Origin of the sequence: Streptococcus sp. DTU_2020_1000888_1_SI_GRL_NUU_041A (assembly GCF_032387735.1) — a bacterium.
Classification (GTDB): Bacteria; Bacillota; Bacilli; order Lactobacillales; family Streptococcaceae; genus Streptococcus; species Streptococcus sanguinis.
The window spans coordinates 288,358-345,609 of the sequence record NZ_CP135591.1 but is presented as its reverse complement, the minus strand read 5'-3'; the positions used below and the strand labels follow the sequence as shown (position 1 = coordinate 345,609).

Sequence of the window (57,252 nt, the reverse complement as noted above, 5' to 3'; positions counted from 1 at the left end):
GTTAAATGATTTTTTGTTCATCATTTTTCTTAGATGATAGAACTTCTAATTTATTTCTTATTCAAGCAAAAACAACCTGCTATAAGTAAGAAAGAGGAAGATACAAGAAAAACACGGCGTAAAAACCGATTCAGTTCATTGTCCTCAATCCTTGTCTGCTTCATTTTCTTTTACGAGATCGTTTTGTGAATCTTTTTCAGAGAGTTTTTGATCAATATACTTGTCAATGTTTTCATAAAATTCCTTGGTCGCTTCACTATCTAATGTTGGCGAGTTCTGAACTTGATTCACTTTCAATTGAACAGATTGAATACCGTAAGAGGCTTGTTTTTGGTGGAGTGTTTCTAATTCTTCTTCTGAAATCGGATCTCCAACAACCGTCAAGACCAATTCATTGTTACTTGACTTGTAGACTTGATTAATAACCGTATAATTGGCGAACTCTTTTCCTACAAACTGTTTGATCCCTTCTTTGCGCGCTTGTTCTATTGTCAGAGTAACTGCCGAATAGCTAGCTGGAAGAATCAACAATACAATCAAAGATATCAAGCCAATTCTCATTTTAATGCTCAGCTCTTTAAATGAAGTTAAAGGAGATTTTCTCATCAAAATTCTTGTTCCAACAATGTTGGCTAGCATGATAAAGACACAGTTGATCAAGAAAAGATAGAGAGCCCCCAATAAAAATCGTACATTCCCATTAGCTAAACCATAGCCAGCAGTACAGATAGGCGGCATCAGAGCTGTAGCAATGGCTACTCCTGGCACGATATTGTTTGCTTCTTTTTTCCTTGAACCGATCACACCAGCAATCCCACCAGCAATAGCAATGAGGACATCCCAAATGGTTGGAGAGGTTCGTGCAATCAACTCGCTACTTGCATAAGACAAGGGAGAAATCCAGAAATACAGAGTCGAGACAAGCAAACTGACCAACACTTGAGTCAATAAAACCTCTAGAGATTGCTTGATTAAACGCGTATCAAAAATAGCTAAACCGAATCCCAGTCCAACAATCGGTGTCATGAGAGGTGAAATCAACATGGCTCCTATAATGACAGCTGTTGAATTCATATTTAGTCCGATAGAGGCAATAAAAATTGCACACATCAAAATCGCTGTATCTCTCAATCGAACATGAAGGTCATCGTATAATTTCTCACGGTATTCCCGTGTTGAATAATTGGCAGTCATTTGTCCTCTCCTCTTTCCTTATTTAAATTGGTATAATAATTAAAAATAACAGCTGATAAACAGCCAAAAAATATGAGCCCATAAATCGTCAAGAAGACACTGGTAATCCTTCCAATCAAGGTCACAGCTAGGAGATCCCCGTAGCCGACAGTCGTCGAAGTCACAAAAGCATACCAAAGACCGTCTCCGTAATTTGTGATAGCAGGTTCAACTAGGAAAAGCACGCCTCCTGACCCAAAAACAAAGGTCACAAAACTCAGAGCAAACCGAGTAAAACCCGTAACCTGCATAATATGCCATAACATTTTTAAACGTTTCATTTGTTCTCCTTATTCATACTAGCTCCTGACCGAGCCGTTTTTTTCCAATAATCAAAGTGAAGATAGGACATGATCTCCATCAGAGAAAGATAGACAAACTGATAGATCTGATTTAAGCTGATTATCAACTGATATTGTTTGAAAAATGACTGGAAGAAAGACCAGATATGACTGTCTTGAATCAGTCCCTTCTTAATATCAGACAGGATATTAGCTAAAGCTCCCAAGGACTGAAACGGTAAATCCTTGACATTTATATAGATCCGGTCCACCACATCATTCAGACTGGTATCTTGGATGGCATGAAATTCTCCAAAGAGAACTCCTGCCGCTCCAAGAGTAGAAACAAATTCCACCAAATAATTTCTGAGGAAATTTTCTCAACCTTTTCCCATAATGTGTTTAGTGCCATCCATAACGATCCCAACCAGAAAAAGGAAAGAAAACAAGCAAAGAAATTTTGCCGTAAATCCCAAAAAGCTTCAAGACTTGGTGTTGTTGGTTTTTCTAACTCTAAAACCAAGATGGTCATAATAATTGCTAGAACAGCATCTGTCAATACAATTAATCTGTCTTTCTTCATCGGATTGCATCCCCTTTCTTTTTTGTAACATTCTATCTTATCGCATAATATTGGATATTCTTTCATAATCCGACTACAAACAAAAATAAACCAAAAAGTATGTCCCTATTATACTATATTTAACTCTAGAAGTATTCATCCATCTAATTAATAAATATATCATATTTCACAATAAGTGAATACTATCAAAGATTCATCCCCTTTCACTTCATCATGTAGTGTTGCTTAGATTTATCAAAAACAACCAAATTTGTATTAATTTCAAGTATCACCTAGTTACAAAAATTTGGGGTGAACAGAAAAAGCATCCCGTATTTTTGATACGAAATGCTTTCAATAAGTTTAAATAAGTTTTAACGTTTACTAAATTGTGATGCTTTACGAGCTTTTTTCAAGCCTGGTTTGGAAAGTATGGGTTTCAGTTGGACTAAAAACAGCGTATTATCAAGGCTTTTCAGAACGATATCTACTGATTAATTTCATAAAATATGAATCAATAGATTATAAATAGGGGAATAGTTTAGGTCTGTAAGCATTAAAATAATACACCTAACTTTGATCACCATTTTTTTAGTTATTCACTCTTTTTTCAGATAGTGTTTTTAAAGTTATGATATAAAATGCCGCAATTAAAACACTATACATCATAATCGGAGGATAGACAATTAAGGATAGAATCAATCCCACTCCTTTAATTATTAGGTCAGGTATCAATAACTTTCTATATTGTGCGGTAGCTTCAAGTAATTCTTTCTGATCTATATTGGGTTTATCAATTACTTTATGTAAAAACCAGTTTGCTACCGTTGAAACAACAACGATTATAATCTCCCTATAATCATGGAAAAGTAGTAAAAATAGTTGTTATCCTAGTTGATTAAAAAAATCTCTGATTTCCTCATCCTTTATAAAATAATATATAATTTTCCCCTCTCTTCTAGTGTCCAAGATGTTTTGATTGGCTAGTTTACGAAGATGGTGGGAGGCAGATGCCATACTGAGATTTAATAAACAGGCTATATCGCAGACACAGAGTTCTTCGACGGCAAGGAGATAAAAGATGATATTTATCTGTTTATTATCGGTAAATTTTGATAAAATGCGAAGTGATTTTTGGACTTTTTCCTTTTCAAGGTAGTTCGTTGCGGTTGTAACATTTTGTTGATTTATAACATCCACTTGACAGATACTATCTTTTTTCATAATTTTTTCTCCTAGCCTAACACAGCCCATAGCATGTCAAAGCTGTTGTTTTCAATCAGGATATACATCCCCAATCCTAAATAGACAACGGCAATAAACCATCTACTATATTTTTCCAAAGTTTCTCCAACAGAAGGGACTTGTGCTAATTTTTGGGCAGAAAAAACCAAGAGATAAATCATGACTAGAAAAGTAAGTAAAGTCACTATCAAATTCGCTAAATTTAAGGTGGTAAAATATGGGACAAAGACACCAATATTATCAGCGCCACAACTTGCAAAAGTAATCATAGCGACTAGAAAAATCAGGTTTTTATTGTCTTTTCGCAAACCATCTTTTGCAATAGCTTCTCCATCAGAATCTCCTAAAAGCAAAACTTTGAGGCCTAGGAAAATTGGAATCAAACCGAGTAAACCTAAAATCTCTTTACTAGGAATATAATTTAAGACAAATGCAAAAAGCAAACTTAGGAATATTAGACTAACAGAGCCTAGAAATTGTCCTAAATAGATGTTAATGATGTCCTTTCTGCTTTTTCTTTTGGCAAAAAATAACATTAGGATAATAAGTAAGTCTACGGCTGTCCCAGAATACAGGATTATTGAAGTAACAATATTTTGAATCATAAAACACCTCATTCAAATATATTTTTGAATGTATTCTAACATTAACCTTTGTAGATGTCAACTTCAAATCCACCAATTAATAATTGCATGTCAATATTTGTATTGTGAAACTAGTTTCAGAAATATATAGTCTTAAAGTATGTCCACTGCCAATGGTTTTTTCAATATTTAAAAGGAGAGAACCAATTTGGTCCTCTCCAGGGTATAATTTTCCATCAACCCACTACAGTTGACAAAGAGCCGTTATTCTCAAATGAGACAACTCCTTTTAGTTTTTATAACCTCAGCTTCTCGGTCTCTTACCTAGTTTTAATAGAAAGACTACGAAGGACGATTCTTAAAGTAGTCAGATTGTGCAATATCGAAAGATTAGATGGGCTTAACCAATTTAACAACCCAAATCCAATTAAACTTCCATTTATTACAACTGTTTCTTGAATATTTCTTTGAATTAATTTCTGCAACGATTCAGATAAAGAATTCAATTCCTCGAAGAAATCTAAACGATTATCTAATAATAAAATATCACTCATCTGCTTAGAAATATCAGCACTTTCATTCATCACAACCCCAATATCTGCAAGCGTCAAGGCAGCAGAGTCGTTTAACCCGTCTCCAACCATCAAAATAGTTCGGCCAGCTTTCTGTAATTCCTGAACCAACTGAAACTTACCATCTGGTTTTAAATCAGTATAAACGTTGTCAAATGGCAGATCTTTAACCAACTCTTCTGTTCTAGCCAACGTATCACCAGTTGCCAGAATCAGTTTTTTCCCTTGGCGCTTTAGCTTTTTCAATGCAACTTTCGCCTCGCTTCTCAAGGGAGTGTGGATACAAAACATCCCAATTAATTCTTTCTTATAAGCCAAAAACAATAAATTGTAATGAGTCTTATATTGCTCAATCAAGGCCAGCTGCTCAGAACTAATTCTTACCTGTTCGTCTTGCATTAGTACATAATTTCCAATGACAACCGATTGACCATCAATTTGCGATTTAATCCCTTTGCTTGCAACATACTGAAGCTTGCCATGCATTTCTTCGTGTTCAATGCCTTCAATTTCAGCTTGTTTAACAATTGCATTGGCAATAGGATGATAGATATGTTCCTCCAAACATGCACTTATTCTTAAAATATCTTTCTCAGTATAATCTCCGAAAGGAAGAACCTTTTCAACCAAAGGATAACTCGTCGTGATGGTACCCGTTTTATCAAACAAGAAAGTATCCACTTCCAGATATTTTTCTAATACATCACCATCTTTAATAACCATTTCTCGATTTAGACCTTCCTTTATGGCCGTAAGGTAGGCTACAGGTGTGGATATTTTTAGAGCACATGAAAAATCCACCAATAAAAAGGAAATGGCTTTTGAAAACGAACCTGTTAACAGATAAGTCAAACCAGCACCTAAGAAGTTATATTTTACAACCTTGTCTGCCATCCTAATAAAATGACGTTGTTTTGTCTTCTTACTCTCTTCAGATTTTTTCATCAGATTGATGAGTTGCAAAATACGACTGTTTATCTGATTATCAGTCACACGAATTCTTAACTCTCCTGTTTCCAAAACAGTATTCGCACATACAGAATCTCCCTCTTTCTTTTCAACAGGGAAGCTCTCTCCAGTCAAGGAACTCTCATTGACCATGCCTAATCCTGAAACCACTTGGCCGTCAAACAAGATTTCATTCCCTTGGGAGACAACTAATACATCACCTACTTGAACATCAGAACTCTTGATGCTGATGACCATGTCTCCCCGCACTAAGAAAACATCACTTTCTTTAGCAAGAAGGCTTTGTTCCAAATCTGTTGCTGTTTTTTTTAAAGACCACTGATCCAGATGATTACCCAAATCAAGCATAAACATGATGTTGCTAGCTGTCTTGGATTGGTTCATAAACAAGGACAACAAAATGGCCGAACAGTCCAAGACCTCCATGGTTAGTTCCTTGCGCGCTAAAGTTTGATAGGCTTCTTTGACATAACCCAAAGCCTGATAACAAGTCCAAATATAACGAATAGGGTAGGGTACAAAACTTCGAAACAGCAAACGCTTAATCGCTGCACCCGATACAATTGAATAAGCACTCTCTTCTCTACGAATGGGAAGAGTCATCAAGTCCGAAACTTTCCCCTTGTCAATTTTTTTTAAAAAGGCCTCTGCATTTTCTAATACAGAGAAGCCTTCTTTCATACGTAGAGTAAAGTGCTGCTGATCCATATAAAACTGAATAGAGTCGATCCCTTTTTCATCTTTAGCCAAGGAACGAAGATAATCTTGAATATCCAAGGTCAGTGAAAACGAGGACGATAATCGGATATGTTGATATCCTCTGTGTAGCACTTTAAAAGACATATTATTCACCTGTCAGGCTATCTAATTGTTCTTCTTTCTTTTCCTGTTCGTATAAATATTTAGCGTCTTGTAAAACATCATCACCGTGTTGTTTTACAACAGAAACAGATGCATCCAGTCCATCTTTCAATTTGTAAGCTTTAGCCAAGGCCTTAGAATAGCCTTTCTTAGCTTCTTTACTTGCTAAGACTTTCAAGCCAAGCGTCCCAAATGCTACCCCTCCTAAGAAGAGAGATGATTTTTTCGCAACTTTTGCGACGTTTAATACTTCTTTTAACATGTTTATTTCCTCCTTGTAACTATTGTAGCGAAAAATGACAGCAAAAGCAATTGCTGATATCTGATATATAGATAAAATTCTCTATACTGATATTTAATTATATTATGATGAAAACAATATACTTTATTTTTTGATACTGTAAATAATTATGTGTAAACACTTAAGTAGAGTTACGGAGTGTTAATTAAATAAGCTTTCAAGTGTATCAGAACATTGACCAAACCCTTTATGGATTCGTTGACTTTGCTTGAAATTATAATCTTCAAACAACGTAACTAAGTAACGTTCCAGAGCCTCCTCATTAGGAAAAAGAACCTTCTTTTTCGTTTGATGTTTGATTTCTTTGTTAAGAGACTCAATGAGGTTTGTCGAATACATGCTGTGCCAAATCTGGTAGGGAAACTGATAAAAAGTTAAAAGATTATCCGTCTTCTCCAGACTTTCCATGACTTTCCTATACTTTGGTTTCCATTCGGCGAGAAAGTCCTCTAAAGCTTGTCCTGCCATTTCTAAATTTTCAGCACGATAAATCATTATAAATTGCCCCAGAATAACCGCTCTATCTGCTCGTTTCACTTTACTAGCTAGATTTCGACTAATATGAATTAAGCAACATTGTTGTTTAGCTAATGGGTGAGCCTGACTGATAATCTGCTCAAGCCCCTTAAAGCCATCTGTAACTACAAGAGAAATCTGTTGGATTCCTTGGTTTTGAAGCTTGTCTAACAGGGTGGACCAAGAAGCATTGTTTTCTTGAGGCAACTGTGCATAGCATATCTCTATGCGACTAAAGTCGCTAGAGCTATCCTAATTGCGCACCGCCAGTTCTCATAGAAAAAAACACCTTGCAAGATGCAAAGTGTTTTCGTTTGTATTCTGCTGTCCAGCAACGAATTAACGTTTAGAGAACTGGCTAGCTTTACGAGCCTTTTTCAAGCCTGTTTTCTAGTATTTTTATATCTATTGGCAGATTATCCGACTTATCCCCATCAACATCTGACTCTAACTCAACCTCTGAAGAAATCCTAATATTGCGTACTTTGATATATTCGATATTATTGTTACCTACTAGATCCCCTTTTTAATAAATCTGGGATAGCCGATAATTTAGAAATGATGGATGAATCCTTTAAAATCAAGATATTTCCATATTCATCTGTATTTTCATCAAATAGTTTTTTGTCTGCATAGTAATTGGATAGAAGAACTAAGACCTGAGTAGCTTCACCTTCATAATTGCCATTTTTGCTTTCAAAAGGTAATAATTGCTTGTTCATAGCTTGGCGAATCAGTTGCACCAGCCAAATTAATTGTCTTGACCGACGAATAAAGCGACTTCTTTCAAGGATTCGACCATAAGGAAACAGTTGGCAGATTCTATAAAAGTGTCGATGTGATTCGGCACGCTCATCAGACTCGCTACACAGAGCTGGTACATAATATCTGCTATAATTTTCTGGAAGATTTGGTCAAGCGGTCTTTTAGCCGTGTGACAGGCATACAGGAAAAACACTATTTATTTACTTTTTGCACGGGAGGCTTTAAGATGTTGCTGGACGCCTTTCTTGATAATCACTCAGAGTCGCCAGAGTGTCTGGGCTGGGATATGGCAAAGATATACCGCTGCCTGAAACTGTTCTTTGACGCTGATAAACGCGACATATCAATTAAAATGTCGCACTAAAATGATTGAAAAGTGATTGAAATTGTATTATAATGAACGTATATATTTAGAAAAGAGGTACTAACTATGGAAAACCTAGTAGTTTCAGTCTTTAACACTGAAAGCGAAGCTTATCAGTCCTTTGCGGATTTGAAGGCTTTCCGCCAAACTCAGACGACCAAGGTTGCTCAAATCGCCTTGGTCAAAAATGAAAACGGTCACATCGTTGAAAAAGAACGCTATGACTTTGAAGATTCAACGACGGATGCAACCCTAGAAGGTGGCTTGCTCGGTGCAGTTATCGGGCTTTTGGGTGGTCCTATCGGCGTCTTGTTTGGTTATGGTATTGGCAGCCTCTATGGTTTGGCTGCTGGTGATACCGTTGATACGGCAGAAGCTGGCTTGATTGACGTTGTGTCTCAAAAATTGATCGACGGCGAAACAGCCGTTGTCGCCTTGGTGCAAGAAAACAACGAAGCAGTCATCGATGCTTACTTCACCAAGTACGACACCCAAATCGTGCGTTGGGATGTAGCAACCGTCGTAGCCGAAATCGAAGCAGCTCTGCAAGTCCAAGAAGACCTCTACAACCAGGCACGTGCACAAATGAAGGCTGAACGTAAAGCCGAACGCAAGGCTAAACTTGAAGAATTCAAGGCAAATGTCAAAGCAAAATTTGACAAATTGAAAGCCTAACGTCTAAGCGTCTCATAAATTTAAATGTGACTGAGACGCCATTTAAAATTTATGTGCGTCGGATTCTCACAGTTAAATAATTGCGTTGACAAAGCCGTTACAGCCGTTCTTCCATTCTTTGAAAAGAATGTTTAATAGACAAGAAATCTGGACTAGTATTGGTCTGGATTTTTTTGTGAATATAGAGGTCATAGCTTTTTGACTATGCTTCGTTATAATTAGAAAAATTTTAAGTTTTATCAAGATGAAATCAGTCAGACGAAGACATCCCGAATTAGCACCAGCATCACCACACAAACTAAGACATACTGGTGCTACTCTTGCTAAACAAGCAGGTGTTTCTCTTGAAGCCTTCTCAGAAGCTCTTACTCATAGTGATAAAGAGATTACAAAAACTTACGTTAATATCAAAGATAAAGTCAATCAGACTGTAGGTGATATTGCTTTTCGTAGTTTAAAAAATTGATGGGGTGAATATGGGGTGAATTTTGGGGTGAACTTTGATTTTTTGAAACAAAAAAGACATCCAAGAAATAATTCTTGAATGTCTGTAAACGTTGATATAATCGTATTGATTAACGTTTTGAGAATTGTGATGCTTTACGAGCTTTCTTAAGACCTGGTTTCTTACGCTCAACTTTACGTGAGTCACGTGTAAGAAGTCCTGCGCGTTTCAATGAATCGCGGAAGTCTGGGTCTACTTGAAGAAGAGCACGAGCGATACCGTGACGGATAGCTCCTGCTTGACCAGCGTAACCACCACCTACAACGTTAACGAAAACGTCGTATGAACCTGCAGTTGAAGTAACTGCGAATGGTTGGTTGATGACCAAACGAAGGTCAGCGTGTGGGATGTACTCTTCAACATCTTTTTTGTTAACAGTGATTTTACCAGTTCCTGGAACAAGGCGAACGCGTGCAACAGCGTTTTTACGACGTCCAGTACCTGCATATTGTGCTTGTGACATACTTTATTGTTCCTTTCCTTAGATAAGTCCTGAAATATCAAGAACTTCTGGTTGTTGTGCAGCGTGAGTGTGCTCAGCGCCTACAAATACTTTCAGCTTCATACCTTGAGCGCGGCCAAGAGTATTGTGCGGAAGCATACCTTTAACAGATTTTTCGATCAAACGAACAGCATTCTTAGAGCGAAGCTCACCTGCTGAGATTTGTTTCAATCCACCTGGGTACATAGAGTGAGTGTAGTAGATCTTATCAGTCGCTTTTTTACCAGTCAATTTTACTTTTTCAGCGTTGATAACGATTACGAAGTCACCTGTATCAGTGTGTGGTGTAAAGGTTGGTTTGTTTTTTCCGCGAAGTACGCTTGCTACAACAGCAGAAAGGCGTCCAAGAGGGACATCAGTAGCATCCACTACATACCATTTGCGTTCAACTTCACCTGGCTTAGCCATGTATGTTGTTTTGTTCATGATTTCTCCTATGAATATCGTTTTTGTTTACAGGGCGGATGTTCCGGTCCGCGAGTTATTTGAAAGGTTCCGGGGCCTTACAAATGGGGTAAACAATACCGCCTACTATCATATCAAAAATAGTAGGCAAAAGCAATAGATTTGAAGCAATTATTTATGAAATAGCGATTTCATGTTTTCTTAGTCTTGAATGTCTTGAGCAATACTAAAGAGTCCCAAAGTTCCAGGACCAGTATGGGTAGAAATGACAGGCCCCAGAGGCATGAGGAGAACTTCCTCCACTTGGTCGCTTTCCAGCAGCTGGGCTTTCAAACTTTCAGCAATCTCTTTGGCACCTGCATAGGCGATGACCACCCGCGGATCAGCAACTCCTTCCAGAGTCATGCGGACTACTTCTGCCTGCGCCTTCTTCTTGCCGCGAACCTTAGCGACCGAGTCCAGAGTCCCATCTCCCCTGACAGCGATAATCGGCTTGATATTGACCAAACTCCCCATAAGCGCAGCAGTTTTGGAAATCCGACCTCCCCGCATGAGGTGATTGAGGTCATCAACCAGAAAATATGTCTTGACCTTAGGCACCAAGCTCTCAATCAGGTCCGCTGTCTGCTCCAAGGTCTGGCCTGCCGCTCTAGCTTCTGCCGCCTTCATGACTAAAAGTCCTTCACCCATAGAAGCCGCCTTGGTATCAATGATACGAATCAGTGCATCTGGAAAATCTTCTAAGACTATCTCCCGTGCCATGACAGCACTCTGATAAGTACCTGATAGAGCCGAAGCAAAGGCTACATAGAGAACTGGTGTCTCTTCCTTGGCATAGCTTCGAAAGACATCTTCAAACTGGCCGACATTAATCTGGCTGGTAGTCGGCTTGCTGCCGGACTCCATCTTGTCCAGAAGTTCTTGGCTGGTCAGCTTGTCCGCACCAACTGTCTCATAAGTTTGGCCATCCAGCTGAATGGTCAGGCCTAGGACCTGCACATCATTTTCCTGGATCCAGTTTTCTGGCAGGTCTGCTGTTGAATCGGTTAAAATTTTAAAGGTCATCTTTTTTCTCCATCATTTTTTGTAAATCGCGCAAAGATTGGCTGTCCATCGGTCGCAAGGGCGGTCTTTGCAGGTTGATTTGTCCGCTCAGCTTATTGAGGTCTGATTTGGTAACAGCCACTCGCTTCTCTAGCTCTCTAGCGGAAACTCTCAAAGCCCCTTGGGCAAAGACAGTCCACTGCTCATTGAGATCGCTGGTCGCAACCGACACCTGATTTTTGGGTGTATTGAGTTCAGCTGCCAAGCGCTCGATATAGTCATCCGCCGTTTCCTCCTCTTCAGTGAAAACGACCGTTACATTAAACTCCTCATAAGTCTGCCGGACTCCCGGCATATACTGGGCATCAAAGACGCAGATAACTTCCAGTCCTTCAAAACTGGCATAATTACTGAGCTTCTGAAGCAGAATCGTTCGTGCGGCATCTAGTTCTCCGCGGTTAAAGTAAGGACGAGTCTCCCGCCAAAAGGCCGTCATATTGTAGCCGTCCACCAGTAAGATTTTTCTTTTCATAGGCGATTGCGAAAGACTTCATACATGAGAATAGCCGCTGCGACACTAGCATTAAGGCTCTGGACATGGCCATTCATGGGAATGGAAATCATCTCGTCCACCTGCTTTTTAATATTGCTTGAAATCCCCTTGCCTTCGTTGCCGATGATGAGGGCCAGCTTTCCAGTTGTATTCCACTTATGAGAAGGCGTCCCCTGCATATCTGTACCGAAAATCCAGAAACCAGCTTCCTTGAGCTTGTCCAGAGTCTGGCTGAGATTGGTCACACGGGCAATGGGAATATGCTCAATGGCACCCGTTGAAGTCTTGGCTACGACTGGTGTCACACCGACTGCCCGGTGCTTGGGAATGATGACTCCCGCTACATTGGTCGCGTCAGCCGTCCGCAAGATAGAACCCAGATTATGCGGGTCAGTCAGTCCGTCCAAAATCAATAAGAGTGGATTGTCTTCCTGCTCTGCTTTTTTCAACAGCACCTCGAAGTCAGTATAGGCGAACTCCGCCACTCGCATGACAAAGCCTTGGTGAACTGCCCCATCAGTCATCTCCTGCAAGGTTTTCTTAGGCGTCCATGAGATGGAGACCTTCTTTTCTGCTGCTAAATCTTTGATTTTGTCGACCTTTTTACCACGCAGGTCATCTTGAATGTAGAGTTTATTTCCAGTGTTAGCTGCGAGAGCCTCTGTCACCGCATGCACACCGTAGACAATATCGTTTTTTTCCATAGGACTAGTATAACACAAAGGCGAAAAAATGGCGGCAGGATTTACTCGGGCGAGACAGAATTCTGCTCTGATAAAAAGCAATCAGCAGTCCCCAAGATTCCCCATTAGTCGTGCTATAATAAAAAGAAGTCTAAAAAAGGAAACTCTTACTCATGTCTCTTCTCCAACGCACCATCAAGCTGGTACTGGCTACCTGTTTAGCTGCTTGGCTGGCTGACTTTTTAGGTCTGGCCTACTCAACTTCAGCCGGAATTATTGCCATCCTCAGCGTGACCGATACCCGCCGCAGTACTGCAAAGCTAGCTGGCAATCGCTTTTTATCTACCCTGCTGGCTCTGGCTATCGGAAGCCTGGCTTTTCACTTTCTAGGTTTTCATCTCGGAGCATTGGCCATCTATATCGTAACCTATGTGCCTCTGGCCTTTCGGCTTGGCTGGGAAATCGGCATCACCCCCAGTACCGTCCTGGTCACCCATCTGCTCTTAGAAAAATCCACCTCCTGGTCTCTGCTTGGAAATGAGCTAGCTCTATTTCTCATTGGAACTGGCTTTGCTCTTCTAGCCAACCTCTATATGCCTTCTCGCCAGCAAGAAATTGACAGCTACCATGCGCAAGTGGAGGAACAGCTGAAAAAGATTTTGCTACGCTTTGAATATTTCTTAAAATCTGGAGACGGCCGAAATGATGCAGCTCTGATCAAGGAGCTGGACAAGATTTTGCAACAGGCCTTGCAGCTAGTCTATCTGGACCACTCCAACCACCTCTTTCATCAGACCAACTACCATATCCACTATTTTGAAATGCGACAGGCCCAAAACCGCATCCTGCAAGACATGGCCAGCAATATCAATAACTGCCATCTAGCAGCCAGCGAAAGCTTGATTTTAGCCCGCCTCTTCTCTCAGACCGCTAAGCAACTAAGCCAAGAAAATCCCGCCCGAGACCTTCTGGACGAGATTGACAACAATTTGACCGTATTTCGCCAGCGCCCACTCCCTAAGACCCGCCAGGAATTTGAAACCCGCGCCATACTCCTGCAGCTCCTGCGAGACTTGGAAACCTTTATTAGGATTAAGGTGGAATTTTACGAGAATTATAAAGAAGACTAGCTGCTTTGTTTAGCAAAAAAAGCCCTAACACCAAAAAAGAGATAAAGACCTTTGATTATCTTTATCTCTGCATAAAAACAACTAGTTTTCATTTCATGACATCGGCTATATAGCTGATGTCTTTTTAATTAGGTTCTTTAGTGTCATAAACCTTATTCCCCTTAAAATAGACGTAATAGTCCTTACCATCCTCGTCCGCCCAAACGAAGCGAGTAAACATACCTGTCACATCCAGTCCACGTGGTTTCCCTAGTTTTTTGACAACTTCTTGGGCTGACATCCCTTTGGAAATACCGCTTAAACTTTCCACCTGTTTAGAGGAAGTGAATGTAATAAGCTTATTCATAACAACAGAATTTTCATCATAAGCAATAAGGATAGTATAATTATCCGACTTCCACAGGTCACCTCCACTACTTAGCTCTGAAGTTGGCTGCCCCAGCTTAGCACGTACTTCATCCTTTTTAGTAGCAACCCTATCAGACTCCTCTTCAAAATAAATGAGATTGATTGATTTAAATTCTTCCCACTTATCAATATCTTGCATATCAGTAAGGGCATCCAAAGATTGACCAAAGTCATTAAAGAGAGTATATGGATCATCTTCAATTGCAGAAGACGAACTAAATGAGCTAGAGTCATAGTCATCATCAGAGTATTCTTTTTTGGAAGATGAACTCTGCTTTCTAGAGTAGCTAGAGCTAGACGAGGAAGAAGTATTGCCACTTCGTCTGAAAAGAGGGACAAACATGCAGGCGCTAAGTGTCATCAGACTAAATAAGCAGACTGCAAACAATATAAATTTTTTCATAAAATTCCTTTATTCAATAATATTACTCTTCGATATCAATTCCTTTATTCAATAATATTACTCTTCGATATCAATTCCTTTGGATTCAAATAAATCACGTACTTCTTTAGAAAATGGAAAGATTGTTCCGTCTATGGTTTTTAAATTCGAAAACTGTAATAGCTCTTTTTCACTCACATTTTCCAAATCAAATTGATCATCTTCACCATCCCATAAAGGGATTAATTGCGCATAGATATCATTACCTCCATCAAAGAAGAGGCTTTCCACATTCTGCGCATACTCTTTAGGTATTTCCAACTGTTTGAAATAAGTCTCTACTTCAGGAATTGGTGTCTCATCAAAGTCTTCTGGATCTACAGATAATTTCTCAGATTTACAAAAACTGTAAACGTCAAATCGTGGCTTAAGCACGTTTTGTTCATACATTAACTCCTGAATAATAGCCAACTTGAAATTAAAATTATCAAATTGTAAGAAATCACTCATAAATTAGTTCCTTTCAGAATCAGAACGAAGCCTCTATCTTCCTAATACACCAGTCAATCAGCTCTTCCAGTCGCTCAATTGCTTCGGTCATATGCAGGTAGCCCATGACTGCCTCAAAGCCGGTAGACATCCGATAGGTGACGATATCCGTATTCTTAGCCTTGGTGTGGCTGTTGGCATTGCGGCCGCGCTTGTAAATATCCTCTTCCTTCTCCGTCAGAATCCCTTCTTCCAACATGAGAGAGATGAGGTTGGCCTGAGCCTTGGCAGAAACGTACTTAGTCGCTTCCCTGTGCAGCTGATTGGGCTTGGTCAGTCCCTGAAAAATCAGGTGACGCCGGATATACATGGAGTAGACAGCATCTCCCTCAAAGGCGAGGGCAATACCGTTAATCAGGTTAACATCAGTCACGTGTCCACCTCACTCCGTCCTTAGTATCCAAAAGCTTGATGCCCTGAGCGGCCAATTCATCCCGAATACGGTCCGCAGTCGCAAAGTCTCGATTAGCACGCGCCATTTGGCGCTCCTCAATCAAGCGCTCAATGTCCGCATCCAAAACTTCTTCTACAAAGACGATACCAAAAACTTCTAAGAGCTTGGCAAAGGCTGCCTTGACTTCAGCAGTGTAGTTGCCAGAGTTGATCCACTTGGCTAACTCGAAGACAACCGTGATACCGTTGGCCGCATTGAAATCTTCGTCCATAGCGGCGGTGAACTTGTCTAGAAAGGCTTGCAACTGACCAGAGTCAGCCTGACCCGTGAAAGGCTGCTCATAGGTATTCTTCAAATACTTGAGATTGGTCGCTGCATCATGAACAGCTTTTTCCGTGAAATTGATCGGCTTACGATAATGCTGGGTAGCAAAGAAGAAACGCAGCACCTGACCATCAATGGTCTTGAGGGCATCATGAACGGTGATAAAATTACCTAGAGACTTGGACATCTTAACATCGTCAATGTTGACAAAGCCATTATGCATCCAGTAGTTGGCAAAAGTCTGACCAGTCTTGGCCTCTGACTGGGCGATTTCATTGGTATGGTGAGGAAACTCTAGGTCTGCCCCACCACCGTGGATATCAATAGTATCACCCAAAATCTCCGTCGACATGACCGAGCACTCGATGTGCCAGCCCGGACGACCTGCTCCCCAAGGACTGTCCCAGGAAATCTCGCCCGGCTTAGCTGCCTTCCAGAGAGCAAAATCCACCGGATTTTCCTTACGGGCAGTCTCATCATCTGTCCGACCAGAAGCGCCTAGCTCCAAGTCTGCCAAGGTTTTATTAGCTAGTTTGGCATAATTGTGAGACTTTTCCACTCGGAAATAGACATCGCCCTCTGACTCATAGGCGTAGCCCTTGTCCACCAAAGTCTGCACAAAATCAATGATAGCCTCCATAAAGTCAATCACGCGCGGATGCTGAGTAGCCGGCTTAACACCTAGCTGCTCAACGTCAGCACGAAAAGCTGCGATGTACTTATCAGCCACTTCTTTGGGAGTAATGCCCTCTTTCTTGGCTCGATGGATAATCTTATCATCTACATCTGTAAAATTGGAAATATAGTTGACCTCAAATCCCCGATACTCAAAATAGCGACGAACTGTGTCAAAAGCTACTGTTGAGCGGGCATTGCCGACATGGATATAGTTATAAACCGTCGGACCGCAGACATACATGCGAACCTTGCCCTCTTCAATGGGCACAAATTCACGTAGGCTGCGGGTCATGGTGTCGTAAATTTTAATCATGCGGTCCACTCCCTTCTCTATTTCTGACTTTTTCGGCTGAAAACCAGCTCTGCAAAAGGGCCAAATTGTCTGAGGCTATCCAGTTGGTAAAAGCGCTGCCCTTCCTCTTGGGTAAAGAGGGGAACCCCCTTTCCTAGGATAAGGGGTGCTATCTGAATAATGAGGTGGTCGAAAAGATCCGCATCCAAGAGCGGTCCTACCAAGGAATTACCACCAATCACAAAGACATTTTTGCCTTTGTCAATCTGGTGAACAAAGTCCACCACATCCCCAGCTACTGGTTGGTAATTGCTGACAGGCAGGTGCCTATCATGCGTAAAGACATAGTTTTCCGTAGCTTGATAAAAACTTTCTACATCTTGCAAATCTTGGATTTCCTCAAAGGTCCGCTTGCCCATGATGGTGATATCCATTTGCTTGTAAAAGTCATCATAGCCTGTATCCTCTACAGAACCAAGCTGATGCAGCCAGTCTATCCTGTGCTGGCTGTCTGCCAAGTAGCCATCCATGGTGATACAGCCGTAAAAATATACTGCCATTCTTGTAGTTACCTTTCTAGTTCCTTTGCTATTGTCAAAGCGATAGTGAAAAAAGTCATGGCATCAGCTGTCCGCTCTTCATGGCGGGCATCCCAGGTTCGGTTATGATGATCCACATAGTCAGCTGTGTAGAAGAACTGATAGACTTTACTCTTGCGAAATTGACTCCAAGCCATGATAGCTGAAGCTTCCATGTCCACCACTTTGGCTCTAGCAGCCAAGCGACGCTTGACCTTATCAGGCGTTTCTCGACAAAAGGCATCAGTCGTCCAAGACTTGGTGCGGATATGCTCGATATTGTGCTTGTCAAAGATGGCTTCCAGCTCGATCAGCAGAGACTCGTCATAGGCTACTTCGTCACCCGGTGGGGCATAGTGATAGCTAGTTCCTTCATCTCGCAATGCGGCTGCAGGCAGGATGATCTTGTCAGCCTCAATTGAGCGGTCCAAAACGCCACAGGAACCTAGAATGATGAAATTCTTGAAGCCTCTAGCCGCCAACTCCTCCAGCTGGCCAACTATCATGGGAGCCCCAATCGGAGCCAACATAACTGCTAGCTTGCTAGGACCTTGGCGGTAAATATACCATGGATGCTGTCCGTTTATGCTTTTCAAATAGCCTCCCGGATAGACTTCCTCTGACTCGACCAAACGTTTCAGAATTTCGCCATTAAAGGACAGGATGATCGTTTCGCATACCTCACCCTTGTCATGGACTGGCTTTTCATTTGGCTCAATGACTGCTGCTACATCTTCAAATTCCTCTAATAGCATAACTTCTCTTTCTTTAAGGCTTCAGCAAATCCACCTTCATCTTTTCTATGCGGCGCAGCTTGGTCTCATCTTTTTTGGCTTCACTGATATAGCGAGCCCATTCGCGCTGGTGGCTAGGCGGTAGTTTGGTAAAACTCTCCTTGGCAGGACCGTCCAAGCGCTCTTTCAGTTCAAGGACTACCTGGTTCAAAATAGCATCTGATAAATCTGACATGTCGGTTCCTCCTGTCATATTTCACTTCGATATCTTTGCCAACCTTTTCTACAGACTTGACGAATGGTGACTGGCTTCGCGGGCATGCTCTAGCTTGTCTAGATAGTATTCCCGTTTCTCCTCTACCTCGTGAATGGTTGGCTCGTCTTTCTCACCATGAACACGGACAATTTTCGCTGGTACACCAACAACTGTTACATCACTTGGAACATCCGCCACTACAACTGCACCGGCTCCGACCTTGGCTTTCTCTCCAATCTCAATTGGTCCAATGACTTGAGCATGGGCAGAGACCAAGGCACCCCGACGCACGGTCGGATGGCGTTTGCCTGTATCCTTGCCCGTACCACCTAGGGTAACGCCGTGGTAAAGCATGGCCCCCTTCTCCACAATGGCTGTTTCACCAATCACCAGGCCACTGCCATGGTCAATGAAGACACCCGACTCAATCTGAGCGCCGGGATGAATCTCAATCTGGGTCCAGAAACGCCAGAATTGACTGTGCATGCGCGCTAACAGCTTGAAGCCGTGCCGCCACAAAAAATGCGAGAGGCGGTGGGCCGCCAAAGCTTTGATGCCTGGATAGGTTAGCAAGACTTCTAACGACGTTCGTGCCGCCGGATCATTTTCTTTTACAATATCAATGGATTCCTTCCACCAACCCATGCTGGCCTCCTTCCTTCTCTAAACAAGGAGAGACGAGAACTAGGCTCGCCTCTGCCGATTTTTGATGAGGTCTACAGGGATAAGCGACCTCTTATTCTTCTGTTTTAGGGCTTTCTTGATGGTCCTTATGACCTTTGTGCTCCTTGCGCGGATGATGCCCCTTGTCATGATGATGTTTTGGCTTATCAGACTTTGGTGGACGCGGCAGCAATACTTTCATGGAAGCATCTACCCGGCCTTTGGCATCAATCTTGATAACCTTGACATCCACTTCATCACCGATTTGTACGACATCTTCGACATTGTTGGTCCGAGTCCAAGCTAATTCTGAGATGTGAACCAGGGCATCTGTCTTGTCAAAGAGGTTGACAAAGGCACCGAATTTCTCAATCCGAACAACCTTGGCATGGTAAACTTCGTCCACTTTTGCTTCGCGGACCAAGCCAGCAATGATTTCCTTAGCACGATTGATGGCATCTTGGTCGCTAGAGTAGATGGATACATTGCCCTCTTCATCAATGTCAATCTTAACACCGGTCTCAGCGATGATCTTATCGATGGTTTCTCCACCTTTACCGATGACAATCTTAATCTTATCTACATCAATCTTGATGGTGTCGATTTTTGGAGCAGTTGGAGCCAACTCAGGACGCGGAGCCGGAATCGTCGCTTCAATCAAGTCCAGAATTTCAAAGCGGGCTTTCTTAGCCTGAGCCAGAGCTTCTGTCAGGATTTCTGCTGTAATTCCTTCAATCTTGATATCCATCTGCAGGGCGGTAATCCCTTCGCGAGTACCAGCTACCTTAAAGTCCATATCGCCAAAGTGGTCTTCCAAACCTTGAATGTCCGTCAGAACCGTGTAGTTGCTGCCATCTGAAATCAAGCCCATGGCAATACCAGCAACCGGAGCCTTAATCGGCACACCACCTGCCATCAGAGCCAAAGTGCCCGCACAGATAGAGGCTTGGGAGGAAGATCCGTTTGATTCCAAGACTTCTGCCACTAGGCGGATAGCGTAAGGAAACTCTTCCAAGCTAGGTAAGACTTGCTCCAAGGCACGTTCTCCAAGAGCACCGTGTCCGATTTCACGACGGCCAGGAGCCCCATAACGACCTGTCTCACCGACAGAATATTGCGGGAAATTATAGTGGTGCATGAAGCGTTTTTTGTATTCCGGATCCAAGCCGTCCACGATTTGCGTTTCGCCCATTGGTGCCAGAGTCAGGACAGACAAGGCCTGGGTTTGCCCGCGAGTAAAGAGACCAGAACCATGCACGCGCGGCAGGTAATCAACTTCCGCATCTAGCGGACGGATTTCATCAACCTTACGGCCGTCAGGACGGACCTTATCTTCGGTAATCAAACGGCGCACTTCTGCGTGCTCCATTTGCTCCAAGATTTCAGCCACATCACGCATGATACGGTCGAATTCTTCATGGTCCGCGTATTTTTCTTCATAAACTGCTGTAACTTGGTCTTTGACAGCCTGAGTTGCGGCTTCACGCGCCAGTTTTTCTTCTACCTGAACAGCCTTTTGCAAGTCGCTATTATAGGCTGCGATAATCTCTGCCTGCAGCTCTTCATCAACATGCAGCAATTCTACTTCTGCTTTTTCCTTGCCGACTGCTGCGACAATTTCTTCTTGGAAGGCAATCAATTCTTTAACTGCTTCGTGTCCTTTGAGAAGAGCTTCCAGCATGACATCTTCAGAAAGTTCCTTAGCTCCAGATTCTACCATGTTGATAGCATCTTTGGTACCAGCCACTGTCAGTTCCAAAAGCGAAACTTCTTTTTGTTCCTTGCTAGGGTTGATGATGAATTCACCATCTACATAGCCAACCTGAACTCCTGCGATAGGGCCATTAAAAGGAATATCTGAGATAGAAAGAGCCAAAGAGCTACCGAACATAGCAGCCATTTGAGGCGAAGCATCTTCGTCATAAGAAAGAACAGTATTGATAACCTGAACCTCATTGCGGAAACCTTCCGCAAACATAGGACGAATCGGACGGTCAATCAAGCGGGCAGTCAAAGTCGCATCCGTTGACGGACGGCCTTCGCGCTTGTTAAAGCCACCAGGATATTTCCCAGCTGCATACATTTTTTCCTCATAGTTGACCTGCAATGGGAAAAAGTCACCAGTAGCCATCTTTTTGGACATGGTTGCCGCAGTTAAAACGGTACTTTCTCCATATCGAACAACGGCGCTGCCATTTGCCTGCTTTGCAACCTGACCGGTTTCAACTACCAGCTCACGACCTGCAAAAACGGTTTTAAAAACTTGTTTTGTCATAAAGACTCCTTGCCGAGCACATGCTCAAATTTTTTCATACGCCTTGGCTACAAAGATCAAGATATTAAGCCCTTAAGCAACCTATAGGACGTGTTCAGTTAGCACTTTGGCTTTAATATCATGGTCTTAGTAGCTTATTATATCCTCATCTTTGTATCAAGCACGTACAGACCTTATTTTACCACAATTTCAAGCAAAAGAAAAAGGCTGGAAATGGCTTTTTTCTAGAAAAGTACTGAAAATCTATTTTTCTTTTCTATAGCTGATTATAGTTGGCTGTCAGAGTTCGTTTTTTCCCTTTCGATTCGTCAAATAAGATGGCGGTATAGCCATTATTCACTTTTCAAAGAGGACTTCTTGCTTTATAATAAATACAGTGACTCATTTCGAACATGTAAAGGAGACAATCGTGCCAGAACATCAAACAGTTGAAAAGAAAGATTTTTTCTCGCTCCTTGCGACAGCCTTAGTCAGCTTTGCAGGTATCTTATCTGAAACCAGTATGAATGTGACCTTCCCGCATCTAAGCAAGGTCTTTGGGTTAGGATTAGGAACGCTGCAATGGATTACAACAGGGTATTTACTAGCAGTGGCCATTACGATTACTTTAGGAGCAACCTTAGCCCACAATTGGAAAGAGAGAACTATCCTCTTTACTGCTTTGGCTAACTTTTGCTTGGGAACTCTGATTGCCATGTTGGCTCCAAGCTTTCCCATCTTGATGATAGGGAGAATCCTGCAAGGAGGAGCTACTGGATTAGCCATTCCTTTGCTCTTTAACTTGATTGTTGAGCGTGTTCCTAAGCAAAAAATTGGAACCTACATGGGCTTGTCTGGTATGGTGGTCAGCCTAGCACCAGCAATTGGTCCGACTTACGGTGGCTTTATGATTAGTCGTTTTGACTGGCATATGATTTACACCTTCATTCTTCCTGTCCCAATCATTTCCTTTATTCTTGGCTTTTTCTTTTTAAGAAATTCCGAGAAGTCTAGGAAACGCGCCTTTGATCTCCTCTCATTTCTCCTCTTAGCAAGCTCACTCGTCTTTGCCATTGTAGCCATCTCCAGCTTAGAAGAAGGGCATATCGATTGGCTCTATCTAGTTCTCTGCCTACTGCCACTAGCTTGCTTCATCTATCGGAGCTTGAAGATTGATCATCCATTCTTAGATATTCGGATTTTAAGGCAACCAACGGTCTTATTGGCTATTTTACCCTTCTTCATTTTTCAGTTTATCAACCTATCGGCTAATTTTCTGATTCCCAACTTCCTGGTCATAGAAAAAGACATTTCAACCGCTCAGGCAGGCTTTGCATTACTTCCAGGAACCATGCTTGGAGCCTTCCTCTCTCCTGTCTTTGGCAAACTCTATGATAGAAATGGTCCGAAACCAACCCTTTTTACAGGAAATTCACTTCTTTTCCTTGCTGTATTCTTGCTCCTTATCTTCACAAAAGAACTCACCTTAACAGCTGTTATTGCGATTTATATTTGCTTTACCTTGGGGAGAAACATGGCCTTCAATAACACACTAGCTCTAGCCACGACTCAAGTTGATAAAGGAAAGACTGCAGATACGACTGCGCTCTTTCAGCTAGCCCAGACCTTTGCGGGCGCAATAGGTACTGCAGTAACGGCTGTCATCGCCAATCAAGCTCCCAATATGACAAAAGGAACTCAAAACGTCTTCACCCTGCTATTAGGCCTGGTTATCTTCGTATTCTTGTCTTATCTACTGCTTTTTAAAAGGATTGCCGCAAAGAAACATTGACTTTTATCCTCGATCTGATAAACAGCTAAAAATTACTGACTTATCCTTCTCCCCCAAAGACATTTTGGGGGATTTTTTGCTATACTATTTCTATATATGACAAAAGGAGTAGACTATGGAACAAAAACATCGTTCTGAATTCCCGGAAAATGAACTCTGGGACCTAACAGCCCTTTACCAAGACCAAGAGGACTTCCTGCGAGCCATCGAAAAGGCCAGAGAGGACATCCAGAAATTCGTCCGTGATTATCAAGGCAAACTTAGCACTTTCGAAGATTTTGAACGGGCATTTGCTGAGTTAGAGCAGATTTATATCCAAATCAGCCACATCGGCAACTACGGTTTTATGCCACAGACCACTGACTATGGCGACGAGAGCTTTGCGCAGATTGCCCAAGCAGCCATGGAGTTTGAGACCGAGGCCAATGTCGCACTCAGCTTCTTTGACGACGCTCTGGTCGGTGCAGACGAGGCTGTCTTGGAGAAACTAGGCCAAGAGCCCCATTTGACCTCAGCCATTCGCCAGGCTAAAATCAAAAAAGCCCACTATCTAGGAGCAGATGTCGAAAAAGCCTTGACTAATCTAGGTGAGGTATTTTACAGTCCACAGGATATTTACACCAAGATGCGGGCTGGCGACTTTGCCATGGCTGACTTCGAAGTAGACGGTAAAGTTTACAAAAACAGCTTTGTCACCTATGAGAATTTCTATCAAAACCATGAAAATGCAGAAATCCGCGAAAAAGCTTTCCGCTCTTTCTCTGAAGGGCTTCGTCAGCACCAAAACACTGCTGCAGCTGCCTATCTGGCTCAGGTCAAGTCTGAAAAATTGCTGGCTGACATGAAGGGCTATGACTCTGTCTTTGACTACTTACTGGCAGAGCAAGAAGTAGATCGCTCTATGTTTGACCGGCAGATTGACTTAATTATGAACGAATTTGCCCCAGTAGCTCAGAAATACCTCATGCATGTCGCTAAAGTAAATGGACTTGAAAAAATGACTTTTGCCGACTGGAAGCTGGACTTGGACAGCGAGCTCAATCCCGAAGTCAGCATTGATGATGCCTACGACCTCGTCATGAAGTCAGTCGAGCCACTCGGACAAGAATACTGTCAAGAAGTTGCCCGCTATAAGGAAGAACGTTGGGTCGACTTTGCGGCCAATGCTGGAAAGGACTCTGGCGGCTATGCTGCGGATCCTTATCGGGTTCACCCTTATGTCCTCATGAGCTGGACTGGCCGTATGAGTGATGTCTATACTCTGATTCACGAGATTGGCCACTCTGGTCAATTTATCTTCTCTGACAATCACCAAAGCTACTTTAACGCCCACATGTCTACCTACTACGTGGAAGCACCGTCTACCTTTAATGAGCTCCTGCTCAGTGATTATCTGGAACGCCAGTTTGATAATCCGCGCCAGAAACGCTTTGCCCTGGCTCACCGTCTGACGGATACTTACTTCCACAATTTCATCACTCACTTGCTAGAAGCTGCCTTCCAACGCAAGGTCTATACTTTGATTGAAGAAGGCGGAACCTTCGGCGCAAGCAAACTCAACGCTATCATGAAAGAAGTCTTGACGGACTTCTGGGGAGATGCCGTTGAAATTGACGACGATGCTACCTTAACTTGGATGCGCCAAGCCCACTACTACATGGGACTTTACAGCTACACTTACTCCGCAGGTCTGGTCATCTCTACTGCCGGTTACCTACACCTGAAAAATGACGAAAATGGTGCACGTGACTGGCTTGAGCTACTCAAATCTGGCGGCAGCAAGACTCCGCTTGAGTCAGCTATGATTATCGGAGCAGATATTTCCACAGACAAACCACTCCGCGACACCATCCAGTTCTTGTCAGACACAGTTGATCAGATTATTGCTTACAGCGAGGAGTTGGGGCAATAAAGAATAAACAAAATCAGCTTGAATTTCGTTCAAGCTGATTTTTAAATAGTTTAATAAAAATAAAGAGGCCCAAAAAAGCGGAGATAAAGTAAAATATAGGCACTAAAACAAGCGATAAATATAAGCCATCTTGTCCAGTACTGTGATTTAGTATAATTCTTCATTCGCAACAGCCCGATGAAAAACCAGATTAGACTCCAAAACACTAGGCCTAATATCTGAGGGGCAAAATACGAAATTAAAAGCAAAACAGGGATCAAGAAAGCTAATACTAGTATGATTCTTTTTTGTGTTATCTGCTCTCTAGGAATCATCCAGCCTACAAAAAAACACAAAACCGCTGGAGCGATGAATGGTGTAAAAATCATAAAGATAAATAAAATATATTTTAAAAACTCAATAATAATCATCACCACATTCCCATCGTGTTTTAAATAACCTAGATCTCTAGCGCGACCCATTGGAAAAAAATTTACCTCTACTTATTATACCTTAAAATATGCATTTTCAAACAAAAATTTTAAATTGACTCATTATTGTTATAATCGAAATAAAAAAGACCGCTCCAAACAAGAGCAGTCTCATTTTAAAACAGGCCTATATAACCGTCATCTTACTTTATGCCAACTCAGCCATAATGGCTTTAATCTGCTGGGCAGTATGAACACCCGCCACCTGCTTGACGACTTGACCGTCTTTTTTAAAGAGCAAGGTCGGGATAGACATGATGCCAAAAGCGCGTGCTGTAGCTGGATTTTCATCCACATCCATCTTGACAATCTTGAGCTCATCTTCAGAAAGTTCCTCTGAGAGCTTATCAAGGATTGGCCCCTGCATGCGACAAGGTCCGCACCAAGTGGCCCAAAAGTCAATGAGCACTAATCCATCTTTTGTTTCTTGCTCAAATGTTGCATCTGTGATTGCTTTTACCATTATTTTTCTCCTTTATTCTTAGTCAAACTTTGTCAAATCCTGCTTCATCAGGAAAAAGAAGACGTCGCCGTAAGTACCCTGGTAGTTCAAATCATGGCCTTTATAAGTCAATTTTTTAACTGGGTAATAATCTGCCACTCCGATCAAGCAGGCTTGCTGGGATTGCTCAAACTCCTGATAAGACTCAAAGGTCATCTTCCGCTCCTGCTTGACAGCATCCAAATATGTAATTTCAATCATAACTTCTCCTTTTCAAAACTACGCTTGTAATTTTTATTTTATGATTATATTGTAATATCATCTGTTACATCTGTCAAATGAAACGACTTGGAGAAATCAATTCACTTTTAAAGTTGCTCACTGATTGCCTAGTAAACGAAAAAGCCTCCCATAGGAAGACTTTTTATGTGAATAAGAAAAACCAGGCTCAATGCCCCTTGTGTTTTTCCAATCGTTTTTGCTGTTTGAGTTCGAATTTCCTTTGCTTAGCCAGTTCTTTCTGCTGCTTGCGCTTGACTCGAGCAATTTTCTTTTGCTCTTCAAACTGCAGACTCAGCGCTTCCTGAGACTCTGAAGAACGTGAAGCCATCTGCTCCTTTTTAGCCTGTCTCTGCAGGCGTTTAGGACTGACCGACTTAGTTTTCTCCTTCACTCTGATGCTAGGACTAAACTGCAACCGATGATAATAACGGTTTAGAAAATCCAACAGCTCCTGCGTGCTTGGCTCTGCGCCAAAGGTGACTCGGCAAACTCTATAAGATTGAGCATATTCCTGCTCGAAAAGACCGTGCCAAAAGCCCTCTTCAAAATAAACTGTCAGCGTCATTGAAATCTTATCCATGACAGCACCTCCTTTAAAAACCCCTAAGAATGGACAACCAAGGAGGAAGGTTACTGACAAAAATAGACTTTTTGCGTCTGGACTACCAACCAGAACTGTGTTTTTATCTTAGTAGCTACAGTCTAGCAAGATTTTCTAAAAAATTCAAGGTTATCTGAATCTCGCTTGGATAAATGAATTGGATTTTCTTGTATAAAAGGCAGAAAAATCAAAAAACAAGAAAGCTCTCTTCTTGTAAAATACATTCATTTCCGCTATAATACTACAAATACTGAAAGGAGAGAACTATGAAGTATATTTGGGCTTTTTTAGCAGCCTTGAGCTTGGCTGGACTGGCTCTGTTCTTCTGGCATTCCCAAACCAAATCAAATCCTACTCCTCCTAAGCCAGAAACCACACCGACAGCTTCTAGCGAGAAAATCGACAATCAACCGACTCCGACAGAAGACATCGTGTCTGAAGAATACAGTGTTTCATACGACGACAAGCAGCTCTACGGAAAGATTACTGCTCCTCGTGACTACAAGAGTAAAAAATTGCCGACCATTGTCATTGCACATGGATTGAACAACACCCTTGAACAATATGACATGTACAGCCAACTGCTGGCAAAGCAAGGTTATCTGGTTTACAGCTTTGATTTCTACGGCGGCAGCCGCCAATCGAAAAGCGGTGGACAAGATATGCTGAATATGTCGGTCAAGACCGAACTTACAGACTTGACCCAAGTCATGGAAAAGCTTCGTTCTGAGGCCTTTGTAGACAAGAGCAAAATGAGCTTATTCGGTGCCAGCCAAGGTGGTGTCGTTGCTAGTCTTTATGCTGCTGCTTATCCGGACCGCGTACACAAACTCCTGCTTATCTTTCCAGCTTTCGTTCTTTTTGACGATGCCAAAGAGACCTATCGTGAGCTAGGGAGTCCTGACTTCGACCAACTTCCTGATAACCTGACACACCACAATACCACTCTGGGCAAGATTTATCTAATCGATGCCTTAGACATTGATATCCAAGCAGAACAGACCAAAATCACAGCTCCTACCCTCATAATCCACGGCACTGATGATGCAGTCGTGCCCTACCAGTATGCTGTTCAAGCGAGTCAGACCGTTCCAAATGCAGAGCTGGTCACTGTAGAAGGTGGGGAGCACCGCATCGACGAAAGATTTGCTATCACTGCCGCCCCTGCGATCCAAAAATTCTTGAAAGAGTAAAATTGCTGATAGAAAAAGTTCTTCTAAAGAAATAGAAGGACTTTTTATTTGGAAAAATTAGAAGAATTAGACTAGGAAATGATATTTGAAGAGCTTACAACGAATTAAGAGGAGCGATGAATAAAAAAACCTCTGAAATCAGAGAGCTAACTTGAGCTCAGGCTAAAATCCTAGTGAAAAAGAAAAACTACTCTTTAGTGGAGTAGTTTCAACTTTGTGTATTCAATTGAACACGGACTAAGCGAGTTGATAAAATAAAAAAAATCTCCCCAAAGGGAGAAGATCTGGTTTATTTCACCTTACAGTGCTAGGAAACGTAACCGAAGATAATACTTGAGTATATCAAGGTAAGGTGACGGAACAGAAAAAGCTCCCTGAAGTCAGAGAGCCAATTTGAGCTCGGGCTAAAATCCTAGTGAAAAAGATGAAACTCCTTGTGTTCATCGAACACTGTGTCGTTTCCCTATTTTCATACGGATTTTTGGCGCCCTTAGCATCATGATTAACGACGAAGTCCAAGAGAGTTGATCAACTCACGGTAACGGTTAACGTCGTTCTTACGAAGGTAAGCCAAGAGGTTACGACGGCGACCGATTTTCTTCATCAAACCACGGTAAGTAGCGTGGTCTTTTTTGTGTTGTTTGATGTGGTCGTTGAGGTGGTTGATTTCCCAAGTTAGGACAGCAACTTGTACCTCTACTGAACCAGTGTCACCTTCGTGACGTGCGTATTGTGCAATGATTTCATTTTTTTTCTCTTTTGAGATTGCCATGATATACTCCTTTTCTTTACGCTTCATCCGAGTGACAGGTTTGGCATGGCCTGCAACCAAGAAGAAGTTATTTGTCATTACGACATTCTTATTCTACCAAGAAGGACTACCTTTGTCAAATGATTCTACTCTATCTTCTTCCCATCTAAATTGTAATTTTTGCTAGATGGCCAAGCATAGGTGGCTATTCCCCAGCAAGCAAATAAAGAGATAATCCGCTCAGGATAGTCATAAAAAACCAGCCTCCTAGGACTGGTTAAAAAACTTTAGTTCATCTATCTTTCTAAACTTGCTCTGATTGTACCACCAGTATCAAGAATAAGTATTTTCTTACCATTTTGAACTACTACGAAATAATTGTTAGAATTGATATCAATGTAGATATCCTTATTACTTTGGACTTGATAGCCTTCTTCACTGACTGATTCTTTAATCATGGCAATCTTTTCCCCAACTTCTTTTTCACTCAGTTTCTCTTCTGGATTATCAGAAATCAATTTCGTATATTCTACAAAGGGATAGAGCCCCAATCTACTCGAATCACTAGAATTATATTCTTCATCACGATCGGATTCTATATTTACAATTCCAACATCAGAAATACTTACGTTCTTTGAATTTTCACTATTTTTATAACGAATTTTCCACTCACCAACAAATGCCTTAGGATACTGAACTTTATAAAATCGAAGACGCTTGATATACTGTGAGTCATTTGAACTATTGATACCTGAACGACTATCATAAATAATCATACTGCCATCATTTTGCAGAAGGTGGTAAATCTTGTTTTCGTCAATATAAGCAGAAAAGATAGCCTTGGTATTGAGTTTGAAATGCTTATCAAAATCAGCTAAGGTCTTAATTTTTGGATTGTTTTCTGCCTTAATAAATTTTTCAAAATCAGCCTTAGCTTTGTCTCCTTCAGCTAATTTTTCAATATCTTTTTTACCATTAAATAGCTTTTTCTTATCATTCAGTTCATAAACAAAAGAAATAGAGTCAGCTGGATTAATCCATACGCCATCAAGATCCGAAATCTTCGGTCCCATTCCAAATAGTACAAACACCAAAATTCCTAAGACTGTAACAGCGATTGAAATCCCCACTATAAGGTTACGGCGCTTGTTCTTAGCTTGAAGCATCGTTGTTGCTTTAGGAATTTCTTGAGTTACAAACTGCCCACTTGTCTTTGCCGCTTGAAACTCTTGAGCTGTTGGTTTTCGATGATAAGTAGCTTCAAACTGCGCAACCCACTCATTCTGATTCATAACATCCTCCTCTATAATGATTTTAACAGTGAATTCTCATTGCTAGCAAACTAACTATTTACTATCTTGAAATTTATTATACCATATATAATAACTAGTAAAACATTCACTAGTGAAAAAATTTATAACTTGGGCTAGCATTTGGTAGATTATAACCATATGAGATGCAAAAAAATAACTGTGAAGTACTATGTTATTTACAATTCAACCCCAAAGATTTCTAAAGAAAGTATCTCTGCCTCGGTCAAGGAAACAAATTAAAACCCCAGCACTACTTCATTAAGAACTGGGGTTTAAGGTTAGGATTTTAAAATATTTAATCAGTCATCTAAGATTTTAAAACCAAGACTAGTACTATCTTTCAAAAACATCTGAACTGTTTCTAGGGAATATTCTGTCAAATCTTTACCATTTAACGATAATTTTTGAATCAAATCTGAGGTACAGGTAATAATATCAACCCCTAACTCATCCGCTTGATAAATATTATAGGTTTCGCGCGGACTAGCCCACAACAACTCTACTCCGTCTTTTTGACGACAAATAGACAGTGCTTCTTTCATAATCGGCACAGGATCCACACCCGTATCTGCGATACGTCCAGCAAAAACTGACACTATCCCTGGAGTACCTGCCTTCAAAGCTCCAACTACCTCGCGAACTTGTTCAAGAGTGAAAATAGCTGTAGCATTGATTTTAACACCTTTTGCTGCTAGACGTTTCATTAAATCAACAGTTGATTCCCCTTTAGAATTTGTCACAGGTATTTTTACATAAACATTCTCTCCCAGTGAGGCTATTTTTTCTGCTTCTTTTTCCATTGTTTCTATGTCATCAGCAAACACCTCAAAAGAAACGGGAAATTCCTTAATATCCTTTAATACTTCTTTAGCGAATCCTATATAGCTGGTGATACCTGCTTTCTTCATTAAGCTAGGATTAGTGGTAAATCCCGATACCAAACCAGAATTTAGATCCTTTAGCATAGTTTCCAAAACTGCGCCATCTGAATAAACTTTAATAGATAATTTTCGTGCCATCATTCGCCCTCTTATTCTTCTTCGTCGCAAACATTATTCAGTGCTGTATCTGATCTGCTGAGGAAATTTGGTAAAAGCAATATAACAGCTAGAACTGCTACTATCACATAAATACCAACTTGACCAACAGAATCTCCTACACGACCTAACAAAATACCAAATACACCAAAGTCAAAATCACCAAAGGTCGTATTTGCAAAACCTAGTTCACCTAATACTGGCAAAACTGCTGCAGGTAAAAAGGCTAAGAATAGACCGTTTACAAAAGAACCTAAAACAGCTCCCTTGCGTCCTCCAGTTGCATTACCATAGATTCCCGCTGTTGCACCACAGAAAAAGTGAGGAACCATACCGGGAATAATCAGCACACCACCTATTGCTCCCAGAATGAACATGCCAATCAGTCCACCTAAAAAGCTAAAGGCAAAACCAATAATAACTGCTGTAGGCGCATAAGGGAAGAATACAGCACAGTCCACAGCTGGTACAGCATTCGGAATAAGCTTAGTAGCGATACCTTGAAAAGCAGGAATCAAATCAGCAAGTATCATCCGTACCCCTGCATATACAATAGCGACACCAACCGCAAAAGTTAGACCGCTGACGATAGCAAATATAAAAGGATTCTTACCAGCTGCTAACTCTTCAACTGTTTTAGGACTACGAATCAGACAAGCAATTGTTGCTATCAGATAAAAGATAACCATGACAATACCTGTTGATATAGTAGTATTGCGAAGAAAACTCCATTTTTCTGAAATTTTTAACTCCTCTGTACTGGTGCTGCCTTTTCCTACCTTAGATCCAATCCAGGCTGAGAGATAGTAACCCAGACTGCCAAAATGTCCCATTGCAATCTCGTCTCCGTCCGTTACCTGAAGAGTATATTTCTGTCCAATAGCTGGAGAAATAGCTGACCAAGCACCTAATATAAATCCTCCTACTGCAATCATGGCAGCTCCTTTAAAGCCAATTGCTCCTAAAACGGCTGACAATAAACAAGCCATAAAGAAACTATGATGCCCTGTTAAAAAGATGTATTTAAAGCGAGTAAAACGAGCAAATAATAAATTTAGCAATAAGCCAACAATGAGAATTGTCATCGTCTCAACACCCAGTATTTTCTGAGCAACTGATGTTACAGCTTCATTATTGGGAACAACACCTGTAATACCAAACCCTTTTTCAATCAAACTAGCTAAAGGAGATAAATTATTTTGAATAACTCCTGCTCCAGCGGCTAACATTAAATACCCTAGAATCGGCCCTAGTGTTCCAGTCAAAACTTTATGACTTGGAGTTCGAAGAGCTACTAAACCAACAAAAGCTATCAGTCCCATTAAAAAGGCTGGTTCACTTAAGATATTTTGAAACAGCGTGAGTATACCATTCATGGCTGAACCTCCATTCTTTCTTCTTATTGATTTCTCATTTCTTCTAATACAGGAACAAGGTCTGCTTCGATTTTTTTGCGATTTGTATAGCTCTTAACTATACAAACCTTTGTTCCCTCAGGAAAGATATCTTGAAATTCTTTCACTGTCACATATAGGTCCGCTCCCTTCCCGACCGCTGCATTAGAATCACAAGATTCCGCTTCTACTTCTATTCCTAAATCTTTGGCAATGGCTTCTACTTTCATCCGAAGAAGTAAGCTGCTGCCAATACCATTTCCACAAACTGTGACAATTTTAATCATCTTTTTCTCCATTCTTTATTGTTTCGGTAATGATTTCCATTATTTCATCTGAATTTTCTGCTGCAATTAACTGTTCTATGGACTCATCGTCATCTAAAATCATAGCAAGCTCTTGTAAAGCTTTCAAATGCGCAGTTGAATCAATGGCGGCAAGTACAAAAATCAACTGAACTTGTTTTTCCTCATCTCCTTTTACATCAAAATCAACTGGCTCTGCCACCTGCAGCAAGCTCATTCCTACCTTGTTTACCCCCAAATCAGGAGCAGCGTGAGGAACAGCGACTTTCGGTGCTAGTACAATATAGGCTCCTAACTTCTCCACAGAAGCAATCATTCCTTCAATATAAGACTGCTCAATATAATTTTCCCTCAGCAAAGGTGCAGCTGCCAAAGAAATAGCTTCTTTCCAATCCTTGACCTGATTAGTCTGTTGAATAAATTCTTTTTTTAATAATTCTGTCAAACCATATCCTCCTCTCGTCTGACCTTGTTGCCAGCCTATCAAGTAATTCGATAATTCCCTCATTAGCTCAGGATAGTGATGAATTGTTGTATGTCGCTCTATAATTTCTATCAACCCGTCTAAGGAAATTCCTTGAGTTTCAATCCAAGAAAATTGACTGATGACTCTGCGTTTTAACATGGTCTTTTCAATAGACTTCATAACAGGCTGCAGTAAATAGACTGGTCTTTCTGATTCAAACGGAACTGTTGAAAAAGCAAGGTCATATTCTTCAATGTCTATCTTTTTAGCTTCATCAAGCTGGTGAACAGGCTTAAACATCATATTTGGAAAAAGATGCTTTAATTCCGCCTGAAGGATCAGGGAAGAACTCACTCCATTTGGACAGATACTCAAAGCCCTTAAAGTTTGTATACTATCTTTCTTATACTCTCCCTCTAAATATCCACCAAAATGAATCGTGAAGTAAGCTACCTCATCATCACTTAATAGTTTACCTACGTATTCTTCTAAAGGAATAAGACTTCGTTTTACCAAATAATAGAGTGAGCCAAAATCTGCTTTAATCTGTTCTTTCAATGGATTTATTAAAGGAATATCAAATAACAGGCGATAATACGCTGGATAAAGATGCGAGTATAAATTTTGACGAAATTGAGGAGATTGAGAAAAATCTGCTCCTGTATGAGCTTTGACCTGTTCTATTATATCTTCCATCAACTCAAATACCCTTTGGTCAGAAAAAACTTGAAGATCTCCTTCTGTACAACCTAACAGGCGAGAAAAGATAAAATTCTTTTTGTCTGCCAACTCTGGGTAAGTTTGTAATAGTTCTTCACATAGATCAAACAAAGAATTTGTATATATCTCTCCTAAGGCAATATCATCGTTAGGACATATTTTTAAACTCCCCGCTTTTAAAATAGCGATAAGACAGCTTACTTCTTTCGTTTTTTCGGACAAAAAATGAATGTTATACTTTTTTCCGAGTAAAACGAGTCTGTCTACAACTTCCCCATCATTAAGCTCTAGACCGCAATCTTCAAGCAAATATCGAAGTACCCAGCGACCACTCGCTATTGACAAAAGCTCACTCAATGTCTTCTCTAATAAATAAATGAGCTTTTTTGTTTTTCCTGCTAAAAAATATCCCTGTTTACGATTATAAGATAGCTCTACCTGATAAGAAAGTAAATATTGCTTAAGCCTTTTTATATCCGACAAGACTGAATTTCTGCTCATCTGCAATAGATTCTGTAAATGCTGATTGGATACAAAGTGCTGAGCCAACAGAATATAAAGCGTAATCATTTTTAAGCGCTCTTCATGAAAAAGATAGTCACCTGTATGGTGAGATATCTTTTCAAAAAGGCTATTCAAGGGTACTGCCGGAGTTCTAATTCGTCCTCCTTTCACCTCAATAACTGGAAAATGAAAAGATTCTAAAACATCGTTAATTTTTTCAATTTGCAGAATAAGATATTTACGATTAATTTTTAGAAGTTTTTCCATTTCCTCAAGAGAAGAATCTGAATATTTGGATAAAAGCTGAAATTTTTCAATGAGCTCATTTGATAACACTTCTAGTCCTCCTATATTATTAGTATAAACAAAATAGTTAGCGTTTTCAATCAAAATTCAGTCCAATTGTCATCAGAAAATTATCAAAAGAATTGTGCCTAAGGTATATAGTAATTTTTGAATACATCCCAAAAACGGCGTAAATTAAAACCCAGCACCTATTCATTAGGTGCTGGATTTTAAAGCTCGACTTTAAAAATTGTTAAACGTTCTAATTCATCAGTAGTCAATCTCCGCCATTCTCCAAGAGCTAGTGCGGGATCCAACTGTAGGGGGCCCATCGTGAGGCGCTGAAGATTCGTAACTTCTTTTCCACAGGCGGCTACCATGCGCTTGACCTGGTGGAACTTACCTTCAGCTAGGGTAATTTCTACGAGAGAAGTCTCTTTTGCCTCATCCAGCTCTAAAATCTTGAGCTGAGCTGGCTGACAGGTGAAGGCTTTCAGTTCTATTCCTGCAGCAAAGCGCTCTACATCTGCTTGGTTCATCAGGCCTGCCACTTGAGCTCGGTAGATTTTCTCTACGTGCTTTTTGGGTGACAGCATGGCATGGGCTAGCTTGCCATTATTGGTCAGAAGGAGCAGGCCGTGGGTATCAATATCCAAACGGCCGACAGGAAAGACTTCTTTCTGACGGGCAGTCTCATCCAGCAAGTCCAGAACTGTCTTATGACGGTCATCCTCTGTTGCAGAAATGACTCCCTGTGGCTTGTTGAGTAGGTAGTAGACGAATTTTTCATAGGTCAGCCTTTGGCCAGAAACGGCAATCTCATCTGCTGTCTCATCAATCTGAGTCTTAGGTGATTTCTCTGCTCTGCCATTGACCAAAACCAGCCCTTTCTTTAGGAACTGCTTAACCTGGGCGCGTGAGCCCAGACCATTTTCTGCTAAAAATTTATCCAGACGCATGCTATAACCTCCTAGATTCTCGGAGCTAGTCCGCTCTTTTCTTTGCTAAATCTTAGAACAAAGAGCGAGGTCAAAATCATAGCCAGCCCCAAAACGCTGAAGATAAAGGATGGAGCATTAGAGAATCTCCCAATGAAACTGAGGACAAATGTAGTGGACGTTGCTCCGATACTGCAGCCTAAAATCACGATAGAAGTGGCTTGATTGAGCAAGTGGCCGGAAATGCGCTCGGACAGGGTGTAAAAAATGGTCGTCAGACCGACACTATAGACAAAGCCGGCGCTAATAGTAGCCATGCTGAGTGTCAAGAGATTAGGGGAGAAGCCAATGATAATCTGAGTCAGTCCAAAAACCAGACCAGAAAGCATCAGCAGTTTATCTCTAAAAAGACGGGTCAAACTAGCAAAGCTGATGCCCGCTGCAATCCCAATCAACTGCATCAAGGAAAGAATCACGCCTGCAATCTGGGCTGTCCCCATGCCAGACTTCTCTACAATACCCGGCACGCGCACATTGATGGCAATATAGGTCAGCACAATAACCCCCGCCACAAAGGCAAAAGCTAGACTCAGCTGCCAATCCTGACTGCTTAGCTTGGGAGTCGATTCAGACTGTTCTTGCTGCTTTTCAGAGACCTTGTCATAAGGGACAAAAAACAGATAAAGCGCCAAAACCACCAGTCCGAAGGTATAGACGAGAAAGGCAGCCTGCCAGCCGAGAGGAAGAAGTCGACTGACTCCAAAAGTCAAGAGTGCTGTCCCGACTACTTCTGCCGACCCTCTCAGTCCTAAAAGCCGAACGCGTTCCTGTCCCTTGTAGCGCTCGCTAACAATCGAGATAGCCTTGGCATTGAGTAGACCGATTCCCATCCCAAAGACAAGCCGAGAGACAAACATAAGCCAGTAAGACTGATTAAGAAGAGGAAGAAGCCCACAAAGTGAAAAAATCAGAAGCCCGCTCACAATCATCTGACGCTCTGTCAGGTATTTTTCAATGACTCTATTAAACAGCAACATCAGCATAATCCCAGCCGAAGGCAAAGAAACCAGAAGTTCTACCCAACTTTCTGGAATCCCTTTATAAAAAGCAAACATGGCCGACTGGGCACTGGAAATCGAAAAAGCCGTCGTCAGAATCAAAGAAAGCGAGAGGATACTCACCTTTTCCATCAATTTTTTCATTCTATTTTCCTTTAAAATTCACACTACCTCTATCATACAGTTTTTTGGAGCAAGACGCAATTTCTTTGTCAGGAATATTATGGATCCCTTTGCCTCCATTCAAAAAGCAGGCACCCCCAGCCAGTCAAAACCGCTCCCGCCTTTATTTCTTGCAGGTTTTATGTTATGATGAAGGATAGAAAAAGGAGAGAATCATGTCTGTGAGTGAAAAAACATCTGTTATTGAACGATTAACCAAACCAGCCCATTTAATTGATATGAAGGACATTATCCGCGAGGGCAATCCGACCCTGCGCGCTATCGCTGAGGAAGTCAGCTTCCCTCTATCAGACCAGGAAATCATTCTGGGCGAGAAGATGATGCAATTTCTCAAGCATTCCCAAGACCCAGTCATGGCAGAAAAAATGGGGCTGCGCGGTGGTGTTGGTCTAGCTGCTCCCCAGCTGGATATTTCCAAACGGCTCATCGCTGTTTTAGTTCCCAACCCTGACGACGAAGAGGGAAATCCACCTAAGGAAGCTTATAGCCTGCAAACGCTGATGTACAATCCTAAAATTGTAGCCCACTCCGTTCAGGATGCAGCCTTAGCTGATGGTGAAGGCTGCCTGTCAGTCGATCGAGAAGTTCCTGGCTACGTGGTTCGGCATGCGCGAGTGACCGTAGATTACTTTGACAAAGACGGTCAAAAGCATCGTATCAAGCTCAAGGGCTATAATGCCATCGTTGTTCAGCATGAAATCGACCATATCAACGGCATCATGTTCTACGACCGCATCAACGAAAAAGACCCATTCGCAGTCAAGGACGGCATGTTGGTGATTGAGTAAATAACTTGCATATCATTATCAAAAATACCTAGATAGAAACTATCTAGGTATTTTTTCTATTCTAACTATCCCGTCTCCAGAAAATAGCCAAGAGGATAACTGCTCCTAGCACTGATGGAACAATAGCTGTATCAGCAAGCATTGGTCCCCAATGGCCAAAGAGAAATTGACCTATCAAGGAACCAAACAAGCCCAAGAGGATTTTTCCGATACAGCCCATGCGCTCCCCACGGCTGGTAATAGCCCCGGCGATAAGGCCGATGATAAAACCGACAAACATACTACCAATCATATATTCCCCTTCTTTCTATATTTCTAGCAAGGCTTCTCAAGAAGCAAGTGGAAGCTGTCATTATGGAATGCTCCATTTAAGGCAGATTAAAATCTTAAATTGCCCAGTCTCCATTTCTAAAGATTGCTACACGGCTACCGTCTTCTCGGATGCCGTCAATATCCATCTGGTTAGAGCCAATCATAAAGTCCACATGGACATCCGAGCGGTTGAGACCCACTGCTTCCAGCTCTTCTTCAGAGAAATTCTCTCCACCAACCACACTGGTCGCATAGGCTGCACCGATAGCCAAGTGGTTAGAAGCATTTTCATCAAAGAGAGTATTGAAGAAGGTAATACCTGATTGGGAAATCGGGCTTGGATCTGGTACCAAGGCACACTCACCTAAAGCACGCGCACCAGCATTTTCAAAGACAAGATCCTTCATAACTTGATCGCCCTTTTCAGCAGTAATGTCCACAATCTGGCCATCCTTGAAGGTCACCTTGATGCCTTCGATGATGTTGCCATTGTAGCTGAGAGGCTTGGTGCTAGTCACATAACCTTCTGCCCGACGGAAGTCGGGTGCTGTAAAGACCTCTTCTGTTGGCATATTAGCAATGAAATACTCGCCCTGGGCATTGAGACTGCCAGCTGACTCCCAGTGATGGTTCTTGGGCAAGCCCAATGTCAAGTCTGTTCCCGGAGCTGTGTAGTGCAGAGCAGTAAATTGCTCCTCATTTAGAACCTTAGCTTTTGAGCTGAGTTTTTCTTCATGGGCCTGCCAAGCGGCTACTGGATCATTCTCATAGACACGGCAGGTTTTGAAAATCTGATCCCAAAGCAAATCTACCGCTTCCTCATCACTGGCTGCGTTTGGAAAGACCTTCTTAGCCCACTCTGTACCGGCTGCTGCAGCGACTGTCCAGCTGACTTTATTGGATTGGGTTGCAATCCGCATCGGCTTCATGGCTATGCCCATAGCCTTAGCAGAAGCTGATAATTTCTCAGCATCCACGCCGTTCAAAGCCCCTGGGTCAGATGAACGAACGCCCAAGCGACTAGCTTTCTTTTCAAGAAGGTAGTTCATCTCAGCCACCTTATAGACTGGAACATTGTCCAAGCGCTCCATCGGTGCATGGAGGAATTTCTCCCGCGCAGTCAAATCATCTGCCCACTGGATGATGACCTCGTGAGCTCCCAGAGCATAGGCCTCCTTGACAATCAAGTGGGCCAGCTCACGCTGCTCCACATCAATATTGAGCGCCACTGTGTGACCCGGCTGAACATTAATACCATTGGCAACCAATAGTTTAGCATATTTTTCTAAGTTTTCTTTAAAATTTGGCAGAACCATGCTGCTTCTCCTTTTCTTTTGTTAATTCTCTTTAAACAGGGACAGTGGGCTAACCGCTGCTACCGTACCGCAAATCAAAGCGGTCATTTTCAAAATAGTATCTGAATCAAGATCCAACTGGTAATCAAACACCTTTTGCACTGGCTTATCCTGAGCGGAAATGGTAAGTTTCATGAGATAGTCCTTTCTAAATCATAATTCTAAGGTATAAACTCCTACTTGTACTGGCGTCTTCAGAATCCTCAATTATCTTTTAATAGATTAAAACAAATCACTATGACTGCCTGTCCTAAGCAAGTTTAAAATCAATTCTTCCTTATCCACTTTATAAACCAAGAGCCAATCTGGCTGGACATGGCATTCTCGCACTCCTTTAAAGTGCTTGGATGCTGTCAGTTGATGATCTCGATATTTAGCAGGAAGTTCTTTTTCTTGAATCAAAAACTCCAAGACTTCTTCTAACAATTCTGCCTTAAGTCCACGCTTCATAGCCAACTTAAAATCTTTTTTAAACTGTTTATGATACCGAATCTTAAGCACGCAAATCCTCCATTAAGTCTGAGACACTCCCAAAAGACTGACTCATATTCCGATTTTGCTCTAAATCTGCCAATACTTCCATTAGCTTCCTACTTTCATCCAGTCTGACATCAAAGGGTAGCCCTTGGTACTGAATAGCCTGACGAAGAAAAATATTGATAGCCGTTGTCATATCCATTCCCAAGCTGTTGAAAACCTGTTGAGCCTGCTCCTTGACCTCACTGTCCAAGCGGATACTCATACTAGTCTTTGACATACTCTCACCTTCTTTCTATAGACTATTTTAACAAAAAAGAAAGCCATTGTAAATCTATTAGATATACAATGGCTTCTTAAATTCTCTATTTACGCTAAATCTGATAACTTACTTTTTACTTTCTATAAATTGGTTAACCATAGGTAAAATCTCTTTTTCCAGTCCTTTTATCTGATCCGCTTCCCAGCCAGAATCCTTTTGTTTTGTTATTTCTGCCATCATCTGTAATTTTAAACTCTGACGATAGAATATACCTTCTTTTTCCCATTGTTTTAATTTAGCTTCCGGATAGGAATTACCAAACTTGGAATTCTGGCTATCGGTAATGATACAAAGATTGCCAAAGGAATGTAAAAACTCAGCAGGTAATTGGCTTTTTCCATCATGCCCATTTGGATTCTGAGGGAACCAATGCTCTATGGAGCGGCGATAGGCAAATTTGAAATCTTTAAATTCAACACTCGAATATTTTTCTTTTAAATCAGAACGATTTTTCCATAAAACATAATCCACAAAGTTAAACGCATAAACAGGAATATCCCCGTATTTCTTTATACTTCTATCCTCAGTAAATAATCTCTCTTCTGCATATCTCACTGCCATTTTTTCAAGAAACTCCTTAAACTGAACAGCAAATTCTGCTTGATTTAACTCTTCCATATGCTTGTAGAGAAATTGTAAGATCTCATATAACCAACGACTATCACGATTAGCGGTGAAGGTGACAGCAAACATGGATTGGAGGAGAATAATGTTTTTGTTAATCTCCGAATCTGAAAACGTATTATTAGTAAAGCGTTCTTCAACTATATAGTGCTCCTTCGATTTTCCATTTGGTTGATATTCATAATAAGTACCCTTATGTAAAAACCATTCATCCTTATTTCTACTTGAAGAATCCGTATTTGAATTTCTAACGATGTAGTTATCAAAAATATGCTTCATTGTAAGAAGAAGTTTACTAAAATCAATTATCCATTTTTTATCACGGTTCTTTACATCAAACAATGATAACATTTTTTTATCATCTAACTGAACACCACCAACTGTTTGCCCATTTTTGAGCGCAAATGCACAAAGTAAAAAGGTCGGAAAATCAACTACTGTACTGTAATCCCCAAATTCTCTTTCCGCAAATTTTCTATTTTCAATTACCTTGTGATTTAATGCTTCTATTAGTGTCTTCTTTTCATTTAAGGTAGTATCAATGTTATCATAAAGATTTTTAAATTCATAATTTGAAAAATGCCAACCAAAAATCTTTTCTCGTTCTTGAAAATCATCTTTCCTTTTTCTTCTCATTTTAAACTGAGTAGCAACAGGCTTATCAAATTCTGCGCAGGCATCCCAAATTCTTGCAAATTTTTGCGCCATTTCTTGATCTTCACCAAACTTAGCCATCATTTGTGCTTTAAGAATTTCATGGGCCTCTAGTTGCTCTCCTCGAGAGTTGAAGCGTTCGAAATAGAGATTCAAATCTAAATCATTAGGAAGAATACTACGAAAAATAATGACATTATCAAATAGATATTCAAAGAAAGATTGAGAGTCAAATTGTCGCTCCTCTAGCACTTTCTTCAATGCGTCTTGAGCGTGTCGGTAACCTCTAGTCAGTTCATTTTCATCATCCTCAGAAATTTTTTGCTTGGTGAATAACTTTTGAATATTCTCATTTGACTTCTTCCTAGCTGGGAAAATAAGATTAACAGCTCTCAATCTATCAAAACCAAACTCATGTTTCAAAGCTAAGGCAATCAAATTAAGGGCTGTTGTCCGCTGCTGCCCATCTATGATTTTGAAAAGACCATTTTCCTCATTAACGACTAATGTTCCAATATAGTAATTTTCTCTTTGTTCTTGAAAAGCATCTGCTACATCGTTCAATAATTGCTCTATTTCATCATAAGTCCAGGCAAAATTTCTCTGGTAAAGAGGAATAGCATAGCTATCTTTATTTAACAAATGATTAACTGATAAGCTTATATGTGTTTCTACCATTTCTCTTTTTCCTCCTCTATAATCTGCTCCACAGTATAATTTTCAAATAATTCTCGATCTATCTTGACCATGAAATCATTTGGAGTTACAGCATGGGCTAAAAGTTGGAATAGTTTTTGAACCTCTTTTTGTCTGAATCTTCCACCAGCAGCATAGTTTCCAACAGTTGCATCATATATCGCTCGAGATTTAACACGGGGGTAATAAGACCAAATAAACAAAGTCTCTACTATTTCCTTTGATAGCTCTTCTTTTCCAAATCTCTCTGCAAAAAGCAAACAAATATTTAGGAACATATTGTGGCACTTGAGATAGCGTCCCTTTGAGCTATTGTAAATTTTCAACATACCTTCTGGGTAAGTCAAATTTTTTTCTTCCGCCTCAAGCTCATCAGAAAATCCTAACTTTTCATTTAAAAAAACTTTATAATCTTTAATAGTATGATGGGCAGATTCGATATATTCAAAAAATTTACTTCCATCAATAATAGGCATGGTAATTGACATAGGAAGATTTTCAATGTGGCGATACAATTCCAGGTATGGAAAGTTCTGATTTAAATCAACACCTTTAAAATCATCGATAAAATCCTCTGTAAAACGCAGATAAGAACCATAACGCTTGTTTGTTAGTCCTGTCTCTCCACGAGACCAACGTCTCATACGAAAAAGATGGTTATCAAATAACTCTTTCAGGTTTAAATCTTTATCTTCCACAAACTGTTCCCACTTTTCAACAATCTTTTCATCTTCTGAATCTTGCTTACGAAGATGATAAGCTTTGAGTAAATCGTGAGGTTCTAGAGATTTTCCACGATTATTTTGTGAATCAAACAGCTGAAAGGCCTCTGATAATCGTTCCTGTGGCATAGTAATCACCGAGACAGAACAATTTTCAAGTAGAAAACTACACACCTGTTCAGCTTCTTTCTCGCCTACAAGTTGGATTAAATTCTTCCATTCATTAAAATTTTCGTAAGCATTATAGCAAGATAGTTCTCCAAAGCCAGCTTCAAGTAAATTTCTTGCTCCTTTAAATTCTTTATCTCTACCTAAAGCATAAAGAAATAGCGAAATGGAAAGCAATCGTTGCTGGCCATCTACAATATCTAAGTGTACGTCATTCTCATGCAAAATAACAGAGCCAACTTGATATTCCTTTTTCTCCATAGCATCTCGTAAATCATAAAAAAGATTACGGATATGCTTTCTGTTCCATTTATAAGGTCTTTGATAACTTGGTATTGTTAGGCTATCCCATTTCAATATTTCTGATACTTTTTTACTTTCAAACCCTATTTCTTTTTCATTGACATTCATCATTTTCTTCTAAAAATCTTATCAGCATAGAATCTTTGGTCCATTAATGCTTTGGAATAATAGTAGCATTAGGAATTGCTTTTGCAACGTTTTCTGCTGCTATTTTATCAAAAAATGGTCCTGCGATTTGATTGCCAAACCTATCAACTACAATCCATTCAATCATTTTTGCCTCCTTTATTTCTTAATGGATAAATTCTACATCTTTAGGTGGACATTTTATGTCCACTTAAGTTCAAATATGAAAAATATTTATTGATAGTAGCCTAAAATTTCTTTCATCGTCTTCCGAATATCATCAACTAAAGACTGTGGCGACAAAATTTTAACGGCTTCTCCTTGACTGAGCAGCCAACGCTTAAGACCAGGTGTATATTGGCTCTCAAACTTAAAACGTGTCCATCCTTCGTCGGCAGATAAACACTGTGCATTAGGAAATTGGTCTAAAACAATAGTTCGATCATAACAGAATTCCAATTCAACTGTGATTTTTCTTCCTAGAAAAGCATCTACTCGCTGATTACGAATATCTCCGTCCCTGAATTTTCTGCCATAAGAGATTTTAGGTTTAGATTCCTCTGTGGCCATCCAAGTCTGGATTCTGTCCAAACGCAAGGTCATGTAATGCTCATTCTTAAGATTGTAAGCTACAATGTAAAAATAATGAATATCATAGTACAGAGAAACTGGAAAAATTAAATGTTCTTTTTTATCTTGATATGGACTCTTGTAGACAATTTCTAGAACCTTCTCCTTGCGAATCATCTCTGACCATTCCCAAATCTTTTGAATACGATTTTGCTCGTCTGTAATTGGGGCATAGTTCAGTCTTTCGCTGTTGATAATCATTTCTATTTCTTTTTGTTCCTCTTTTGAAACAAGCCCCAACAAGCTTTTTAATAAATCCTCATTTTCTACTTTATTTAAAGCTCTATTTTCTAATAAAATCTTAGAAATTATTAAAATATCTTTTTTATTAAAAAGTGATTTTCCTTTTAAATATCTTGTATGGTGTTTTGAATCGTATGCCAACTCAGCTGCAATCATGGGCTGAGTCATTAAAAAATCACCTAATAAAGAGAAATCTCTCTGAATCGTTTTTGCACTAACCTCAAACTCATCACTTAATTGATTTTTTGATAGATGAGCTCCTGATTGCAAACGTAACAAAATGGATAAAATACGTTCTTGATCGTTCATAAAACCTCCTCTTTCCCTATATTATAACATGAATATTCTATATATCTGTCCTGAATCCTATTATTTTTAAGTTATTTTCTTTTTTCTCTAAATCGTGTATTGCTTTTTCAAAATCTATGTAAGACAAATAGCTCAACTCTGCATCAGTTAGATCTGATACTATCTCTTCTTTCATCAGTCGCTCCGCCTGAATATATAAAACTAACTCAAATAGTTTTCTGACATAACGAGCATTACCAAAACTTTCTGAGCAAAGACATTTTTCAAAATAAGTCAGGAGGATAGTTTTGCATTTCTTATCCACTATATAACCTTGTTGATCAGCCATTAGAGTCAATATGTCATACAGTTCATACTTGTTATAATTTTCAAAATGAATTTTTCTACTAATTCTAGAAGCTAAACCTGGATTGATGTTTAAAAATTCCTCCATCATTTCTGTATAACCAGCGAAAATCACAATGACATCATTTCTATTATTTTCCATTTCCTGAATAATTGTAGGAATAGCTTCATTAGCAAAATCACGCTCACCTTGTGGAATTAGACTATATGCCTCATCAATAAACAAAATACCGCCTTTTGCATTATCAAATAATCTTTTAACCTTTGGAGCTGTTTGGCCAACATATTCACCAATTAAATCTGAGCGACCTACTTCAATCAAAACGTTTGATTTAATAATACCATGTTTATAAAAAATTTTTGTCAACAATCTAGCAACGATTGTTTTTCCAGTGCCAGATGCTCCAGAAAACATAAAGTGCATAGAAGGCCGAACGGGCGAAGAATTTATTTCAAGCCTTCTTTGCGATATAGAAAAATAAGCTAAAATTCTATGAATCATATTTTTAACAGTAGATAAGCCAACCAAACGGTCTAGCTCCTTCAAAGTATTAGAATTTGTGGCTAATGGATTGTTGCAACCTTTCATACAAAACAGATCCGACGGCAAAGAAAAATTTTGTTTTCCATTAATCAAATTACTTTCTATTACATTATATTCAATAATCTTTTGAGCAAAATAACAACTATCGTAACTATTTGTAAGACAATTATGATTTGAAAGTAGTTTTATTTGATCTTCTTCTAAGTGAAAGCCATAATCCCCTAAGCGAAATTTTATAATATCAACAAGTTCGTTATATGAGTAGGGAGGAAAATTTAATTCATAAACGACATGAAATAGAGGAAGAAATTCTCGAGATATTTCATAAGCTATACTATCTGATTCCACCAAAAAAATATATATTCTTCCCCCCGTTGCTTCCACAATATTATTTTTTAATTCCTCTTTTCTTCTAGGATGCATAGTTGAATAGTCCTTTATTATCACTAAACGCTGTTCTGACTCAAAATTAACTGAAAACCCATCTTTCAAAATAGTCTTAGACTTGACATTTAACAACCTCATCAAATATTTGATAGCAAATTTTTTACCAGTTCCTAAAGAACCTTTGAAAATTAAAAACTGATTTTCAACAAGGACCTTTTCTTTCTTCCGCCTTCTTTCCTTTTGATTATTTAAAAACATTTTTAATTTTAAAACATACTCTTGAAATTCATTTAAACCTATAATATTTAAGTCTCTGCGTTCTAAATCAGTAATAGCAAAGCCATCAGAATTTGAAAACTCTCTTTCATCTGAATGAAGAAAAAGCTGACCTATTTGAGCTGAATACTTGTTCCCCACCTCCTTTAAATATTCGCTTTTACTAATAGATTTAACTTTAAAATCAGTGTATTCCTCATCATTAACCCCCAAAGTTTTTAGCTTATCAAACAAATCCTCTTTGGTATGTTCTGTTACTCCAACAACGTAAAGACATGTTTGACTTTTGAAACAATAAAACCATTGATTTTCTTGTATAAAATTCTCATCTACTTCTTTAATATTTTTATTCATTTTGCTAAATTCTATTTGATAAAAAAACATCTTCTCCCCCATCTACTATTTACTAAAATAAAGATAGCAAAAAAGATGGACAAAATTCGTCCATCTTTAAACTTTGTTGAATTATTTTAGAAAAACTCATCAAACAGACTCAACTGGTTATCCTCGGGCATATTTCCTAGAATACCCATGTCGTCCATTTTTTCGACTAGGGTGCTAGATAGGCCACCACGTTTGCGGAGTTCCGTCTTAGAGAGGAATTCACCTTCTTCCCTTGCTCTGACCACTTGGCGGGCAACGTTGTCACCCAGACCGTCCATAGCAGAGAATGGTGGGATAAGGGTATCCCCTTCGATGAGAAACTCAGTCGCGTGGCTCTTGTAGAGATCCAGCTTCCCGAACTTGAAGCCCCGCTCCAGCATTTCATTGACGATTTCCAGAGTCGTATAAAGGTCAATTTCTACATTGGAGGCTTCGTTGTTCTTGCGCTTTTCAGCGATTTCGTTCATCCGGCGCTTGACGGCATCAAGTCCGCCACTCATGGTCTTGATATCAAATGCTTTAGCCCGGATGGAGAAATAAGCACAGTAGTAATAAACCGGATGATGCACCTTGAAGTAGGCCACCCGCAGGGCCATCATAACATAGGCCGCCGCATGGGCCTTAGGGAACATGTACTTGATCTTTCCACAGGACTCAATGTACCACTCCGGCACATTGTTTTCCTTCATGGCTGCGATGTAGCCGTTGCGCTCTTCTTCAGAAATCTTCAGCCAAAGGCCCTTCCGCACGCGCTCCATGATCGTAAAGGCCATCTTAGGCTCCAAGCCCTTGTGCATGAGGTAAACCATGATGTCGTCCCGACAACCAATAACGGTAGACAGGTCAGCAATCCCTTGCTTGATTAAGTCCTGAGCATTGCCCAGCCAAACGTCCGTACCATGAGAGAGACCAGATAGCTGTAAGAGCTCGGCAAAAGTTGTCGGATGGGTCTCATCAACCATTCCCCGTACAAAATTGGTCCCAAACTCCGGAATCCCCAGCATACCAGTCGGCGTACCGATTTGCTCCTGAGTCACCCCCAGAATGTCTGTCCCAGAAAAGAGGGCCATGACACCGGCATCATCCATAGGAATGTCATTAGGATCAATGCCAGACAAGTCCTGAAGCTTCCGAATCATGGTCGGATCATCATGTCCCAGAACGTCTAGCTTGAGGACATTTTCATCGATATCATGGAAGTTAAAGTGGGTGGTCTGCCACTCGGCTGTCACATCATCAGCTGGATATTGGACCGGTGTAAAGTCATAAACATCCATGTAGTTAGGGATAACAACGATTCCGCCCGGGTGTTGTCCAGTCGTCCTCTTGACTCCGGCAGCTCCCTGCGCCAGACGCTCAATTTCGGCGTCCCGGTAGAACTTCCCGTAGTCGCGCTCGTAGCCCTTGACAAATCCATAGGCCGTCTTAGCCGCAACGGTACCAACGGTACCAGCCCGAAAGGCGTATTCTGAACCAAAGATATCCCGCACATCCAAATGGGCGCTTGGCTGATCCTCTCCAGAGAAGTTCAAGTCAATATCGGGTACCTTGTCCCCGTCAAATCCAAGGAAGGTCTCAAATGGAATATCCTGACCATTCTTGCTCAGCTTGTGACCACACTCTGGGCAGTCCTTATCCGGCATATCAAAGCCAGAACCATAGGACCCGTCTGTAATGAACTCGCTGTATTGGCATTTGCCACAGACATAGTGGGGCGATAGAGGATTAACCTCGGTAATCCCAATCATGGTCGCAACAAAGCTGGATCCGACAGACCCCCGCGAGCCTACCAGATAGCCCCGCTCATTGGAGCGTTGCACTAGCATCTGCGAAGCCAGGTAAATTACGGCAAAGCCATTCCCCAAGATAGAAGTCAGCTCTTTTTCAATCCGCAAGTCTACGATATCTGGCAGCGGATTGCCATAAATCTCAAAAGCCTTTTGATAGGTCAGCTCGGCAACTGTCTCCTCAGCCTTGTCAATGAAAGGCGTATAGAGGTCGCCCTTGACCACTTCTACCGGCTCAAAGGTCTCCGCCAGCAGATTCGGATTGGTAATGACCAGCTTCTTAGCCAAATCCTCGCCTAGAAAGGCAAATTCGTCCAGCATCTCATTGGTGGTTCGGAAGTGAGCTTTAGGAAGCGGAGCCGGTTGGGCATTTTCACCGTGACCGATGGTCCGGTTAATCATGGCTCCCTGACCAAGACTCCGGACGATAATCTCACGGTAAATCTCTTCTTCCGGTTCGATATAGTGAACGTTCCCCGTCGCAAGGACAGGCTTGCCCAAGCGATCGCCGACCTCAATCAGATTGCGAATAATGGTCTGCAGTTCTTCCTGGTCCTTGATTTGCTCCTTGGCAATCAGTGGCTCATAGATAGCCGGCGGCATAACCTCGATAAAGTCATAATACTTGGCTACTTCGACAGCCGCATCCACCCCCTGAGAGACAACAGCATCATAGACTTCGCCTTCTGAACAGGCTGAGCCCAGAATCAGGCCTTCACGATGGGCATCTAGCACGGTCCGTGGAATCCGAGGGACACCTTCGAAATACTTGGTATTGGACAGACTGACTAACTTGAAAATATTCTTGAGCCCCGTCTGATTTTTTACATAAATGGTCGCATGCTTGACCCGAGCCTTCTTGTAGGAATTCTCATCGACCAGATCCGTATTCAAATCCTTGAGATTGGTCACACCATGCTTTTCAGCCACATCCTTGATAAAGATAAAGAGGAGGCGGCCCGTCGCTTCCGCGTCATAGTTGGCCATGTGGTGGTGCTCCAGAGCAATCTGGAAACGCTTGGTCAAAGGCCCCAAACCATGACGCTTGTACTCTGGATAGAGGTTACGGGCAAATTCCAGCGTGTCAATAACTGGCTGAGTGATTTTCGGCAGGCCATGCCGCTCATAGTTGACATTCATAAAGCCTACGTCAAAGGTAGCATTATGGGCAACGAGGACACTGTCCTGGCAAAATTCCTGAAACTCTTTCAGCACCTGCTCCAGTGGTTTGGCATTACGGACGTGCTCATCTGTAATCCCAGTTAGATCTGTCGTAAAGGTCGAAAGAGGATGGCCCGGATTGATAAACTCATCAAACTCAGCAATGATATTGCCCTTGTGCATCTTGCTGGCAGCGACCTGAATCAAGTCATTGTAGACCGCTGAAAGCCCCGTCGTTTCCACGTCAAAGACTACATAGGTCGCATCACTCAGCTCCATGTCCACTTCATTGTAGACGATGGGCACTCGGTCCTCTACTATATTGGCCTCCATGCCATAAATCAGCTGGATACCAGCCTTCTTAGCAGCCTTGTAGCCATGGGGAAAGCTCTGCACATTGCCATGGTCGGTAATGGCGACAGCCTTATGGCCCCACTTGGCGGCCGTTGCCACGATTTCCTCGACCTCAGGTAGGGCATCCATTGTAGACATATTGGTATGAGCATGAAACTCGACCCGCTTCTGCCCCTCAGGCATCAAGTCCTTGCGCTCATAGTGGGTAACGGCCTGTACATCCTGCACATTCATCGTCAGGTCGCGCGTGAAATTGTTCATCTCCACATTTCCCCGCACGCGCAGCCAGGCACCTTTCTTAATCATGTCAAACTTCTTGGCTTCTTCTTCGTTTTTCATCCATTTCTGCAAGGAGAAGCTGGAAGTATAGTCTGTCATTTTGAAATTGAGCAGGACTCGGCCGGTCCGAGTAACTTTCTGCTCCAGATCAAAGACCATTCCCTCAAAGACCAGACGGTTTTCTTCAGTCTGAACTTCAATCATAGGGGTAATCTCTGCCTTGTCCAGCTTTGGCTTAGCCGCAGCCTTGCGAGTTTGGAAGTCATAGGCTGGCTTTTCCTCTGGCGGTGGTGCCATCTGCTGCAGGGATTCCATGGCTTTGAGCGCCTCTTCATTGGCCGCCTGGACAATCTTATCATTCTCCGCTTGGAAATTCTCCGCTTGCTGCTGGGTCAGCTCATCGCTGTGCTGAACCTGACAAGTCAGCTGAGGAAAGCCGTACTTGACCAGTTGCTGGCTGAGATTGGGCAGGTGATTCTTGCGAAAATGCTCCGTATCAATTGTTGAAGCCCCCTCAATCAGCAGCTTGTCCCCATCCAAATGGACCCGCAAATCCTGATACAGGCTCTTAAAACCATGGCTGGCACAAGGACCTTCCTCAAAAGCTAGCTGATAATAAGCCTGCAAGAGCTCATCCGACACCCGGGGAGCCTGACAATGAATTTCAAAAACAGCTTGATTACCTGTCTTAGAAAACTCTTGAGCTAGGCGTTTCTGCAATTCTCGAAAAATCTCAATGGGCAGAATATTCGCAAAAGAAAAATGAAACTCCCAGACCCGACTGACCTTGTGGACCAGAACCTTCTCAATTTCAGCATTCAAAAAGGCCTCTGAATTTCTCATTTCCAGTGGCATATCCAGCTGATGCATTAAAATTTCAAACTTGTTTGACATGATATTTCCTCGTACAGTAATGACCCTATTTTACCATAAATAAGCACTTTTTTCGACAGAAAAAGAGTAGGGCAAAGCGCGACTCCTACACAATTGTCAATGCATTCTCTTGATACTAAGTTATGATATAATAGAACAGAACATTTATCAAAAGGAGTCTTAATTGTGAAGAAAATTCTCTTAGCCTGTGCTTGTCTATTGACCCTGACCGCTTGCAGTATGCCTAATCATAATCAGCAAGAAAACAAACCCAAGCAAAATCAGAGTCAAAGCAAAGCCAAAGAAGAAAAGGTGAAGTCGAAAACTTTTTCTAATAAAATTGATGAATATTATACTAATTCAGTCAAACTTTTCTATACTAAAGACAAGATCCTATCTTTCCAGCTCATTTCCAGCCAGGCCATCCCTGAAGAAAGTCAAAAAATGAGTGTTGAAGATTTAACGAAATCCTATAGAGAAGATCTTAAGAAAAGTCCCATGATTGAAGATCAAGAAAAGCTAAAAGGACTTAAAATTCATCTTAAAATTTCTGAAGACAAGAAAAACGCTATAGCCATTTTTGACTTTGACCTCAGCAAAATAGAGCAAGAACAGCTGATTCAGTCAGCAAGTGACTCTGAAAGTAGTCAAACTTTCTTCAGGAAACTCCAAGATAAACCAGATGTTGTCTTTGATTATTTGAAGGGACAAGGACTCAAAGAAGAATAAAAAAAGCTTTCTGAGTGATTTAACTTTACTGTTAATACTCAGAAGGCTTTTTCTGTCTATCTTAACACTGCTTCCGCCAAGGCTTTTTGGATAGCGATGACGCTGCGGTCACTGGTAAATTGCAGGACTTCTGCTGGCTCTTGAGCGCTGGAAACCCAGATTTTCAGCTCAGCATCTAAGTCGAAATGGCCGGCTGTTTCTACTGAGAAGCGACTGATAGAGCGATAAGGAAAGGACTTATAAGAAGTCTTTTTGCCAGTCATTCCCTGCTTGTCGACCAAGATTAAACGCTTATCTGTAAAGACAATCAAGTCACGAATGAGGCTAAAAGCCAGTTCCACATTCTCTGTTGTTGTCAGAATATCCTCTAATTGTCTTTCTGTTTTTTCAATATCTTTCTGAGAGGCATTGCCTAATAAACCGCCGAATAATCCCATCAATCGGTCCTCCAATCTATTTTTCCCTACTATAGCATTTTCACCTCCAATAAGCAAAAGAAAACTGCCAGATAAAACTGGCAGTTTGTTTTATTTTGTCAAAATAGACAAGGTTTCTAGCAGATTATCGGCGTGGACTTCAATGGTATCGCCAGTAGCCTTAATCTTGACTTCGACAATGCCTTCTGCAGCTTTCTTACCAACTGTCACACGGATTGGGAGACCAATCAAATCGCTGTCGCTGAACTTAACACCAGCTCGCTCATTACGATCATCCACCAAGACCTCATAACCAGCACTTAGCAAGCTAGCCTCGATTTGGTCAGTTAGAGCCAAGGCTTCCTCGTCCTTGACATTGACCGGAATCAAGTGCACATCAAATGGTGCCAGCTCTTTCGGGAAGTTGATGCCCCAAGCATAGCGGAATTCACCCTTAGGAGTTTTATTGACAAAGAGACGGGCATGCTGCTCCATAACAGCAGACAGAAGACGGCTGACGCCGATACCGTAACAACCCATAATCATCGGTACTGCTCGGCCATTTTCGTCCAAGACATTAGCGTTCATGCTGTCAGAGTAGCGAGTTCCCAGCTTAAAGATGTGCCCGATCTCAATACCACGAGCAAACTTGAGGACACCTTGGCCGTCTGGCGAAATCTCACCTTCACGAACTTCACGGATATCCACATACTCAGCGGTAAAGTCACGGCCTGGATTGACACCGGTCAAGTGGTAACCATCTTCGTTAGCGCCAACCACAGCGTTAGCCAGGTCTTGCACCTTACGATCAGCGATGATTCTCACGCCTTCTGGCAGATTGACTGGCCCTAGTGAGCCAAAACCTGCTCCCAAAAGCTGACGAACTTGATCTTCACTCGCCACATCAAAGAAATCCGCCGCTAAATGATTTTTCAGCTTGACTTCATTAAGCTGGTCATTGCCGACCAAAAGTGCTACGACAGGAGCTTCGTCAGCCATGTAAACCAAGGTCTTGATTGTCTGGCTTTCATCCAGCCCAAGGAAAGCAGCAACTTCGTCAATGGTCTTGCAGTCAGGCGTTGAGACACGGGCTACTTCTTCCTCAGTCACGACACGTCCTGCCGGCTTGTATTCATCCGTCGCCATTTCAAGGTTGGCAGCGTAGCTAGACTCACTGGAGTAGGCAATGGTATCCTCGCCAGATACCATCCAGCTGGTCAATTCTGTCCGAATAGCTTCCTGAACATCCTCAGGAATTTCATCAAAGCTGGCTACAGACTTGTCCAAGACCACCCAGCGGTTCAAATCCGTCCGGTCCGGCGTAATGGCCATGAATTCTTGGCTGTCCTTGCCCCCCATAGCACCACCATCACCAATAATGGCTTTGAAATCCAGCTCGCTGCGGGTAAAGATTTTCTCATAGGCAGACTTGTATTCATCATAAGCTACATCCAAGCTGTCATAGTTAGCGTGGAAACTGTAGGCATCTTTCATGATAAACTCACGCGTCCGCAAGAGCCCGTTACGAGGACGCTTTTCATCACGGTATTTAGGCTGAATCTGATAGAGATTAAGTGGCAGCTGTTTATAGGATTTAACCGAATCACGGACGATAGCTGTAAAGGTTTCCTCATGGGTTGGCCCTAGGATAAAGTCCGATTTCTCACGATTTTTCAGTTTATAGAGGTCTTCACCATAGGTCTCATAACGGCCAGACTCGCGCCAGAGGTCTGCACTGAGCAGGGCAGGCGCCAGCATCTCCACTGCACCAATCTTGTCAAACTCTTCTCGCATGATTTTTTTTGCTTTTTCAATCACGCGATTGGCCAGCGGCAGATAAGAATAGACCCCAGCTGAAACCTGACGGACATAGCCAGCTCGCAGCATCAGAGCGTGGCTAATAACTTGAGCATCGCTAGGCATCTCACGCAGGGTTGGAATTAACATTTTACTTTGTTTCATAAAAACAAAACTCCTTGACTTTCATTGAATAGTTTCTTTTTCATGGCTCTATGAGCTTTGGGCTCTTAGAAGAATAATTTCATAATATCGTTCCAGGTAACGGCAATCATCAGGATGACCATAATAGCCACTCCAGACAGAGTGATATAGGTCTCCGTTTCTCTTTTCAGAGGTTTTCTGCGGATAGCCTCTAGAATATTGAGGACAATCTTTCCGCCGTCCAAGGCTGGAATAGGAATCAGATTGAAAATACCGATATTGAGTGACAGCATGGCCAAAAGACTGAGTACTGCTGGCAAACCTTGCTCTGCAGCCTGACTGCTGAAATTGTAAATAGCGACCGGACCGCCCAGCTTATTGATATTGAAATTGAAGATGATATCTTTCAGAGCTGACAAAATGCGCACCGTAGTAGACCAAGCTGCAGTAAAACCGCCAACTACCTTGTCCCAAAAGCCTGTCTTGACCGTTGGAGATACCCCTAGCAGATAACGATTGCCTTCTTTTTTAGGCTGTACGGTAATCTCTTTCGTTTCGCTGCCGTGTTTGTAGGTAACAGACAAGGCCGGCGCTTCCTTGCTCTTGCCTGTGATTTTCGCCAGAGCACTGGTTAGATCCGCCCAATTGTTAATCTCATAGTCATTAATCTTAAGGATTTGGTCATTATTTTGAACCCCAGCAGCTGCTATAGCACTACCATCCATAACTTGGAAATGATTGCTGTTTTCATCGCGAACGCCGCCCTGAACAAAGGCCAGCAGCATAAATACCAGCACACTCAGGATGAAGTTATTCATAGGCCCAGCAAAGTTGGTGATGAGACGGCCCCAGATACTAGCATTTTGATACTGAACGTCCAGCGGTGCAATCCGCACCTCAGTGCCGTCTTCTTCAACAATCGTTGCATCATGATCTACTGCATAAGTCTTGAGCTCGTCAAGGACAAGACCAGTGATTTCCAGCTTTTCCTCAAAGTCAAAGCCAGTCACATTCATGGGCAGAGCTGTCTGGTCAACCTTTTTGCCAGAGAGATTGATACGAACCACCTTGCCCTCTGCATCCAAGGTCAGACTAGCCGGTGTTCCCACCTTAATGTCAGTGGAGTCTTCCCCCCAGCCGGCCATGCGCACATAGCCCCCCAAGGGTAAGATCCGAATCGTGTAGGCCGTCCCGTCCTTACCAATATGGGAGAAAATCTTGGGTCCCATACCGATAGCGAACTCTCTGACCAAAATGCCGGACTTCTTTGCAAAGTAGAAGTGTCCGAACTCATGGACCACCACAATGATCCCAAAAATAATAATAAAGGTTATAAACTGCATGGACTTCTATATTTACCTTTCCTAGAAATCTTGTTTTTGCTTTTAAATCAAAGAAGGAGCAGAAAACGGCCAAATACCGAGCTTCCCGCCCCTGCATAGCTGACAGTCTTGAAAATAGGATACAAGCTCCTCTCAAAATTTTTGAGCTCCAAATCCCAATTCCTTCTCAGATTGTGCGGTCGTTGGACAAACTTACTATCCCTTGCTTTCAGCCATGCTCGACTGCCTTAGAACAAGCCGAAGAAATGCATCAACGGAAAGACGAAGAGAAGGCTGTCAAAACGGTCCAAAACACCGCCGTGGCCAGGAATGAATTTACCAGAATCCTTGACCCCGAAATGACGCTTGACTGAGCTTTCGACCAAATCACCCAACTGGCCGGCAATACTAAAGAGCACTGCCAGAATCAAAAAGACAAAGGCATTATAAGGTGCGTACACTTGCGGTCGAACCAACATAAAAATCCCAGTCACTAGAACGGCTGATAGAATGCCGCCCAGGCTTCCTTCAATAGTCTTATTAGGAGAAACTCTCGGCGCCAGCTTTCTTTTACCGAAACGCACCCCAATCAGATAAGCTCCGCTGTCAGTAGCCCAGACGATAAAGAGAGCTAGCAGGACCTTGTCAATATTCATCAAGCGGGCATCAATCAAGGCATTGAAGCCAAGACCGACATAAAAACTAGCTGCAATCGGATAGGCCGCATCTTCAAAGGTGTAGTTGGAACCTAGAACAGTCGAAATCAACAGAAGAAAGACGACCAAGCCATAGGCCACGACATTGCCATCCACAGGCAGAAACTTCAGATAGTTCTCCAGGGGCAGGGTTAGGACAAAGGCTGCCAGCATGGCTAAGACACCTTCGATGGTCGCTGTCGGCAGACCTTTCATTTGGAGAAATTCATGCACCGCCAACATGGCCAGCAGCCCCACAAAAATCTGAAAGACGACTCCTCCTGTCAATACCAGAGGAATAAAAATAGCAAGAGCGATTCCCCCAAAGATTAGACGTTTTTGTAAATTTTTACTCATACTCTTTTACTTTCTCCCTTAAACACCGCCAAAGCGTCGATTCCGACGGCTGTATTCTGCAATTGCAGCCTTCAAAGCCTTCTCATCAAAGTCAGGCCAGAGAATGTCCGTAAAATACAGCTCACTGTAGGCTGACTGCCAAGGCAGAAAATTGCTGAGACGTAGCTCTCCACTGGTCCGAATCACCAGATCCGGATCGCGCAGCATCTTAGGCAAGTTGCTGGTATAGAGGTAGTTGCCAATGACTTCCTCAGTAATGTCACCGGGACTGAGTTTGGCATCCAGAACATCCTGAGCAATCAGTTTAACAGCCTGATTGATCTCACATCGGCCACCGTAGTTCAGGGCAAAATTGAGAATCAAACCTGTATTGAGCTTGGTCAGGCTTTCAGCCTTTTCTAAAGCTTCAAATGTTGCCTTAGGAAGCTTAGCCGTATCACCAATCATCTGAATCTTAACATTGTTCTTGTGCAACTCCGGCACATAGCGGTCGTAAAATTCAACCGGCAGATTCATAATAAAAGAAACTTCCTTTTCCGGCCGAGACCAATTTTCCGTTGAAAAGGCATAGACAGTCAAGACCTGAACACCCATTTCCTTGGCAGCAATCGTCACCTTTTGCAGGGTTTCCATGCCAGCCTTATGACCGAACACGCGCGGCTGCATCCTTTTTTTGGCCCAACGACCGTTGCCGTCCATAATAACGGCAATGTGTTTTGGAACATTCAGCGGTGCGTTCAGCTTTTCTTTTTTCTTAAAACTAAA

Annotated in this window: 59 protein-coding genes and 4 pseudogenes (1 of these 63 only partly in view); 9 read left to right on the top strand and 54 right to left on the bottom strand. The window is 41.6% G+C overall.

What is annotated here, in order from left to right:
• Nucleotides 1-144: 144 nt before the first annotated feature.
• From RSK81_RS01870 to RSK81_RS01815, 12 genes and pseudogenes are all read right to left on the bottom strand, one after another.
• Complete coding sequence (locus RSK81_RS01870; protein ID WP_000126416.1) at nt 145-1,194, bottom strand: DUF389 domain-containing protein; 1,050 nt, start codon at nt 1,192-1,194, stop codon at nt 145-147.
• Nucleotides 1,191-1,514, bottom strand: coding sequence for a potassium channel family protein (locus RSK81_RS01865; protein WP_000825751.1), 324 nt, complete (start codon nt 1,512-1,514; stop codon nt 1,191-1,193). Before RSK81_RS01865 ends, RSK81_RS01870 begins: the two co-directional genes overlap by 4 nt.
• On the bottom strand, nt 1,511-1,870 hold the full coding sequence (locus tag RSK81_RS01860) for a hypothetical protein (protein ID WP_000397555.1): 360 nt from the start codon (nt 1,868-1,870) through the stop codon (nt 1,511-1,513). The genes RSK81_RS01865 and RSK81_RS01860 overlap by 4 nt, the downstream gene beginning before the upstream one ends.
• Nucleotides 1,795-2,097 (bottom strand): TMEM175 family protein, encoded by a 303-nt coding sequence (locus RSK81_RS01855; protein ID WP_006151097.1) that lies wholly within the window; start codon nt 2,095-2,097, stop codon nt 1,795-1,797. The genes RSK81_RS01860 and RSK81_RS01855 overlap by 76 nt, the downstream gene beginning before the upstream one ends.
• 570 nt (nt 2,098-2,667) lie before the next feature.
• Nucleotides 2,668-2,922, bottom strand: a pseudogene (locus RSK81_RS01850) (hypothetical protein); the annotation flags it as partial.
• 39 nt (nt 2,923-2,961) lie between these two features.
• On the bottom strand, nt 2,962-3,300 hold the full coding sequence (gene cadX / locus RSK81_RS01845; RefSeq protein ID WP_000711078.1) for a Cd(II)/Zn(II)-sensing metalloregulatory transcriptional regulator CadX: 339 nt from the start codon (nt 3,298-3,300) through the stop codon (nt 2,962-2,964).
• Between the two features lie 11 nt (nt 3,301-3,311).
• Nucleotides 3,312-3,926, bottom strand: a complete 615-nt coding sequence (locus RSK81_RS01840; RefSeq protein ID WP_002911684.1) for a CadD family cadmium resistance transporter — start codon at nt 3,924-3,926, stop codon at nt 3,312-3,314.
• A 299-nt stretch (nt 3,927-4,225) separates the two neighbouring features.
• Nucleotides 4,226-6,289 (bottom strand): heavy metal translocating P-type ATPase, encoded by a 2,064-nt coding sequence (locus tag RSK81_RS01835; protein ID WP_009660066.1) that lies wholly within the window; start codon nt 6,287-6,289, stop codon nt 4,226-4,228.
• 1 nt (nt 6,290) lies between these two features.
• The gene (locus RSK81_RS01830; protein ID WP_002893755.1) at nt 6,291-6,569 is read right to left on the bottom strand and encodes a DUF6110 family protein; all 279 of its coding nucleotides are present in this window, start codon (nt 6,567-6,569) and stop codon (nt 6,291-6,293) included.
• 180 nt (nt 6,570-6,749) lie between these two features.
• Nucleotides 6,750-7,340: pseudogene (locus RSK81_RS01825) on the bottom strand (transposase); the annotation flags it as partial.
• Between the two features lie 148 nt (nt 7,341-7,488).
• Nucleotides 7,489-7,822, bottom strand: a pseudogene (locus RSK81_RS01820) (diacylglycerol kinase family lipid kinase); the annotation flags it as partial.
• Nucleotides 7,823-7,825: 3 nt separating this feature from the next.
• Nucleotides 7,826-7,969: pseudogene (locus RSK81_RS01815) on the bottom strand (IS982 family transposase); the annotation flags it as partial.
• On the opposite strand from RSK81_RS01815, the gene RSK81_RS01810 reads away from it, so the two are divergent.
• From RSK81_RS01810 to RSK81_RS01800, 3 genes are all read left to right on the top strand, one after another.
• Nucleotides 7,963-8,253, top strand: a complete 291-nt coding sequence (locus RSK81_RS01810) for a hypothetical protein (protein WP_037614148.1) — start codon at nt 7,963-7,965, stop codon at nt 8,251-8,253. The pseudogene RSK81_RS01815 and the gene RSK81_RS01810 sit on opposite strands and share 7 nt — an antisense overlap.
• Before the next feature lie 66 nt (nt 8,254-8,319).
• A complete protein-coding gene (locus RSK81_RS01805) occupies nt 8,320-8,928 on the top strand; it encodes a DUF1269 domain-containing protein (RefSeq protein ID WP_002893760.1) in 609 nt (202 codons plus the stop codon).
• A gap of 244 nt (nt 8,929-9,172) precedes the next feature.
• Complete coding sequence (locus RSK81_RS01800; RefSeq protein WP_002893762.1) at nt 9,173-9,394, top strand: tyrosine-type recombinase/integrase; 222 nt, start codon at nt 9,173-9,175, stop codon at nt 9,392-9,394.
• 109 nt (nt 9,395-9,503) lie between these two features.
• Here the strand turns inward: RSK81_RS01800 and rpsI are convergent, their stop codons facing one another.
• The 5 genes from rpsI to rlmB all read right to left on the bottom strand — a co-directional run bounded on the left by rpsI (nt 9,504) and on the right by rlmB (nt 12,641).
• Nucleotides 9,504-9,896, bottom strand: a complete 393-nt coding sequence (gene rpsI, locus RSK81_RS01795) for a 30S ribosomal protein S9 (RefSeq protein ID WP_002893764.1) — start codon at nt 9,894-9,896, stop codon at nt 9,504-9,506.
• Nucleotides 9,897-9,914: 18 nt separating this feature from the next.
• The gene (gene rplM, locus RSK81_RS01790) at nt 9,915-10,361 is read right to left on the bottom strand and encodes a 50S ribosomal protein L13 (protein ID WP_002893769.1); all 447 of its coding nucleotides are present in this window, start codon (nt 10,359-10,361) and stop codon (nt 9,915-9,917) included.
• 180 nt (nt 10,362-10,541) lie between these two features.
• Complete coding sequence (locus RSK81_RS01785) at nt 10,542-11,405, bottom strand: DegV family protein (protein ID WP_061592492.1); 864 nt, start codon at nt 11,403-11,405, stop codon at nt 10,542-10,544.
• Nucleotides 11,395-11,916, bottom strand: a complete 522-nt coding sequence (locus RSK81_RS01780) for an NYN domain-containing protein (RefSeq protein WP_002902298.1) — start codon at nt 11,914-11,916, stop codon at nt 11,395-11,397. Before RSK81_RS01780 ends, RSK81_RS01785 begins: the two co-directional genes overlap by 11 nt.
• Nucleotides 11,913-12,641, bottom strand: coding sequence for a 23S rRNA (guanosine(2251)-2'-O)-methyltransferase RlmB (gene rlmB, locus RSK81_RS01775; RefSeq protein WP_061592508.1), 729 nt, complete (start codon nt 12,639-12,641; stop codon nt 11,913-11,915). The genes RSK81_RS01780 and rlmB overlap by 4 nt, the downstream gene beginning before the upstream one ends.
• A gap of 152 nt (nt 12,642-12,793) precedes the next feature.
• Here rlmB and RSK81_RS01770 point away from each other — a divergent pair, with 152 nt between their 5' ends.
• A complete protein-coding gene (locus RSK81_RS01770) occupies nt 12,794-13,750 on the top strand; it encodes an aromatic acid exporter family protein (RefSeq protein ID WP_061589287.1) in 957 nt (318 codons plus the stop codon).
• Nucleotides 13,751-13,874: 124 nt separating this feature from the next.
• Here RSK81_RS01770 and RSK81_RS01765 read toward each other — a convergent pair whose 3' ends face one another.
• From RSK81_RS01765 to pnp, 9 genes are all read right to left on the bottom strand, one after another.
• Nucleotides 13,875-14,297, bottom strand: coding sequence for a hypothetical protein (locus RSK81_RS01765; RefSeq protein ID WP_049543752.1), 423 nt, complete (start codon nt 14,295-14,297; stop codon nt 13,875-13,877).
• Nucleotides 14,298-14,618: 321 nt separating this feature from the next.
• Nucleotides 14,619-15,050, bottom strand: a complete 432-nt coding sequence (locus RSK81_RS01760; RefSeq protein WP_049543745.1) for a DUF6892 domain-containing protein — start codon at nt 15,048-15,050, stop codon at nt 14,619-14,621.
• Between the two features lie 19 nt (nt 15,051-15,069).
• On the bottom strand, nt 15,070-15,462 hold the full coding sequence (locus RSK81_RS01755; RefSeq protein ID WP_002908701.1) for a Mini-ribonuclease 3: 393 nt from the start codon (nt 15,460-15,462) through the stop codon (nt 15,070-15,072).
• The gene (gene cysS / locus RSK81_RS01750) at nt 15,455-16,798 is read right to left on the bottom strand and encodes a cysteine--tRNA ligase (RefSeq protein ID WP_061589288.1); all 1,344 of its coding nucleotides are present in this window, start codon (nt 16,796-16,798) and stop codon (nt 15,455-15,457) included. Before cysS ends, RSK81_RS01755 begins: the two co-directional genes overlap by 8 nt.
• 17 nt (nt 16,799-16,815) lie before the next feature.
• On the bottom strand, nt 16,816-17,337 hold the full coding sequence (locus RSK81_RS01745; RefSeq protein WP_002926040.1) for a dihydrofolate reductase family protein: 522 nt from the start codon (nt 17,335-17,337) through the stop codon (nt 16,816-16,818).
• A gap of 8 nt (nt 17,338-17,345) precedes the next feature.
• The gene (locus RSK81_RS01740; protein ID WP_061589289.1) at nt 17,346-18,110 is read right to left on the bottom strand and encodes a nucleoside phosphorylase; all 765 of its coding nucleotides are present in this window, start codon (nt 18,108-18,110) and stop codon (nt 17,346-17,348) included.
• A 13-nt stretch (nt 18,111-18,123) separates the two neighbouring features.
• On the bottom strand, nt 18,124-18,342 hold the full coding sequence (locus RSK81_RS01735) for a YdeI/OmpD-associated family protein (protein WP_002899010.1): 219 nt from the start codon (nt 18,340-18,342) through the stop codon (nt 18,124-18,126).
• 30 nt (nt 18,343-18,372) lie between these two features.
• Nucleotides 18,373-18,990, bottom strand: a complete 618-nt coding sequence (gene cysE, locus RSK81_RS01730; RefSeq protein ID WP_002899011.1) for a serine O-acetyltransferase — start codon at nt 18,988-18,990, stop codon at nt 18,373-18,375.
• A 91-nt stretch (nt 18,991-19,081) separates the two neighbouring features.
• Entirely contained in the window at nt 19,082-21,283 is a 2,202-nt protein-coding gene (gene pnp / locus RSK81_RS01725) for a polyribonucleotide nucleotidyltransferase (protein WP_315687219.1), read from the bottom strand.
• 409 nt (nt 21,284-21,692) lie between these two features.
• Here pnp and RSK81_RS01720 point away from each other — a divergent pair, with 409 nt between their 5' ends.
• Nucleotides 21,693-23,054, top strand: a complete 1,362-nt coding sequence (locus RSK81_RS01720; protein WP_032913357.1) for an MFS transporter — start codon at nt 21,693-21,695, stop codon at nt 23,052-23,054.
• Between the two features lie 115 nt (nt 23,055-23,169).
• The gene (pepF, locus tag RSK81_RS01715; protein ID WP_315687216.1) at nt 23,170-24,966 is read left to right on the top strand and encodes an oligoendopeptidase F; all 1,797 of its coding nucleotides are present in this window, start codon (nt 23,170-23,172) and stop codon (nt 24,964-24,966) included.
• Nucleotides 24,967-25,016: 50 nt separating this feature from the next.
• Here the strand turns inward: pepF and RSK81_RS01710 are convergent, their stop codons facing one another.
• From RSK81_RS01710 to RSK81_RS01695, 4 genes are all read right to left on the bottom strand, one after another.
• Nucleotides 25,017-25,427: a hypothetical protein gene (locus RSK81_RS01710; protein WP_315687214.1), complete on the bottom strand. Its 411-nt coding sequence runs from the start codon at nt 25,425-25,427 to the stop codon at nt 25,017-25,019.
• 157 nt (nt 25,428-25,584) lie between these two features.
• Nucleotides 25,585-25,899 carry a thioredoxin gene (gene trxA / locus RSK81_RS01705; RefSeq protein ID WP_049552883.1) on the bottom strand — a complete coding sequence of 105 codons (315 nt, stop codon included), beginning with the start codon at nt 25,897-25,899 and terminating at the stop codon, nt 25,585-25,587.
• A gap of 18 nt (nt 25,900-25,917) precedes the next feature.
• Complete coding sequence (locus RSK81_RS01700) at nt 25,918-26,139, bottom strand: DUF4649 family protein (RefSeq protein WP_002899027.1); 222 nt, start codon at nt 26,137-26,139, stop codon at nt 25,918-25,920.
• Between the two features lie 187 nt (nt 26,140-26,326).
• A complete protein-coding gene (locus RSK81_RS01695; RefSeq protein ID WP_049552882.1) occupies nt 26,327-26,740 on the bottom strand; it encodes a YjdF family protein in 414 nt (137 codons plus the stop codon).
• A gap of 287 nt (nt 26,741-27,027) precedes the next feature.
• Here RSK81_RS01695 and RSK81_RS01690 point away from each other — a divergent pair, with 287 nt between their 5' ends.
• Nucleotides 27,028-27,954 (top strand): alpha/beta hydrolase family protein, encoded by a 927-nt coding sequence (locus RSK81_RS01690; RefSeq protein ID WP_049552881.1) that lies wholly within the window; start codon nt 27,028-27,030, stop codon nt 27,952-27,954.
• A gap of 502 nt (nt 27,955-28,456) precedes the next feature.
• Here the strand turns inward: RSK81_RS01690 and rpsO are convergent.
• The 8 genes from rpsO to RSK81_RS01650 form a co-directional block, all read right to left on the bottom strand.
• Nucleotides 28,457-28,726: a 30S ribosomal protein S15 gene (rpsO, locus tag RSK81_RS01685; RefSeq protein WP_004193424.1), complete on the bottom strand. Its 270-nt coding sequence runs from the start codon at nt 28,724-28,726 to the stop codon at nt 28,457-28,459.
• A 275-nt stretch (nt 28,727-29,001) separates the two neighbouring features.
• A complete protein-coding gene (locus RSK81_RS01680) occupies nt 29,002-29,997 on the bottom strand; it encodes a hypothetical protein (protein ID WP_111675282.1) in 996 nt (331 codons plus the stop codon).
• A gap of 320 nt (nt 29,998-30,317) precedes the next feature.
• Nucleotides 30,318-31,040 (bottom strand): transaldolase, encoded by a 723-nt coding sequence (locus tag RSK81_RS01675; RefSeq protein WP_002899036.1) that lies wholly within the window; start codon nt 31,038-31,040, stop codon nt 30,318-30,320.
• Nucleotides 31,041-31,048: 8 nt separating this feature from the next.
• Nucleotides 31,049-32,431, bottom strand: a complete 1,383-nt coding sequence (locus tag RSK81_RS01670; protein ID WP_002926060.1) for a PTS ascorbate transporter subunit IIC — start codon at nt 32,429-32,431, stop codon at nt 31,049-31,051.
• A gap of 23 nt (nt 32,432-32,454) precedes the next feature.
• Nucleotides 32,455-32,736, bottom strand: a complete 282-nt coding sequence (locus RSK81_RS01665; RefSeq protein ID WP_032908242.1) for a PTS sugar transporter subunit IIB — start codon at nt 32,734-32,736, stop codon at nt 32,455-32,457.
• Nucleotides 32,729-34,780 (bottom strand): BglG family transcription antiterminator, encoded by a 2,052-nt coding sequence (locus RSK81_RS01660; protein WP_032908243.1) that lies wholly within the window; start codon nt 34,778-34,780, stop codon nt 32,729-32,731. Before RSK81_RS01660 ends, RSK81_RS01665 begins: the two co-directional genes overlap by 8 nt.
• Nucleotides 34,781-34,959: 179 nt before the next feature.
• Nucleotides 34,960-35,688: a pseudouridine synthase gene (locus RSK81_RS01655; protein ID WP_002926064.1), complete on the bottom strand. Its 729-nt coding sequence runs from the start codon at nt 35,686-35,688 to the stop codon at nt 34,960-34,962.
• Between the two features lie 11 nt (nt 35,689-35,699).
• The gene (locus RSK81_RS01650; RefSeq protein WP_002926066.1) at nt 35,700-36,869 is read right to left on the bottom strand and encodes an MFS transporter; all 1,170 of its coding nucleotides are present in this window, start codon (nt 36,867-36,869) and stop codon (nt 35,700-35,702) included.
• Between the two features lie 194 nt (nt 36,870-37,063).
• Here RSK81_RS01650 and def point away from each other — a divergent pair, with 194 nt between their 5' ends.
• Nucleotides 37,064-37,696 (top strand): peptide deformylase, encoded by a 633-nt coding sequence (def, locus tag RSK81_RS01645; protein ID WP_002902258.1) that lies wholly within the window; start codon nt 37,064-37,066, stop codon nt 37,694-37,696.
• A gap of 61 nt (nt 37,697-37,757) precedes the next feature.
• On the opposite strand, the gene RSK81_RS01640 is transcribed toward def, so the two are convergent.
• From RSK81_RS01640 to RSK81_RS01590, 11 genes are all read right to left on the bottom strand, one after another.
• Nucleotides 37,758-37,988: a GlsB/YeaQ/YmgE family stress response membrane protein gene (locus RSK81_RS01640; RefSeq protein WP_315687206.1), complete on the bottom strand. Its 231-nt coding sequence runs from the start codon at nt 37,986-37,988 to the stop codon at nt 37,758-37,760.
• A 94-nt stretch (nt 37,989-38,082) separates the two neighbouring features.
• A complete protein-coding gene (locus RSK81_RS01635) occupies nt 38,083-39,324 on the bottom strand; it encodes an aminopeptidase (RefSeq protein WP_315687204.1) in 1,242 nt (413 codons plus the stop codon).
• 21 nt (nt 39,325-39,345) lie between these two features.
• On the bottom strand, nt 39,346-39,498 hold the full coding sequence (locus tag RSK81_RS01630; RefSeq protein ID WP_002926079.1) for a hypothetical protein: 153 nt from the start codon (nt 39,496-39,498) through the stop codon (nt 39,346-39,348).
• Between the two features lie 87 nt (nt 39,499-39,585).
• On the bottom strand, nt 39,586-39,864 hold the full coding sequence (locus tag RSK81_RS01625) for a type II toxin-antitoxin system YafQ family toxin (RefSeq protein ID WP_002926081.1): 279 nt from the start codon (nt 39,862-39,864) through the stop codon (nt 39,586-39,588).
• A complete protein-coding gene (locus tag RSK81_RS01620) occupies nt 39,857-40,120 on the bottom strand; it encodes a type II toxin-antitoxin system RelB/DinJ family antitoxin (protein WP_002905395.1) in 264 nt (87 codons plus the stop codon). The genes RSK81_RS01625 and RSK81_RS01620 overlap by 8 nt, the downstream gene beginning before the upstream one ends.
• Before the next feature lie 108 nt (nt 40,121-40,228).
• Entirely contained in the window at nt 40,229-42,118 is a 1,890-nt protein-coding gene (locus RSK81_RS01615; RefSeq protein ID WP_048773947.1) for a DUF262 domain-containing protein, read from the bottom strand.
• Nucleotides 42,112-43,440: a DUF262 domain-containing protein gene (locus tag RSK81_RS01610; RefSeq protein WP_315687202.1), complete on the bottom strand. Its 1,329-nt coding sequence runs from the start codon at nt 43,438-43,440 to the stop codon at nt 42,112-42,114. The genes RSK81_RS01615 and RSK81_RS01610 overlap by 7 nt, the downstream gene beginning before the upstream one ends.
• 40 nt (nt 43,441-43,480) lie before the next feature.
• On the bottom strand, nt 43,481-43,603 hold the full coding sequence (locus tag RSK81_RS01605; protein WP_002893824.1) for a hypothetical protein: 123 nt from the start codon (nt 43,601-43,603) through the stop codon (nt 43,481-43,483).
• A gap of 86 nt (nt 43,604-43,689) precedes the next feature.
• The gene (locus tag RSK81_RS01600; RefSeq protein WP_002934498.1) at nt 43,690-44,637 is read right to left on the bottom strand and encodes a helix-turn-helix transcriptional regulator; all 948 of its coding nucleotides are present in this window, start codon (nt 44,635-44,637) and stop codon (nt 43,690-43,692) included.
• A gap of 37 nt (nt 44,638-44,674) precedes the next feature.
• A complete protein-coding gene (locus RSK81_RS01595; RefSeq protein ID WP_231908371.1) occupies nt 44,675-46,573 on the bottom strand; it encodes an AAA family ATPase in 1,899 nt (632 codons plus the stop codon).
• Nucleotides 46,574-46,659: 86 nt separating this feature from the next.
• Nucleotides 46,660-51,048 carry a PolC-type DNA polymerase III gene (locus tag RSK81_RS01590; RefSeq protein WP_315687198.1) on the bottom strand — a complete coding sequence of 1,463 codons (4,389 nt, stop codon included), beginning with the start codon at nt 51,046-51,048 and terminating at the stop codon, nt 46,660-46,662.
• A 165-nt stretch (nt 51,049-51,213) separates the two neighbouring features.
• On the opposite strand from RSK81_RS01590, the gene RSK81_RS01585 reads away from it, so the two are divergent.
• The gene (locus tag RSK81_RS01585) at nt 51,214-51,756 is read left to right on the top strand and encodes a DUF1307 domain-containing protein (RefSeq protein ID WP_227969852.1); all 543 of its coding nucleotides are present in this window, start codon (nt 51,214-51,216) and stop codon (nt 51,754-51,756) included.
• Between the two features lie 56 nt (nt 51,757-51,812).
• On the opposite strand, the gene RSK81_RS01580 is transcribed toward RSK81_RS01585, so the two are convergent.
• The 5 genes from RSK81_RS01580 to RSK81_RS01560 form a co-directional block, all read right to left on the bottom strand.
• Entirely contained in the window at nt 51,813-52,193 is a 381-nt protein-coding gene (locus tag RSK81_RS01580; protein WP_032916189.1) for a PH domain-containing protein, read from the bottom strand.
• A 90-nt stretch (nt 52,194-52,283) separates the two neighbouring features.
• Entirely contained in the window at nt 52,284-54,134 is a 1,851-nt protein-coding gene (locus tag RSK81_RS01575) for a proline--tRNA ligase (RefSeq protein WP_268681396.1), read from the bottom strand.
• 65 nt (nt 54,135-54,199) lie between these two features.
• Complete coding sequence (rseP, locus tag RSK81_RS01570; RefSeq protein WP_268681395.1) at nt 54,200-55,456, bottom strand: RIP metalloprotease RseP; 1,257 nt, start codon at nt 55,454-55,456, stop codon at nt 54,200-54,202.
• Nucleotides 55,457-55,683: 227 nt separating this feature from the next.
• Nucleotides 55,684-56,487, bottom strand: coding sequence for a phosphatidate cytidylyltransferase (locus RSK81_RS01565; RefSeq protein ID WP_004192411.1), 804 nt, complete (start codon nt 56,485-56,487; stop codon nt 55,684-55,686).
• A gap of 18 nt (nt 56,488-56,505) precedes the next feature.
• A protein-coding gene (locus RSK81_RS01560; protein ID WP_002899059.1) for an isoprenyl transferase crosses the window boundary here: on the bottom strand, nt 56,506-57,252 show its 3' portion. 3 nt of this gene lie beyond the right edge of the window; the window shows 747 of its 750 coding nt (coding positions 4-750); the start codon falls outside the window, past its right edge; it ends in the stop codon at nt 56,506-56,508.

Excerpts from the sequence above, each read along its gene's own strand:
- rplM (WP_002893769.1), bottom strand. The coding sequence starts at position 10,361 with ATGAACAAAACAACATACATGGCTAAGCCAGGTGAAGTTGAACGCAAA.
- RSK81_RS01770 (WP_061589287.1), top strand. The coding sequence starts at position 12,794 with ATGTCTCTTCTCCAACGCACCATCAAGCTGGTACTGGCTACCTGTTTA.
- RSK81_RS01680 (WP_111675282.1), bottom strand. The coding sequence starts at position 29,997 with ATGAATCAGAATGAGTGGGTTGCGCAGTTTGAAGCTACTTATCATCGA.
- RSK81_RS01760 (WP_049543745.1), bottom strand. The coding sequence starts at position 15,050 with ATGAGTGATTTCTTACAATTTGATAATTTTAATTTCAAGTTGGCTATT.
- RSK81_RS01700 (WP_002899027.1), bottom strand. The coding sequence starts at position 26,139 with ATGATTGAAATTACATATTTGGATGCTGTCAAGCAGGAGCGGAAGATG.
- pepF (WP_315687216.1), top strand. The coding sequence starts at position 23,170 with ATGGAACAAAAACATCGTTCTGAATTCCCGGAAAATGAACTCTGGGAC.
- RSK81_RS01650 (WP_002926066.1), bottom strand. The coding sequence starts at position 36,869 with ATGAAAAAATTGATGGAAAAGGTGAGTATCCTCTCGCTTTCTTTGATT.
- RSK81_RS01855 (WP_006151097.1), bottom strand. The coding sequence starts at position 2,097 with ATGAAGAAAGACAGATTAATTGTATTGACAGATGCTGTTCTAGCAATT.
- cadX (WP_000711078.1), bottom strand. The coding sequence starts at position 3,300 with ATGAAAAAAGATAGTATCTGTCAAGTGGATGTTATAAATCAACAAAAT.
- RSK81_RS01620 (WP_002905395.1), bottom strand. The coding sequence starts at position 40,120 with ATGTCAAAGACTAGTATGAGTATCCGCTTGGACAGTGAGGTCAAGGAG.
- RSK81_RS01580 (WP_032916189.1), bottom strand. The coding sequence starts at position 52,193 with ATGGGATTATTCGGCGGTTTATTAGGCAATGCCTCTCAGAAAGATATT.
- RSK81_RS01665 (WP_032908242.1), bottom strand. The coding sequence starts at position 32,736 with ATGATTAAAATTGTCACAGTTTGTGGAAATGGTATTGGCAGCAGCTTA.
- RSK81_RS01865 (WP_000825751.1), bottom strand. The coding sequence starts at position 1,514 with ATGAAACGTTTAAAAATGTTATGGCATATTATGCAGGTTACGGGTTTT.
- RSK81_RS01640 (WP_315687206.1), bottom strand. The coding sequence starts at position 37,988 with ATGATTGGTAGTATGTTTGTCGGTTTTATCATCGGCCTTATCGCCGGG.
- pnp (WP_315687219.1), bottom strand. The coding sequence starts at position 21,283 with ATGACAAAACAAGTTTTTAAAACCGTTTTTGCAGGTCGTGAGCTGGTA.
- trxA (WP_049552883.1), bottom strand. The coding sequence starts at position 25,899 with ATGGTAAAAGCAATCACAGATGCAACATTTGAGCAAGAAACAAAAGAT.
- rpsI (WP_002893764.1), bottom strand. The coding sequence starts at position 9,896 with ATGTCACAAGCACAATATGCAGGTACTGGACGTCGTAAAAACGCTGTT.
- RSK81_RS01695 (WP_049552882.1), bottom strand. The coding sequence starts at position 26,740 with ATGGATAAGATTTCAATGACGCTGACAGTTTATTTTGAAGAGGGCTTT.
- RSK81_RS01870 (WP_000126416.1), bottom strand. The coding sequence starts at position 1,194 with ATGACTGCCAATTATTCAACACGGGAATACCGTGAGAAATTATACGAT.
- rseP (WP_268681395.1), bottom strand. The coding sequence starts at position 55,456 with ATGCAGTTTATAACCTTTATTATTATTTTTGGGATCATTGTGGTGGTC.
- RSK81_RS01615 (WP_048773947.1), bottom strand. The coding sequence starts at position 42,118 with ATGGTAGAAACACATATAAGCTTATCAGTTAATCATTTGTTAAATAAA.
- RSK81_RS01800 (WP_002893762.1), top strand. The coding sequence starts at position 9,173 with ATGAAATCAGTCAGACGAAGACATCCCGAATTAGCACCAGCATCACCA.
- RSK81_RS01605 (WP_002893824.1), bottom strand. The coding sequence starts at position 43,603 with ATGATTGAATGGATTGTAGTTGATAGGTTTGGCAATCAAATCGCAGGA.
- RSK81_RS01590 (WP_315687198.1), bottom strand. The coding sequence starts at position 51,048 with ATGTCAAACAAGTTTGAAATTTTAATGCATCAGCTGGATATGCCACTG.
- RSK81_RS01710 (WP_315687214.1), bottom strand. The coding sequence starts at position 25,427 with ATGGGTCGCGCTAGAGATCTAGGTTATTTAAAACACGATGGGAATGTG.
- def (WP_002902258.1), top strand. The coding sequence starts at position 37,064 with ATGTCTGTGAGTGAAAAAACATCTGTTATTGAACGATTAACCAAACCA.
- RSK81_RS01600 (WP_002934498.1), bottom strand. The coding sequence starts at position 44,637 with ATGAACGATCAAGAACGTATTTTATCCATTTTGTTACGTTTGCAATCA.
- rpsO (WP_004193424.1), bottom strand. The coding sequence starts at position 28,726 with ATGGCAATCTCAAAAGAGAAAAAAAATGAAATCATTGCACAATACGCA.
- RSK81_RS01565 (WP_004192411.1), bottom strand. The coding sequence starts at position 56,487 with ATGAGTAAAAATTTACAAAAACGTCTAATCTTTGGGGGAATCGCTCTT.
- RSK81_RS01805 (WP_002893760.1), top strand. The coding sequence starts at position 8,320 with ATGGAAAACCTAGTAGTTTCAGTCTTTAACACTGAAAGCGAAGCTTAT.
- RSK81_RS01595 (WP_231908371.1), bottom strand. The coding sequence starts at position 46,573 with ATGTTTTTTTATCAAATAGAATTTAGCAAAATGAATAAAAATATTAAA.
- RSK81_RS01785 (WP_061592492.1), bottom strand. The coding sequence starts at position 11,405 with ATGACCTTTAAAATTTTAACCGATTCAACAGCAGACCTGCCAGAAAAC.
- RSK81_RS01690 (WP_049552881.1), top strand. The coding sequence starts at position 27,028 with ATGAAGTATATTTGGGCTTTTTTAGCAGCCTTGAGCTTGGCTGGACTG.
- RSK81_RS01780 (WP_002902298.1), bottom strand. The coding sequence starts at position 11,916 with ATGAAAAGAAAAATCTTACTGGTGGACGGCTACAATATGACGGCCTTT.
- RSK81_RS01835 (WP_009660066.1), bottom strand. The coding sequence starts at position 6,289 with ATGTCTTTTAAAGTGCTACACAGAGGATATCAACATATCCGATTATCG.
- RSK81_RS01840 (WP_002911684.1), bottom strand. The coding sequence starts at position 3,926 with ATGATTCAAAATATTGTTACTTCAATAATCCTGTATTCTGGGACAGCC.
- RSK81_RS01830 (WP_002893755.1), bottom strand. The coding sequence starts at position 6,569 with ATGTTAAAAGAAGTATTAAACGTCGCAAAAGTTGCGAAAAAATCATCT.
- RSK81_RS01670 (WP_002926060.1), bottom strand. The coding sequence starts at position 32,431 with ATGAATGGTATACTCACGCTGTTTCAAAATATCTTAAGTGAACCAGCC.
- RSK81_RS01635 (WP_315687204.1), bottom strand. The coding sequence starts at position 39,324 with ATGGTTCTGCCAAATTTTAAAGAAAACTTAGAAAAATATGCTAAACTA.
- RSK81_RS01765 (WP_049543752.1), bottom strand. The coding sequence starts at position 14,297 with ATGCAAGATATTGATAAGTGGGAAGAATTTAAATCAATCAATCTCATT.
- cysE (WP_002899011.1), bottom strand. The coding sequence starts at position 18,990 with ATGGGTTGGTGGAAGGAATCCATTGATATTGTAAAAGAAAATGATCCG.
- RSK81_RS01610 (WP_315687202.1), bottom strand. The coding sequence starts at position 43,440 with ATGATGAATGTCAATGAAAAAGAAATAGGGTTTGAAAGTAAAAAAGTA.
- RSK81_RS01740 (WP_061589289.1), bottom strand. The coding sequence starts at position 18,110 with ATGCTATTAGAGGAATTTGAAGATGTAGCAGCAGTCATTGAGCCAAAT.
- RSK81_RS01655 (WP_002926064.1), bottom strand. The coding sequence starts at position 35,688 with ATGCGTCTGGATAAATTTTTAGCAGAAAATGGTCTGGGCTCACGCGCC.
- RSK81_RS01735 (WP_002899010.1), bottom strand. The coding sequence starts at position 18,342 with ATGACAGGAGGAACCGACATGTCAGATTTATCAGATGCTATTTTGAAC.
- RSK81_RS01745 (WP_002926040.1), bottom strand. The coding sequence starts at position 17,337 with ATGGCAGTATATTTTTACGGCTGTATCACCATGGATGGCTACTTGGCA.
- rlmB (WP_061592508.1), bottom strand. The coding sequence starts at position 12,641 with ATGGAAAAAAACGATATTGTCTACGGTGTGCATGCGGTGACAGAGGCT.
- RSK81_RS01575 (WP_268681396.1), bottom strand. The coding sequence starts at position 54,134 with ATGAAACAAAGTAAAATGTTAATTCCAACCCTGCGTGAGATGCCTAGC.
- RSK81_RS01675 (WP_002899036.1), bottom strand. The coding sequence starts at position 31,040 with ATGATGGCACGAAAATTATCTATTAAAGTTTATTCAGATGGCGCAGTT.
- RSK81_RS01630 (WP_002926079.1), bottom strand. The coding sequence starts at position 39,498 with ATGAAACTTACCATTTCCGCTCAGGATAAGCCAGTGCAAAAGGTGTTT.
- cysS (WP_061589288.1), bottom strand. The coding sequence starts at position 16,798 with ATGATTAAAATTTACGACACCATGACCCGCAGCCTACGTGAATTTGTG.